The sequence below is a fragment of the Pseudomonas sp. MWU16-30317 genome (assembly GCF_020515695.1).
In the GTDB taxonomy this organism is placed as follows: domain Bacteria; phylum Pseudomonadota; class Gammaproteobacteria; order Pseudomonadales; family Pseudomonadaceae; genus Aquipseudomonas.
In genome coordinates, this window is sequence record NZ_JAIWJA010000008.1 from 1 (window position 1) to 57,671 (window position 57,671).

Here is a 57,671-nt window from a genome sequence, read left to right on the forward strand (position 1 = left end):
CTAACCAATACTAATTGCCCGTGAGGCTTGACCATATAACACCCAAGCAATTTGCGACTCGAAAGAGCATCAGATTGCGGTGACTGTGGAGATGACACGAACCGAAAGTTCGTCGACTCTGAAGCGACACCCACAAATTATCACATACCCGATTCGCTGGAAGACCGCGCAAACGGTCTACTGGCAAACAGAATTTCTTGACGACCATAGAGCATTGGAACCACCTGATCCCATCCCGAACTCAGTAGTGAAACGATGCATCGCCGATGGTAGTGTGGGGTTTCCCCATGTGAGAGTAGGTCATCGTCAAGATTAAATTCCGAAACCCCCATCTGCGAAGGCAGGTGGGGGTTTTGTCTTTGTGGTGCCTGGCAAAGTCAAAGTCAACAGCTTCGCGGGCAAGCCTTGCTCCCACAGTTGTATGCCGTGCATACCGTGGGAGCAAGGCTCGCCCGCGAAGGGGGCGACCCTGCCAAACATCTCAATCGCCGTAATACTCACAACCACTGGTGCAGGTTTCGTGAATACGGATTTTCGACAGCTCTGGCAATAAAGGCTTGAGCTCATCCCAAATCCATTTGGCCAGCACTTCGCTGGTCGGATTCTCCAGGCCGGGAATGTCGTTGAGGTAGTTGTGATCCAAGCGCTCATATAGCGGCTTGAAGATCGCCTTGATCTCGGAGAAGTCGCGAATCCACCCGGTATGAGGATCGACCGGACCGCTCAAGTGAATGGCGACCTTGAAGGAGTGCCCGTGCAACCGACCGCACTTGTGACCTTCCGGCACATGGGGCAAACGGTGAGCGGACTCGAAGGTGAACTCTTTGAATATTTCCACGATAGGGGAGGCTCTGAAGTCAAAACAGCCTTCAGTTTATCAGCTGGGCCTCCGCCTGCGGCATAATCAAGGCACACAGCCTGTCGCACACCTGGCAATCAATACCCGATCGACTTTCAGTTTCAATTAAGTTGCGTTCGATACCATGGATTCCGTAGCCAAGGCTCATACTAATAAACGGAGATTCATCATGAAAACCATTGCCACCCTATCCAGCATTATCACCTTCGTCTGCGTAACCGGCATTGCCCAAGCACGCGATCTTGGTCCAGACGAAGCTCTGCGCCTGCGTGATGCCGGCACCGTAATGTCGTTCGAGAAGCTCAACGCCATCGCGTTGGCCAAACACCCAGGCACCCAGGTTCATCAAACCGAACTTGAGCAGGAGTACGGTAAGTACGTCTATCAAGTCGAGTTACGCGACAACAAAGGCGGCGAATGGGAACTTGACCTGGATGCCAGCACCGGCGCCATCCTGAAAGATCGTGTAGACAGCTGATGAGATTCAAGGCCCGCCTGCCCCAGGTCATCATTCTCTCTCTGGCAACGCTGTGCTCGCTGGCGATGGCCCGTGATCTGGATCAGGACGAGGCCTTGAGGCTGCGGCAAAAGGGCGCCATCCTGCCTCTCGAACAGCTCATGCATCAAGCGCTGGATCGCTATCCCAACGCACGATTGCTCGAGGCCGAGCTCGAAAAGCATGATGACGAGTACATCTATGAAGTCGAATTGCTGACCGTCGAAGGCGTCGTGCGTGAAATCAAGCTGGATGCCGCCACCGGCAAACTGCTCAAAGACAAGGAAGACGACTGATGCGCCTGCTGCTGGTTGAAGACACAGTATCCCTGGCAGACGAACTGATTGCCGGTCTCAGCCGCCACGGTTACGCCGTAGACTGGTTGGCGGATGGCCGCGACGCGGTCTACCAGGGCAGCAGCGAGCCTTACGATCTGATCATTCTCGACCTCGGCCTGCCCGGTCTCCCAGGGCTGGATGTGCTGCAGCAATGGCGCGCCGGCGGTCTGAGCGTCCCCGTATTGGTGCTGACTGCCCGCGGTTCATGGGCCGAGCGCATCGAGGGCCTCAAGGCAGGGGCCGACGACTACCTGACCAAACCCTTCCACCCCGAAGAACTGCAACTGCGGATTCAGTCTTTGCTGCGCCGCTCACGGGGCCTGGCCAATCAGCCAACCCTGGAGGCCGCAGGGCTGCAACTGGACGAAAGCAGACAATGCGTCTGCAGCGGTGAATTGCCGATCCAGCTGACTGCCGCCGAATTTCGTCTGCTGCGCTACTTCATGCTGCATCCAGGCCAAGTGCTTTCCAAAAGCCACCTGTCCGAGCATCTCTATGACGGCGAAACCGAGCGCGACTCCAATGTCCTCGAAGTGCACGTCAATCACCTGCGCCGCAAACTCGGCCGCGAGGTGATCGAAACCCGCCGCGGCCAAGGCTATCTGTTCACCGGCGTTGCCCGGTGAAATCCATACAGGGCCGCCTCAGCCTGGGGCTCATCAGCGTGCTGGTGGTCGTCGGCCTGGTCGTGGCCCAGTTCAGCCTCTGGCTGTTCGAAGTCGGCTTGCAGCGGTACCTCGAATCCGGCCTGCGCAACGAAAGTGAAATCCTCCTGACCGCGCTGGTGCGTGGCAGCAATGGCTTGCAACTCGATGAGTCACGCATCTCGCCGGCTTATGGACGGCCGTTGTCGGGGCACTATTTTCGTATCGATTTTTCGGAAGAACACTGGCGATCCCGCTCGCTGTGGGACCTGGAGATGCCCATTCCCGACGGTCCGGGGGTACGCGCCAACGTCAAGCTCGGGCCCGAGGGGCAGCGCCTGCTGCAGTTGCGCTCGCAATACCGCCGCTTCGGCCAAGTGTTCACTATTACCGTGGCACAGGATTACACCCCTGTATGGGAAAGCTTCCGACGCATGCGCCATATCGGCCTGGGCATGGGCCTCGGCGCGCTACTGTTGATCCTCTGGCTGCAACGCCTGACAGTCAAGCGCGCGCTCGGCCCCTTGGAGCGGGCCCGCCAGCAGATCCACCAATTGCAGCAAGGCCAGCGCTCGCAACTCGACCGCGAGGTACCGATCGAGCTCGAACCGTTGGTGGAACAGATCAACCAACTGCTGGCCCACACCGAGGACAGCCTCAAGCGCTCGCGCAATGCCTTGGGTAACCTCGGTCACGCGCTGAAGACGCCGCTGGCCGTATTGCTGACCCTGGCGTCCAGTGAGCGCCTGCAGGGTCATCCACAACTGCGAGAAGAGCTGCGCGCGCAGGTCGAGCAGATCAAACGTCGCCTGGACCGTGAACTCACTCGGGCGCGGCTGTCCGGTGATGCCTTGCCGGGTATGGCCTTCGACTGCGATGCGCAGCTGCCCGGCCTGCTCGACACGCTGAACGCCATCCATGGTGGCTACCTGCAACTTCGCTATGAGGTGCCCGCCGGGTTGATGTTGCCCTGGGATCGGGAGGACCTCCTCGAACTGCTGGGCAACCTGCTGGACAACGCCTGCAAGTTTGCCGACAGCGAGGTGTGCCTGAGCATCGACGCCAACCGCGACTGTTATGAACTGCTGGTCGACGACGACGGCCCGGGCATCGTCAAGGCCGTGCGTGATGACGTGCTGCAGCGCGGCGCGCGTCTGGACGAACAGATCGCCGGACACGGTCTGGGCCTGGGCATTGTGCGAGATATTGTCGACGCGTGGGGTGGCGAGCTGCAGTTGCGCGACAGCCCCTTGGGCGGATTGCGTGTCAGCGTCACGCTACCTCGACGGGGACGCGCGGAAATCGCGTAAACGCTCTGTATCAGCGTTGTAAGCAATAAATTGCACCACCCAAGGGCATAACTTGGCGGTTATGCCTCAACTTTTGTCCTGCCACGCCGATACACGTTGAATTCCCCGTACGACGTGAGACCCAAACCATGCGCCTGAGCCTGAAGGGCAAAGTTCTATCACTGGCAGTGCTGCCAGTCCTGCTGTTCGCGCTGGTCATCAGCCTGAGTACCGTGTGGATCCTGCGCGATCAGGCGGTAAAAGAAGTCGATCAGACCCGCCAGCGCCTGCTCAACGACGCCAAGTCGACCTTGCAAAACTACGTCGCCGTGGCGCTGGGCATCGTCAAGCCGATCTACGATGCTGCCGGCCCCGACGATCAGGCTGCACGTCAGCAGGTCATCAAGATGCTGTCGGCTATCAGCTACGGCAAGGATGGCTACTTCTTTGGTTATGATTCCCAGGCCGTGCGGCTGTTCAAGGGCAGCAGCCCGGATGGCATCGGCAAGAGCTTCATCGATGCCCGCGACCCCAACGGCGTGTATGTGAACAAGGGGCTGGTAGATGCGGGCAAGGACGGCAGCCATTACACCCAATACAGCTCGTCGCTGCCCAATGACCCCAAGGTACTGGTCCCCAAACTGTCCTACACCGAGTATCTGTCCAAGTGGGACATGGTGATCGGCACGGCGGTCAATCTTGACGGTATCGAAGCCCAGGTGGCAGTGGTCAAGGCCGGTGTCGACGAGCGCGTCGAGGACATGCTCCTGAGCATCGTCGGTATCGCCGTGGTGGTACTGGTGGTGATCGTTCTTATCGGCCTGGTGATGTCCGGTGCGCTGGTGCGTCCGATCAAGCTGATGAAGGCCAATCTCGATGACATTGCCGCCGGTGAAGGCGATCTGACGCGTCGCCTGGCCATTACCAGCCACGACGAAATCGGCGACCTGGCGGGCTCCTTCAACCGCTTCGTCGACAAGATCCACGGGCTGGTGCGGCAGATTGCCGAAATGACCACCCAGCTCACCGGCCTGGTCGGTGAAGTGGCGTCCCAGGCACAGCGCTCGGAACAGGCCATGGAGCGTCAGCGCCATGAGACCGATCAGGTGGCCACTGCCATCAACGAGATGTCCTCGGCTGCGCAGGAAGTCGCCAAGAGTGCTCAGGGCGCCGCCGTGGCCGCGCAGAAGACCGACGAAGAAGGTCAGCAGGCCAAGCGTGTGGTCGACGGCAGTATTGCGCAGATTCATGCACTGGTCGGCGACATCCGTACCAGCGGCACTTCGCTGGACAGCCTCCAGCAGGATGTGCAGTCGATCGTCAGCGTGCTTGGGGTGATTCGTTCGATTGCCGAGCAGACCAACTTGTTGGCGCTCAATGCGGCCATCGAAGCGGCGCGAGCCGGTGAGGCCGGTCGCGGCTTTGCGGTGGTGGCCGACGAGGTCCGCGCGCTGGCCAGTCGTACGCAGCAGAGTACCCAGGAAATCCAGGGGATGATCGACCGCCTGCAAAAGGGCACGACATCGGCCGTGGATGCCATGCGTCGTTCAAGCGAAGCGGGCGAGGGCAGTTCGGTGAAAGCCAACGAAGCCGGCCAGTCGCTGGATGCCATCGCCGCACTGATCGCCACGATCAACGCCATGAACGCCCAGATTGCGGCCGCCGCCGAAGAGCAGACTGCCGTGGCTGAAGAGATCAACCGCAGCGTGCATCAGATCGCGACAGCAGTGGACACGGTTGCCGACGAAACCCAGCAGGGCGCGCAAACCACTCGCCAACTCGCCGCCTTGGGCGAGCGCCTCGGGCAGATGGTGCGCCAGTTCAAGATCTGACAGTGGCAGACTTGTAGCGAGGGGGCTTGCCCCTCGCGACATCGCACCATCGAACGTTCCACCCCGCTCAAGGGACTAACCCTCATGGCGCCCGTCAGGCGCCTTGAGACCTTTGACACGGAACGCGCATGAACCACACCCACCTGCACAACAAAACCCTACTGGGGCTGCTGATTCTGGTCAGTATCGCCTTCATCTGGATCCTGCTGCCGTACTACGGCGCGGTGTTCTGGGCCATCATCCTCGGTATCGTCTTCGCCCCCCTGCAGCGGCGCCTCAACCAGCGTTTCAAGTGGCGGCGCAACGTCACCTCGCTGATTACCCTGGGCACCGCCATGCTGATTGCCATCTTGCCGGTAATCGTCATCAGTGCACTGCTGGTGCAAGAGGGTGCCACGCTTTACAAGAACATCGAGAGCGGCACGCTGGATATCCCGGCTTACGTCACCCACTTCAAGGAAGCGCTGCCCATGTTCGCGCAGCACTTTCTCGAACGCCTGGGCGTAAGCAACTTCGAGGGCCTGCAAGACAAACTCTCCAAGGGCGCCATGGTCGGCAGCCAGTACTTCGCCAGCCAGGCGTTCAGCTTCGGCCAAGGCACCCTGGATTTCATCGTCAGCTTCGGGATCATGCTCTATTTGTTGTTCTTCTTTCTGCGTGACGGCGGCGACCTGGTGCGCCGGGTTCGGGAAGCCGTGCCTATGGCCGAACAGCAGAAGCGCCGGCTGCAGCTCAAGTTCAACCGCGTGGTGCGCGCCACCGTCAAAGGCAACCTGCTGGTGGCGGTGACCCAAGGTGCGTTGGGCGGGTTCATCTTCTGGGTGCTGGACATCCCCAGCGCCCTGCTCTGGGCGGTGCTGATGGCGTTTCTGTCGTTGCTGCCTGCGGTAGGCGCGGGCATCGTCTGGGCCCCGGTAGCGGCTTACTTCCTGCTCACTGGCGCGGTCTGGCAGGGGGTGGTGCTGGCGTTGTTCGGCATCCTGGTGATCGGCATGGTCGACAACGTGCTGCGCCCCATCCTGGTGGGCAAGGACACGCGCATGCCGGATTACCTGATCCTGGTCTCGACCTTGGGCGGCATGGCGGTGTTCGGTCTTAACGGTTTCGTCATCGGGCCCTTGATCGCCGCGCTGTTCATGTCGACCTGGAGCATCTTTGCTGGAAATCGCAAGCGCGTACAATTGCCAGCCGATTTGCCGTGAAGTGGTATCATCGCCGCCATTCTTGAAATCATTAGTAACACAGTGACCCTCTGGCGGCAGGACGCCACCCGCCGGAGGTTGCGCTTGTCCAAGAGCGGTTCCAATGCCACAACCGATTCCCCTGAAAGACCACGAAACCGAAAAAGGCCTGGTCAATCGCCGCCTGCTGTTCTGTGCCGTGCTGGTGCTGGGCCTGAGTCTCGCGCTGGTTGGTCGTCTGTATTTTCTGCAAGTGATCCAGTTCGCCTATCACTCGACCATTTCTGAAAACAACCGCGTGCACCTGTTGCCGATCCCACCCGAACGTGGGGTCATCTATGACCGCAATGGTGTGGTGGTTGCCGACAACCGGCCCAGTTTCAACCTGACCCTGACCCGTGAACGCGCGGGCGACACCACCAAGGTGCTCGACGAACTGACCACGGTGCTGCACTTGAGTGACGAAGACCGGGCCCAGTTCGACCGTGACCTCAAGCGCGTGCGCCACCCGTTCGAGCCGGTCACCTTGATGTACGAGCTGACCGAAGAGCAGATCGCCTTGGTCGCGGTCAACCAGTTCCAGCTGCCGGGGCTCGACGTCGAAGCGCAGTTCGTGCGCGAATACCCCTATGCCGAGCACTTCGCCCATTCGGTGGGCTATGTCGGGCGGATCAACGAGAAGGAGTCCAAGGAACTCGACCAGGTCGAGTACCGCGGTACCCAATCGGTAGGCAAGACCGGCGTCGAGCGCTTCTACGAGCCGCAGTTGCACGGCCATGTCGGCTTTGAGGAGGTCGAGACCAACGCTCAGGGCCGCGTGATGCGCGTGCTCAATCACACCGACCCGGTGCCTGGCAAGAACATCACCCTGACTCTGGACATCAAGCTGCAAGCGGCGGCCGAGAAAGCCCTGGGTGATCGGCGCGGCGCGGTTGTGGCCATCGATCCGCAGACCGGCGAAGTGCTGGCCATGGTCAGCAAGCCGAGTTTCGATCCCAACCTGTTCGTGACCGGCATCAGCTTCAAGCAGTACGCGGCCCTGCGCGATTCCATCGACCGGCCGCTGTTCAACCGCGTCTTGCGCGGCCTGTATGCGCCGGGCTCGACCATCAAGCCGGAAGTGGCCATCGCCGGCCTCGACAGCGGTGTGATCACCCCCTCCTCGCGGGTATTCGACCCAGGCTATTACGAGCTGCCCAACTACGATCACAAATACCGTAACTGGAACCGCACCGGTGATGGCTGGGTCGACCTCAACGACGCGATCATGCGCTCCAACGACACCTACTTCTACGACACGGCGCACCGCCTGGGCATCGACCGACTGCACGACTACATGACCGAGTTCGGTCTGGGCCAGAAGGTCTCGCTGGACATGTTCGAAGAAGCGCCGGGGCTGATGCCATCTCAGCAATGGAAACGCGCGACCCGGCGCCAGGCCTGGTTCCCGGGCGAGACGCTGATCCTCGGGATCGGCCAGGGCTACATGCAGGTGACGCCATTGCAACTGGCTCAGGCCACCACGCTGATCGCCAACAAGGGGGTGTGGAACCGCCCACGGCTGGCGGAAACCGTGGGTGGCGTGAAGCCGGTGGACGAAAACCCGATGCCCAATATCCTGCTCAAGGACCCGCGTGCCTGGGAAGAGGTCAACCAGGGCATGCAGGCGGTGATGCACGCCCCCCGGGGTATCGCTCGCGCTGCGGCGGTGGGGGTGCAATATCGCATCGCTGGCAAGAGTGGTACCGCCCAGGTGGTGGCAATCAAGCAGGGCGAGCGTTACAACCGTCTGAAAACGCTTGAGCGAAACCGCGATAACGCGCTGTTCGTCGGCTTCGCTCCAGCCGAGCATCCGCGTATCGTGATCGCCGTGATGATCGAGAACGGCGAGGCCGGTGGTCGAGTGGCCGGGCCCGTGGTACGTGAAATCATGGACGCCTGGCTGCTTGACCAGGATGGCCACGTGAAACCTGAATACGCTGCACCGGCAAAGGCGCCGGGTGACCCCCATGTCTAGGTCGAAGATTCAACCCGGCGCAGTGATCCAGCCGAGCCCTTTGCGCGTATACCCATGATGCAACCGCCACTGGGCGGTCTTTGGCAATCATGGGAACCACCAGCATGAGTCTGCGGTTAGTATTCAGGCAAGCATCAGCCCCCCGGAGCAACGCCCGTCCCGTGAGCAGCCTGGATAGCGATTCGAGCAGTACCCCACCCTGGAGCGACGACGTCGAGGCTGTCGCGCGGTTGCGTGATCGCGATGCTTTTATGCGCATCTACGATCACTTCGCGCCGCGGCTGCAGCGGTATCTGGCAGGGCTGAGCGGTTGCGAAGGGCGCGCCGAAGAGCTCACCCAGGAAGCCTTGCTGAAGCTGTGGCACAAAGCCGAACAGTTTGATCCAGCCAAGGCCAGCCTGGCCACCTGGCTGTACCGCATCGCTCGCAACCTGTACATCGACCACGTACGCCAGGACCGCGGCTGGCTGCCGGCCCAAGACTCGCTGGCGGCGCTGGAGCGGCTCGAAGCACCGGCCGATGGCAGCCTGGATTTCAGTCCCCGCCAAGAGCAGAAGCTCGCGGCGGCGCTGCAGGCCCTGCCGCCAGATCAGGCGCGGGTCATTCGCATGGCGTATTTCGAAGCCATGAGTCACCGGCAGATCGCCGATCAATTGCATTTACCGCTGGGTACCGTGAAGTCGAGCTTGCGCTTGGCGTTCCGGAAACTGCGCGCCGGCGTCGAGGCACCACAATGAAAGACCAACACCATTTGGACGAAGCGACGCTGGTCAGTTACTGCGCGGGCTCCTTGCCTCAAGGGTTGGCAGTGGTCGCTGGTGCGCATCTACAGTTGTGCGCAACCTGCCGCAGCAAATTGCGGCAGGCCGAGCGCATCGGCGGATTGCTGATGCACGCGCAAGTGCCGACACCCGAGCCCATGGCCAGCGGCCGCCTGGCCATGCTGGCGCGACTTGACGAGCCTGCGCCCGCTGCGGTGGTGGTCGACCTTGGCGCCTGCGACGATGCCGACCTGCTGCCGGTCAGCCTGCACCCTCATTTCGGCCAGCGTTACAGCCAGCTGCCATGGCGTCGGCTGATTCCCGGGGTGCGCATGGTGCGGGCCAAGGCCGAGGGCGATGGCAGCCTGGTGATGTTCAATATCGCGCCCGGTACATCCATGCCGGTGCACAGCCACGGCCGCAGCGAAATGACCTTGGTGCTCAAAGGTGCCTACCGCGATGCGTTGGGGCACTTTGGGCCTGGGGATATAGCTGACCTGGATGAAACCATCGAGCACCAGCCTGTGGCCTGGGGCGATGATCACTGCATCTGCGTGGCCGCTACCGATGCGCCACTGCGCTTCAGTGGCTTGATTCCACGCTTGATGCAGCCCTTTATCGGGCTGTGATCTTTGCTGGTCTCTTCGCGAGCAAGCGTTGTTACAGCCAAGCGCGGCATTTCGATCCTATCGATCGAATTAATCCGTTTTTAACCCGTCACAACCTGTGCAACGGTACGTACCCCTCTCGTCCATCTTCGGGCGAGACTGCACAGGAGCAATACACATGGCTAAAGTGCTGGTTCTCTATTATTCGACCTACGGTCACATCGAAGCCATGGCCCAGGCCGTGGCCGAAGGCGCCCGCGCCGGCGGTGCTGAAGTCGACATCAAACGCATCCCCGAAACCGTGCCCGAAGAAATCGCTCGCAATGCCCACTTCAAGCTGGACCAGGCAGCCCCGGTGGCTACCGTGGCCGATCTGGAGCATTACGATGCAATCATCCTCGGCTCGCCGACCCGTTTCGGCCGCATCGCCAGTCAGGTCGCCGTGTTCCTCGACCAGGCCGGTGGCCTGTGGGCGCGCGGCGCCTTGAATGGCAAAGTCGGTGCGGCGTTCACCTCGACTGGCTCGCAGCATGGCGGCCAGGAGACCACGCTGTTCTCGATCATCACCAACCTGTTCCACTTCGGCATGACCATCGTTGGCCTGCCTTACAGCTTTCAGGGCCAGACCGACGCCACTCAGATCGTCGGCGGTGCACCCTACGGCGCCAGCACCGTGGCCGGCGGTGATGGCTCTCGCCAACCGGGCGAAGTAGACCTCGCTGGCGCGCGCTTCCAGGGCGAACTGGTGGCCAAGACCGCGATCAAGTTGTTTGGCTGATACGCGACACAGGCACCAAAAAAAATCCCGCCATCGAGGCGGGATTTTTTATGCAAGGGCAGAGCAGGGCTTCACCCCACCAGACGCAACCCGGCATGCTGCACCAATTCCAGCAGCGGCTGTGGATACACACCCAGCACGAACACCAGGATGGCGATGGCCAGCAGCATCACACCACCGGCGCGCTGTTCCCACTTCATCGGCGCATCGGTACGACGGATGGATTTCTCCATCAGGTACAGCGTCACCATCACCCGCAGGTAATAGAACACGCCGATCGCACTGCCCACCACCAACGCACCGACCAACCACCACTGACGCGACTCGACGCCGGTAGCGATCATGTAGAACTTGCCGATAAATCCGGCGGTGAGCGGGATACCTGCCAGCGACAGCATCATCACGGTGAGCACTGCGGTCAGGTACGGACGACGCCAGAACAGGCCGCGGTACTCGTACAGCGCATCGGCGTCACGGCCATGGTAGGGCGACGACATCAGCGTGATCACGCCGAAGGCCCCCAGGCTGGTGAGCACATAGGTCACCAGATAAACACCGATGGCCTCGACCGCCAGGCCCTTGCTCGCAATCAGCGCGATCAGCATGTAGCCGAAGTGGGCGATGGACGAATAACCCAGCAGACGCTTGAGGTTGCTCTGGGTGACCGCCAGCAGGTTACCGATCAGGATCGACAGCACCGCGATGATCGACAGCACATCGTTGAGCACCCCGGAGTGCGCCACTGGCGAAATCTGGAACAGGCGCACCACCACCGCAAAGACCGCCACCTTGCTGGCCGTGGCCAGGAAGGCCGCCACCGGAGCCGGAGCACCCTCGTAGACGTCTGGCGTCCACAGGTGGAAAGGCACCAGCGACAGCTTGAAGCCCAGGCCCACCAGCATCATCGCCAGGCCCAACTGCGCCAGGCTGCTCGGCATGCCGGTGGCCGCCAGGGCGGCGCCGATACCGCTGAAGCTCAGGCTGCCGGCATCGGCATACAACAGCGCCATGCCGAACAGCAGGAAGGCGGAACCCGCAGCCGACAGCACCATGTACTTGATACCGGCTTCCAGCGAACGCTTGTTGAAGAATGCGTAGGCGACCAGGCCGTACACCGGCACCGACAGCAGCTCCAGGCCGATGAACAGCCCGGCCAGATGCTGTGCGCAGACCAGCACCAGGCCGCCCAGCGCCGACATCAGGATCAGCAGGTAAAGTTCTTCGCGGTTGCCCGGATAGCCCGCACCGGCGTCACCCAGGTAGGCATGGGCCAGCGTCACGCACGCCAGGGTGGCGATCAGGATCAGCGCCATGTACAGCGCGGCGAAGTTGTCCACCTGCAGCAGGGGAGTGACCGCCAGCGGTGTGAGCTTGAGTACTGGCAGAATCGACAACAGTGCCAGGTTCAGGCCCGCACAGGTGATCAGGAAGGTTTGCGCGTGATTGCGCCGCCAGGCGATCGCCAGCATCACCACGACAACGGTGAGGCTGGTGATCAGCAGCGGTGCAAGCGCGATAAAGTGTTGAATCGTCAGGTCCATAGCGCTCTTACCGGGCCGAAGCGAGTTGAGTGAAGGCGGTGCCGAGCCAATGGTGCACACCGGTCATAGTGGCAGCAGAGGTGTCGAGGAAGGGCTGCGGGTAAACACCCAGCAGCACCAGCAGGGCCGCGAGGCCCAGCACCATGATCAGTTCGCGGTTGTCCATGCCGGCCAGTACAGCGTCGGATTTGGACGGGCCGAAGTAGGCACGGTGAATCATGATCAGCGAATAGACCGAACCGAACACCAGCCCGGAAGTGGCGATCGCCGTGACCCACGGGGCAATGGTGAAGCTGCCCAGCAGGATCAGGAACTCGCCGACGAAGTTACCTGTGCCCGGCAGGCCCAGCGACGCCGCAGCGAAGAACAGGCTGATGGCCGGCAGGTAGGCGATCCGTGGCCAGATACCGCCCATCTCGCGCATGTCACGGGTGTGCAGACGCTCGTACAGTTGGCCGCTGAGGATGAACAGTGCCGCTGCCGACAGGCCGTGAGCCAGCATCTGGATCACCACGCCTTGCAGCGCTTGCTGGTTGCCGGAGTAGATGCCGATCAGCACGAAGCCCATGTGCGAGACGCTGGAAAACGCGATCAGGCGCTTGATGTCGGTCTGCGCGAACGCCAGGAAGGCGCCGTAGAAGATCCCGATCAGGCCGAGGGTCATGGCGATCGGCGCGAACTCGGCCGAGGCATTCGGGAACAACGGCAGGGCGAAGCGCAGCAGGCCATAGGCTGCCGTCTTCAACAGGATACCGGCCAGGTCCACGGAGCCTGCGGTCGGCGCCTGGGCGTGGGCGTCCGGCAGCCAGGAGTGGAACGGCACCACTGGCAGCTTGACCGCGAAGGCGATGAAGAAGCCCAGCATCAGGATGTATTCGGTGTGCAGCGACAGCTTGGTCTTCAGCAATGTGCTGTAGTCGAAGGTGATCACCCCGGTGTTGCTGTAGTTGACCAGCACCAGGCCGAGGATCGACACCAGCATGATCAGGCCGCTGGCCTGAGTGAAGATGAAGAACTTGGTCGCTGCGTAGATCCGCGTCTTCTTGCCGTCTGCCGAGCTGTGACCCCAGAGCGCGATGAGGAAGAACATCGGCACCAGCATCATTTCCCAGAAGAAGAAGAACAGGAACAGGTCAAGGGCCAGGAACACCCCGACCACGCCGCCCAGGATCCACATCAGGTTGAGGTGGAAGAAGCCCACGTGCGCCTGGATCTCTTTCCATGAGCACAGCACCGACAGCATGCCGAGCAGGCCGGTCAGCAGGATCATCAGCAGCGACAGGCCATCGAGCGCCAGGTGCACGCTGATGCCGAAGCGCTGAATCCAGTTCAGCTTGAATTCCACCGCCCAGGCGGGTTCGCCGGGGGCAGGGGCCAGGGTGAAGTCACCGTGGGCCCACAGCCAGAGGCCGAGGGCGAGTTCCAGGGACATGGTCAGCAGCGCAATCCAGCGTGGCAGCGTCGCGCTCGAGCGCTCCGCCAGCCAGCACAGCAGGCCACCGATAAAGGGGATCAGGATCAGCCAGGGCAAAATCATGACGGGCTCAATTCCTTTCGCAAAGTCGCAAGATTCAAAGTCATACCGCCACCAACACAGCGCCGAGCACCAGCACCGCACCCGCGGCCATGGACAGCGCGTACCAGCGCAGCAGGCCGGTTTCGGTGCGGCTCATGCCGCCGTTGCCGCCTTTGACCAGCTGCGGGATCAGACCGATGGTCTGGTCGATCGGGTCCTTGCGCAGCAGGTGGCTGATTGCCAGGTAAGGTTTGACGAACAGCTTGTCGTACAGCCAGTCGAAGCCCCAGGCCGCGTACCACCAGGCCGACAACACCCGGCCCAGGCCGCTGTTGGCGATGGAGGTAGCCAAGGTGCGCTTGCCGAGGAACAACAGCGCCGCCAGCAAGATACCGGCGATGGCGATGGCGCCCGAGGCGATCTCCAGGCTGTGCTTGGCTTCGCCACCGGCATGGCCGACGCTTTCTGGAAGTACGCCACCCAGCGGCGGATGAATCCACGCACCGATGAAGGTCGACAGCACGATCAGGATGCTCAGCGGCAGCCAATGCGCCACACCGTGACCGGCGTGAGCGTCAGTTTTGGGCTCGCCGTGGAAGGTGATGAAGATCAGGCGGAAGGTGTACAGCGAGGTCATGAACGCACCCAGCAGCCCGGCATACAACAAACCGGTATGACCGCTGGCGAAGGCTTCCCAGAGGATCTCGTCCTTGGAGTAGAAGCCCGCAGTGATGATCGGCAAGGCCGCCAGGGCCGCGCCGCCGACGATGAAGCTGGCGTAGGCCAAGGGGATCTTTTTCCACAAACCGCCCATCTTGAAGATGTTCTGCTCGTGGTGGCAGGCGAGGATCACCGAACCTGACGCGAGGAACAGCAACGCCTTGAAGAACGCGTGGATCATCAAGTGGAAGATCGCCGCGTCCCAGGCACCGACGCCCAGGGCCAGGAACATATAGCCGATCTGGCTCATGGTCGAGTAGGCGAGAATACGCTTGATGTCGGTCTGCACCAGCGCAGCGAAACCGGCCAGTACCAACGTCACGCCACCAACGATGCCGACCAGGTGCAGGATATCCGGCGCCAGGGCGAACAAGCCGTGGGTACGCGCGATCAGGTAGACACCGGCGGTGACCATGGTGGCGGCGTGGATCAGTGCCGACACTGGGGTAGGGCCAGCCATCGCATCGGCTAGCCAGGTCTGCAATGGCAGCTGCGCCGATTTACCCACCGCACCGCCCAGCAACATCAAGGTCGCCAGCACGATCCAGAAATCGCCGGCCTTGAAATGCTGCGGCGCCCGCACCAGCAGTTCCTGAATGTTCAGGGTACCGAGCTGCTGGAACAGGATGAACAGGCCGATGGCCATGAACACGTCGCCGATACGGGTGACGATGAACGCCTTGAGGGCGGCATTGCCGTTGTCGCGGTTGCTGTAGTAGAAGCCGATCAGCAGGTACGAACACAGGCCCACGCCTTCCCAACCGAAGTAGATGAACAGCAGGTTATCGGCCAGAACCAGGAACAGCATGCTGGCGATGAACAGGTTGGTGTACGCGAAGAAGCGCGAATAGCCCTCTTCACCGCGCATGTACCAGGACGCGAACAGGTGGATCAAAAAGCCCACGCCGACCACCACGCCGAGCATGGTGATCGACAGACCGTCCAGATACAGGGTGAAGTTCGGTTCGAACCCGTCCACCGACATCCAGCGCCACAGCAGTTGCGTGTACACGCCGCCTTCTGGCGGTGCCACATTGAATTGCCAGATGACGTAGGCGGCGACAACTGCCGACAGGCCGATGGAGCCGACGCCGATCAGCGCTGACAGGTTCTCGGAAAAACGCCCGCGCGAGAACGACAACAACAAAAAGCCGATCAGCGGGAAAACGAAGGTCAGAAAGATCAGGTTCATCCGCGCATCTCACTGGCAGCGTCGATATCAAGCGTATGGAAGCGGCGATACAGCTGCAGCAGGATCGCCAGGCCGATACTGGCCTCTGCGGCTGCCAGGCTGATGACCAGAATGAACATGATCTGTCCATCCGGCTGCGCCCAACGCGCGCCCGCCACGACGAACGCCAGGGCAGAGGCGTTCATCATGATTTCCAGGCTCATCAATACGAAGAGGATGTTACGGCGGACCATCAGGCCTACCAGTCCGAGGGTGAACAAGAGGCCGGCGACCGCCAGGCCATGTTCCAGAGGGATAGCTGCCATAGGGTTACTCCTTCGCCTCGTTGCGGCCAAGATGGAAAGCCGTGACCGCGGCGGCGAGCAACAGCATCGAGGCCAGCTCGACCACCAGCAGATAAGGGCCGAACAGGCTGATGCCGACCGCTTTGGCGTCGACCGTGGTCTGGCCGATGCCGACGGTGCTGGTGTTGGCGAACAGGGTGTAGCCCAGTTCGAGGAGCAGCAGCACGGCGAGGAACACCGGACCTGCCCAGATGCCGGGCTTGAGCCAGTCACGCTCTTGCTGCACCGAGGCGGGGCCGAGGTTGAGCATCATCACCACGAAGACGAACAGCACCATGATGGCGCCAGCGTAGGCGATCACTTCCAGCACGCCGGCAAACGGCGCGCCGAGGGCGAAGAAGGTCATGGCGACGCTGATGAGCGAGATGATCAGGTAGAGCAGGGCGTGCACGGGGTTGGTGTTGGTGATCACCCTGAGGGTGGACACCACTGCAACGCCGGATGCGAAATAGAAAGCGAATTCCATCTTTCTTCCTTAAGGGAGCAGGCTCTTGACGTTGATCGGCTCGGCTTCATTCTGCGCGGCACCTTTCGGCTTGCCGGCGACGGCCATGCCCGCAACGCGGTAGAAGTTGTAGTCAGGGTTCTTGCCGGGGCCGGAGATCAGCAGATCTTCTTTCTCGTACACCAGGTCCTGACGTTTGAACTCGGCCATTTCGAAGTCCGGCGTCAGCTGAATCGCCGTCGTCGGGCATGCTTCCTCGCACAGGCCGCAGAAAATGCAGCGTGAGAAGTTGATGCGGAAGAAATCCGGGTACCAGCGGCCGTCTTCGGTCTCGGCTTTTTGTAGCGAGATGCACCCTACCGGGCACGCCACGGCGCACAGGTTGCAGGCCACGCAGCGTTCTTCGCCGTCGGGGTCGCGGGTGAGGACGATGCGACCGCGGTAGCGCGGCGGCAGGTACACGGCTTCTTCCGGGTATTGCAGGGTGTCACGTTTGCGGAACCCGTGACCGAACACCATCACCAAGCTGCGTAGCTGGGTTCCGGTGCCCTTAACGATGTCGCCAATATATTTGAACATGGGTCAAATCCTCACTGGGCCGCAACAGCTGGCGTGTTGAGCAACACGAGCGCAGCGGTCACCAGCAAATTGATCAGGGTCAGCGGCAGGCAGAATTTCCAGCTGAAATCCATCACCTGGTCGTAGCGCGGGCGCGGAATCGAAGCACGCAGCAGCACGAATAGCATGATGAAGAAGCAGGTCTTGAGCGCGAACCACACGAACGGTATCTGCGGCAGGATGTTGAACGGGCCGTGGTAGCCACCGAAGAACAAGGTCACCAGCAAGGCCGAGATCAGGATGATGCCGATGTATTCACCGACGAAAAACATCCCCCACTTCATGCCGGCGTATTCGATGTGATACCCGTCGGCCAGTTCCTGTTCCGCTTCCGGCTGGTCGAAGGGGTGACGGTGAGTCACGGCCACGCCAGCGATGAAGAAGGTACAGAAGCCGAAGAACTGCGGAATGATGAACCACAGGTGCTGGGACTGGTATTCGACGATGTCGCGAATGTTGAACGAGCCCGCCTGGATCACGATGCCCATCAGCGACAGGCCCATGAACACTTCGTACGACACGGTTTGTGCCGAGGCCCGCAAGCTGCCGAGCAAGGCGAACTTGTTGTTCGACGACCAACCGGCGAACAGCACCGCGTAGACCGACAGGCCGGCCATGGCGAAGAAGAACAGCAGGCCGATGTTCAGGTCCGCCACGCCCCAGGTCGGGGTGATGGGGATGATCGCGAAAGCGATCAACAAGGCGCTCATGGCCACCACCGGCGCCAGGGTGAAGATCACCTTGTCGACGAAGGGCGGGTTCCAGTCTTCCTTGAAGAACATCTTCAGCATGTCGGCGGCGATCTGGAACATGCCGAACGGGCCGACACGGTTCGGGCCGTAACGGTCTTGCCACCAGCCCAGCAAACGTCGTTCGACGAAGCTGAGCAAGGCGCCGCATACCACGACCGCGAGCATGATCACCAAGGCCTTGACGACTGCAATGATCGAATCGATCACCTCAGGGGTAAACCAGGTCATTGTGCTGCCTCCTGCAGGCCTTCGACGCTGAACCCGGCGAACGCCGGCGGAATTCCGGCCAGGCCGGACGGCAAGCCGATCAGGCCGGCACCCAGTTCTTCATCGATGCGCAGCGGCAGGCGCAGGGCCTGACCATTGACGCTAAGGCTCAGCAGCGCACCGTCGTTGACACCCAGGCGATCGGCTTCCGATTTGGCCAGGGCCACGTAGGCAGCGGGAATGCGCTCTTGCACGGGAATGGCACGCGAAGAGTTTTCTTCACTGCCGAACAAGTGATACAGCGGTACTGCCTGCCAGGTGCCACGGGGTGGCGAGAAGGCGGCCGGTATGGCGCTGAACCAACCCAGTTTGTCACCTTGCGGTTCGATCAGGCGCTTGCCCGGGTCACCGGCACGGATGCTGCCGCCGACTTCGTCCTGGAACTTGTTCCAGGCTTGCGGCGAGTTCCAGCCCGGCGACCAGGCGAACGGCACTTGCTGGCGCGGTTCGGCCGAGCCGGAGTAGCCTTCCATCGAGAAAGAGAACGCAGTGTCGATGTCTTGCGAGGTCCGCGGTTCGTGCACGCTGATGTTGGCGCGCATGGCCGTGCGGCCGCTGTAGCGCAGCGGTTCGCGGGCCAGTTTCAGGCCCTTGATACGGAACGACGCCGACGGCGCGGCATCGAGGATGCCGTGCAGTTGCGGCGCGACACTGGCCACGGCCGCCGTGACGTGATCGAGCTGGGTCCAGTCGACCGGACGGTCGAGCAGGGTGGCGCGCAGGGCGTGCAGCCAGCGCCAGCCTTCGTGGACCAGGTTGCTGGCGTCCAGATAGGCCGGGTCGAAGACCTGGAAGAAGCGCTGGGCGCGACCTTCCTGGCTGACCAGCGTGCCGTCGCCTTCAGCGAAGCTGGCGGCCGGCAGCAGCAGGTGCGCGCGTTCGCTGGTGGCGGTGCGCTGGTGGTCGGCGACGATCAATACCTTGACGGCGTCCAGCGCGGCGTTGACCTTGGCGGCATCGACACGGGTGTACAGATCGTTTTCCAGCACCACCAGAGCATCGGCGGCGCCGCTGGTGACGGCGGCAAGCGCGGCATCCAGGGATTCCCCACCGAGCATGGCCAGGCCCAGGCTGTTGGCCTCGGGCACGATCAGGCTCAACGATCCGGCTTTATCGCGGGCGTGCAGAGCCTTGGCGATGTTGGCAGCAGCTTCGATCAGGGCGTTGCTGCCCAGCGAAGTACCGGACACGATCAGCGGGCGCTTGGCGTTGACCAGTGCCTCGGCAATACGTGTCGCCAGTTCCAGTGCTTCCGGCTCCAGGCCGGTTACGGCTGGCGCGCTGGCGTCGATGGCATGGGCCACCGCGAAGCCCAGACGCGCGAGGTCGTCGGGAGCGGCGTGCGCGCACTCTTCGGCCACATCATCAAGCTTGGTGGCGGTCAGGCTGGCAATGAACAGCGGATACATCTCGTGCTGGCCGATGTTCTTCACGGCGGCGTCGAGCCATGGCTGGACGCGCATCGCACCGGCCATGGCTTCAGCCTTGCCCTTGACCGACTGACGCAGGCTCAGCGCCAGGCGCGCGGCGGTCTGGGTCAGGTCTTCGCCGAGGACGAAAACCGCGTCGTGGTCTTCCACTTCACGCAGGTTGGGAATCGGCAGCGGGCTGTCGTTCAGCACCTTCAGCACCAGGCGGATACGCTCCAGCTCACCCGCTTCGATGCCACTGTAGAAGTGCTCGGCACCGACCAGTTCGCGTAGCGCGTAGTTGCTTTCGAGGCTGGCGCGAGGCGAGCCGATGCCGACGATGTTGCGACCGCGCAGCAGGTCGGCAGCCTTGTCCAGGGCGCCGTCCAGGCTCAGCTTGGCCTGGGTCTCGACCAGCAGCGGCTGGCGCGGACGGTCCTTGGCGTTGACGTAGCCATAGCCGAAGCGGCCACGGTCGCACAGGAAGTACTGGTTGACCGAACCGTTGTAGCGGTTTTCGATACGGCGCAGTTCACCGTAGCGCTCGCCGGGGCTGATGTTGCAACCGCTCGAGCAGCCATGGCAGATGCTCGGCGCAAATTGCATGTCCCACTTGCGGTTGTAGCGCTCGGAGTGGGTCTTGTCGGTGAACACACCGGTCGGGCAGACCTCGGTGAGGTTGCCGGAGAACTCGCTCTCCAGGGTGCCGTCTTCGACGCGGCCGAAGTAGACGTTGTCGTGGGCGCCGAATACACCCAGGTCGGTACCGCCGGCGTAGTCTTTATAAAAGCGCACGCAACGGTAGCAAGCGATGCAGCGGTTCATCTCGTGGGCGATGAACGGGCCGAGCTCCTGGTTCTGGTGGGTGCGCTTGGTGAAGCGATACCGGCGCTCGTTGTGGCCGGTCATTACCGTCATGTCCTGGAGATGGCAGTGGCCGCCTTCCTCGCACACCGGGCAGTCATGCGGGTGGTTGGTCATCAGCCATTCGACGACGCTGGCGCGAAACACTTTCGCTTCTTCGTCTTCGATGGAGATCCAGGTGTTGTCGGTGGCAGGGGTCATGCACGACATGACCAGCCGACCGCGCGTGTCGTTCTCATCGGTGAACTGCTTGACCGCACACTGGCGGCAGGCGCCGACGCTTCCCAGCGCCGGGTGCCAGCAGAAATAAGGGATATCGAGCCCGAGGGACAGACAAGCCTGTAGCAGGTTGTCTGCACCATCGACCTCAAGGTCTTTGCCGTCTACGTGGATAGTGGCCATGGTTCAAGTTCTTCGTTGGCCCGTTGTCAGCGGGCGTGGCTAATGGAAATCTTGTTATCTGCCCGGCGCAGCCCCAGAGGCGCGTCAACGGGCAGTCAGCCGACGGCCAGGGCCGTCGGGGTCACGGTGTGTTACGCGCCTGCCATGGTGGGGGTAACCACCTGGGTCAGGCTGCCGGGCGTGCTGGCCTTGATGCCTGCTTCGAACTCCGGACGGAAATACTTGATCGCGCTGCCCAACGGCTCGACGGCACCTGGAGCGTGGGCACAGAAGGTCTTGCCCGGGCCGAGGAAACCGACCAGCCCCAGCAGGGTTTCGATATCCCCCGGCTGGCCGTTGCCGGTCTCGATGGCGCGCAGCAGCTTGACGCTCCACGGCAGGCCGTCACGGCAAGGGGTGCAGAAACCACATGACTCGCGGGAGAAGAATTCTTCCATGTTGCGCAGCAGCGAGACCATGTTGACGCTGTCGTCCACCGCCATGGCCAGGCCGGTGCCCATCCGCGTGCCGACCTTGGCGATGCCGCCGGCGTACATTTGCGCGTCTAGGTGTTCGGGCAGCAGGAAGCCGGTACCGGCGCCGCCTGGCTGCCACGCCTTGAGCTTGAAGCCGTCGCGCATGCCGCCAGCGTAGTCTTCGAACAGCTCGCGGGCGGTCACGCCGAACGGCAGCTCCCACAGGCCCGGGTTCTTGACCTTGCCGGAGAAGCCCATGAGCTTGGTGCCGTGGTCTTCACTGCCTTCTTTGGCCAGCGACTTGTACCAGTCGTTGCCGTTGCCGACGATGGCCGGCACGTTGCACAGGGTCTCGACGTTGTTGACGCAGGTCGGCTTGCCCCACACGCCGACGGCAGCAGGGAAGGGCGGCTTGGAGCGCGGGTTGGCGCGCCGGCCTTCGAGGGAGTTGATCAGGGCGGTTTCTTCACCGCAGATGTAGCGCCCGGCGCCGGTGTGCACGAACAGCTCGAAGTCGAAACCGGTGCCGAGGATGTTCTTGCCCAGCAGGCCGGCGGCCTTGGCTTCCTGCACTGCGCGGTTGAGGTGCTTGGCGGCGGTGACGTATTCGCCGCGAAGGAAGATGTAGCCCCGGTAGGCTTTGAGCGCGCGGGCGCTGATCAGCATGCCTTCGATCAGCAGATGGGGCTGTTGCTCCATCAGCATGCGGTCTTTCCAGGTGTTGGGCTCCATTTCATCCGCGTTGCACAGCAGGTAGCGGATGTTCATGGATTCGTCTTTGGGCATCAGGCCCCATTTGACGCCCGTCGGGAAGCCCGCACCGCCGCGGCCCTTGAGGCCGGAGTCCTTGACCGCCTGAACGATGTCGTCGGCGGCCATGTCGGCGAAAGCCTTGCGCGCGGCGGTGTAGCCGTTCTTGCTGACGTATTCGTCGTACCAGATGGGCTCGCCGTCATCGCGCAGGCGCCAGGTCAACGGGTGAGTTTCGGCACTGCGGGCGATGCGGTTGGCAGGCCCGAAGGAGGTAAGGGTCATACGTAGCCCTCCAGCAGTTGGGTCACGCCAGCAGGCTGCACGTCACCGAATGTGTCGTCGTCGATCATCAACGCCGGCGCCTTGTCGCAGTTGCCCAGGCAGCACACCGGCAGCAGGGTGAAGCGCCCGTCTGCGGTGGTCTGGCCGAGGCCGATGCCGAGTTCGCTCTGGATCTTGCTGACCACCGATTCGTGGCCACCGATGAAGCAGACCATGCTGTCGCACACGCGAATGATGTGACGGCCGACCGGCTGGCGGAAGATCTGGCTATAGAAGGTGGCCACGCCTTCGACGTCGCTGGCCGGAATACCGAGGATCTCGCCGATGGCATAAAGAGCGCCGTCGGGCACCCAGCCGCGTTCCTTCTGGACGATCTTGAGGGCTTCGATGGACGCCGCGCGCGGGTCCTCGTAGTGATGGAGTTCGTGCTCGATGGCCGAACGCTCGGTTTCGCTGAGGGCGAAACGGTCAGTCTGAATAAGCGTGCTGTTCATGCTTAACGGTCCACGTCGGCCATAACGAAATCGATGCTACCCAGGTACGCGATCAAGTCCGCGACCATCTCGCCTTTGATCACCGAAGGGATCTGCTGCAAGTGCGGGAAGCTTGGGGTACGAATCCGGGTGCGGTAGCTCATGGTGCCGCCATCGCTCGTCAGGTAGTAACTGTTGATGCCCTTGGTCGCTTCGATCATCTGGAAGGACTCATTGGCCGGCATCACCGGCCCCCACGAGACTTGCAGGAAGTGCGTGATCAAGGTTTCGATGTGTTGCAGCGTGCGCTCTTTGGGCGGCGGCGTGGTCAGCGGGTGATCCGCCTTGTACGGGCCTTCTGGCATGTTGCGCATGCACTGGTCGATGATCTTGATGCTCTGGCGCATTTCCTCGACGCGGACCATGCAGCGGTCATAGGCGTCGCCGTTGTGAGCCAGCGGCACTTCGAACTCGAAGTTCTCGTAGCCCGAGTACGGGCGCGCCTTGCGAAGGTCGAAGTCGCAACCGGTGGAACGCAGCCCGGCACCGGTGACACCCCATTCCAGGGCTTCCTTGGTGTTGTAGGCGGCCACGCCGATGGTACGACCCTTGAGGATGCTGTTCTGCAGGGCGGCCTTGGTGTATTCGTCGAGGCGCTTGGGCAGCCATTCGACGAAGTCCTTGACCAGTTTCTCCCAGCCGCGCGGCAGGTCGTGGGCGACGCCGCCGATGCGGTACCAGGCCGGGTGCAGCCGAAAGCCCGTGATGGCTTCGATCACCGTATAGGCCTTCTGGCGATCGGTGAAGGTGAAGAACACCGGGGTCATGGCGCCGACGTCTTGGATATAGGTGCCCAGGAACAGCAAGTGGCTGGTGATGCGGAAGAACTCGGCCATCATGATGCGGATGGTGTCGACTTTTTGCGGCACCTTGATGCCGGCCAGCTTCTCCACGGCGAGCACGTAGGGCAGGTTGTTCATCACCCCGCCCAGGTAGTCGATGCGGTCGGTGTAGGGGATGAAACTGTGCCACGACTGACGCTCGGCCATTTTCTCGGCGCCACGGTGGTGGTAGCCGATGTCAGGGACGCAGTCGACGATCTCTTCGCCGTCCAGTTGCAGGATGATGCGGAAGGCACCGTGGGCCGAAGGGTGGTTCGGGCCCAGGTTGAGGAACATGTAGTCCTCGTTGCTGCCCGAGCGCTTCATGCCCCAGTCTTCGGGGCGAAAGCGCGCGGCTTCTTCCTCGAGCTGCTGCTTGGCGAGGGTCAGGCTGAACGGATCGAATTCAGTGGCGCGCGCCGGGAAGTCCTTGCGCAGCGGGTGACCTTCCCAGGTCGGCGGCATCAAGATGCGCGACAGGTGCGGGTGGCCGTTGAAGGTGATGCCGAACATGTCCCAGACTTCACGCTCGTACCAGCTGGCGTTCGGCCAGATGCGCGTGGCGGTAGGGACGTTGAGGTCGCTCTCGCTGAGCGCCACCTTGAGCATCACGTCGCTGTTACGTTCGACCGACAGCAGGTGGTAGAACACCGTGAAGTCGGCGCCCGGCAGGCCGCGACGGTGGGTGCGCAGGCGCTCGTCGACACCGTGCAGGTCATACAGCATCGAGTAGGGCTTGGGCACGTTGCGCAGGAAGGTGAGGATCTCGATCAGCTTGGCGCGATCGACCCACAGCACCGGCATGCCGGTGCGGGTTTCCTGGGCGGTGAACGCCTCGGGGCCAAAGCGGTTGGTCAGTTCGACGACCACATCTTGGTCGTCAGCCTTGTAAGGCGGGATATACAGAGCGGTGTCCGCTGTTGTCATGGTCTCGGTCGCTTTCGGTCAACTGCAGAATGAAGCCAGGAATCCTGGTGTGCTTGGTCACACGATCAGAACGCCGCTGGATCAGACTTCGTCGGGGCTGCGCAGGTTGGTCACGGCAATTCGCTGTTCGCGACGTTGTTCCTTTTGCGACGGCATCTCGGCGCGATACACGCCTTGATCACCGACCACCCAGGACAACGGGCGGCGCTCCTGGCCAATGGATTCCTGCAGCAGCATCAAGCCTTGCAGAAATGCCTCTGGACGAGGAGGGCAGCCGGGCACGTAGACGTCGACGGGGAGGAACTTGTCCACACCCTGAACGACCGAGTAGATGTCATACATGCCGCCGGAGTTGGCGCACGAGCCCATGGAAATCACCCATTTGGGTTCGAGCATCTGCTCATAGAGACGCTGAATGATCGGCGCCATCTTGATGAAGCAGGTGCCTGCGATGACCATGAAGTCGGCCTGGCGAGGTGACGCCCGAATGACCTCGGCGCCAAAGCGCGCGATGTCGTGGGGTGCCGTGAACGCCGTGGTCATTTCCACGTAGCAGCACGACAGGCCGAAGTTGTACGGCCACAGGGAGTTCTTGCGCCCCCAGTTCACCGCACCGTTCAGCACGTCTTCGAGTTTGCCCATGTAGATGTTCTTGTGAACTTGATCTTCAAGGGGGTCGGCTACGGTTTCCCGTTCGCCAATCGGATACTCCTGGTTAGGTGCATCCGGGTCGATCCTGGTGAGATTGTATTGCATGCCAAAGCCTCATTGTTTCAGCTTCGCTTGCCGCTTGAGACGAGCTTCCGGCGCCCAGTCAAGGGCCCCCACTCGAAAGAGGTAGACAAGACCTGCCAACAGAATTGCTATGAAAATGAAAGCTTCGGCGAATCCGGTCCAGCCGCTTTCGCGGACGGACACAGACCAGGCAAACAGGAAGAGGGCTTCGATATCGAAGATCACGAACAGCATCGCGACCAGATAGAATTTTGCCGACAGGCGCAGGCGCGCGCTGCCGGTGGGGAGCATGCCGGATTCGAACGGTTCGTTCTTGCTGCGGCCCCAGGCTTTACCGCCCAGCAGGCTCGACAGGCCGAGCATGAAAGCACACAGGCCGACGACGCCCAGAAGGAAGATGGCAAAGCCCCAGTTGTGGGCGATGAGTCCTGTCGAATCGGGCATGCTCTGGATCCTTAACAGGGGCGGCAGACCCCTGTGCTTGAATGTGGTGTCGCAGTGACGATATGTCGCACTTCTGCTATCGCGCTGATTTTATGGGTAAACCGCCAGCAAGTAAATTTAGTATGGCAAATTAATTCGTAGCATTACGCACATAGGCAGCCTCAATCGCGCTGAAACCGTTGGGTACAGGGGATTGTAGAAGGTTTTGTTAAGTGTGTTTTTCATTCGCCGCAATAAGTCTCAGATGGCAATGATAATTAATATCGTTTCCGCTTCGCGATTTTTGCTGCTCCGTGCCATTCGCGAGCTTTTTAACCCAACCACAGAAGTCGGGTATTGCTTCAGATCATTGTCTCGCTGCGTTGCCGGGCAAATAGTCCAGACCGGCCCTCCGGCAATCGGTGGCCAGGCCGGCGTGCCGCAGGGCAGTGGCTGCCGGACTGTCTTTGCGCCTGTCGGCCTGTGTTTAAGACTGTTCTTATATAGTGGTGCACTCTGTTGTTCTAAACTTTACGACCCTGTGTACCAGCATCTAGTAACTAGTGTCGAATCGCTTTTACGGAGGGTTACTTGCATCGTATTGCACGCGCGCTTATTTGGGATGAGGTATAAATATTGTTGAAAAGACTGACTGTCGCTATTGCGCTGGGCATGGGCATGGGGCTGGGTCTGGGGTTGGGGGCAACTTCTGCATTTGCGGGTAATACCTCTGCTGAAATCCGACGCCGAGCAGTGATGCGAGTCTTGCCGGTTCGGCAACGATCGAGCTGCATTCTCTGTAATGAACGTCGATCTGGCTTCGCTGCCCGAGTGAAGACGAGCTGGCTCGGTATCAGCCCCCGCCTGTGTGCCATTGCGCAGCCAGGCTTTTCCGGAAGCGACGGTGGGCGCGAGTGCACTCTTGCGAGTGACAGGACGACAGTTTCAGTGTTTGTCCTATATTAATGAGTGGCTGCCGCAATTAATATCTTCCGCTGTTGATGGTTGGCCCCAATCGCCCGCCGCTATTTTGCGCCGAACTTCGGCACGATTTATTTATTCAATAAACAATCCATGCCTGTCCACGCGCGTGGCTCACATGCGTCGTTCGCCCTGCTGGCCTGCTGCGTCAAGGGTGACGCCTCGACGCCTCTGATGGGCCGAGATCATCAGTATGCAACTGGCTAACCCTAAGCAAGTGTATCAGCGGCTTCGCCTGGCCTCCCTCGTTGTACCCGCGTTGCTTGCCACGAGCGGGATCAGCCCCGAATTCGCCAATGCTGCCGGTATGGTTCCGCAAACCTCCGTGGTGATCGTCAATGAAGCCGACGGCGAGGCCACCATCAAGGTGACCAACACTGATAACACCGCCGTCTTATTGCTCGTCAATCTGGAAAACATACCCGAGGACAACCAGCCGTTGCTGCTGGTCACCCCGGCGGTTTCCCGTGTCGAAGCGGGCAAATCGCAATGGGTGCGATTCATCCTGCGCAGCGAAGGCGGGCCCCTCAAGACTCAACGCCTCAAGCGCGTGACCTTCGAGGGCGTCGCGCAAGTCGACCCGTCGCAAAAGGACACCGCCCGGATTGGCGTTGGCATACGCCAGAATTTGCCGGTCATCGTCCATCCCAAAGGACTGCCTCCCGAGCGCGAGCCTTGGAAGGGGCTGACCTGGCGCCACAGCAACGGCAAACTCACCGTGAGCAACGACACCCGCTATGTGGTACGTCTGTCGCAACAACTCACGCTGCTGCCGATGCAAGCCACCGCTCAGTTACCCCGCGCCTATCTGCTGGCCGGCGAGCAACTGAGTGTCGACGTCCCGCCCGCTGCCGCCGGCGCCCATGGCGTGCGCCTGTACCCCGCCACGGTCTACGGCTTTGCAGTAGACGCCTACGATTCCCCCTTGAAGTAATGGTCATAGCGAAGACCCGCTGTCGTTGTCACTGCGCCGCGCCACTGGTTGGACTCGGTGGGCGAGCCGACATCAAGGCTGGCTTTGCACTGGCTCTGAGCGTTGGCATGCGTGCCATCAGGGCCGAGGAAAATCACAGCGGCTTCGATATGGAACTGCTGCGTCAGCGTGGCATCGATCCGCGCCTGGCCGAGTACTTCAGTGCAGCGCCACGCTTCACACCGGGTGAGCATAAGGTCCAGCTGAAGGTTAACGGCCAGGCCCGCGGCGCCGTGATTGCCCGTTTTGGCAGTGATGGCGAACTTTGCTACGACGCGTCGTTCCTGGCAGCGGCCGGCCTGCGCTCAGCGGGCACAAGCGCCGGGCCAGCCGATTGTTCGGCGTTCATCCAGCGCTTCGCGTTGACCCAGGTACAGTTACGCTCGGACATCGGTGAGATCGAACTGGTAGTGTCCGTCGAGGCGCTCGTCGCAGTACCCCGTGATTTGAGTGGCTTCAGCACCGGTGGCGTCGCCGGGGTACTCAATTATGAACTGTTGGGCATGGCCAACCGCTTTGGGGGCGGCAGCAGCCGTAATACCTCGGCCAACACCGAGGTCGGTTTCAATGCCGGTAACTGGATAGTCCGTAGCCATCAGTTATACAGCGCCACGAATGGCGTTTCGCGCTTTCAGCATATCGACGCCTATGCACAGCGCACCTTTGCCGGTATCGGTGCGGTAGCGCAATTGGGGCAGATTCAGCTGAGCAATCCGGTATTGGGCGCCGCCCAGGTGACCGGTGTGCAGTTGATGAATGAACAGGGTTTGGGGCAGCAGGGTGGCCGCGCGGTGGTCGAAGGTATCGCTCAGGGCCCAGCGCGTGTCGAGGTCCGGCAGATGAACAATCTGATCTATACGACCATCGTGCCGGGGGGCGTCTTTGTGCTGCGCGATGTGCCGCGGGTCAACCAGCGCGCCGAGTTACAGGTCATGGTCATCGAGGCGGACGGCTCCCATCGCCAGTTCAGCGTTTCGGCAGCGCAGGCCGGCGTGGAAGATCCGGGCAGCGGTTATACGCTGGGCGTGGGCCAACTGCGTAACGCTCCTGCAGAGCAGGCGTCGACGATAGCCAATGCCGGTTGGACGGGGCGCATCGGCCGTAGGGCGAGCGTCAGTATCGGCACCATGGCCTCCCCTGAGTACTTCTCCGCCGGGACCAGTGTAGGCCAGCGCGTTGGCGGCGGTGCCCAGATACGCGCCGACCTGGTTTCGACCCGCGCGGCCAGCGAAGGGGTCAAAGGCATACAGTCACGAATTTCGATCACTCAGAGGCTGGGGGCCCAGTGGTCGGTGAGTGCGGCGGTGACCCGCCAGACTGCAGGCTATCGTGAACTGCTCGACAGCGGCGAGCGAACGAACGGCCAGCAGACCGCGGCCTATCCTCGCACCCAGTACAGTGGCAGCGTGGGCTGGTCTCACCAGTGGCTCGGCAGCTTGAATGCCGGCTACGCGCAGTCGACATTGTTCAATGGCACCACCAGTAGCCGAGCCAACGCGTCGTGGGCCAAAAACTATCGAGGCGTTACGTTTTCATTGACAGCTGAGCGCGATCTGGGACACCGAGGCGGCCCGCAGGATAACAACCTCGCCACCATGGGCACCGCTCTGTATGCCACGCTCAGCGTGCCATTGGGAGGCGGCGCAAGGTTTCGCACGGCCTACAGCGACAGTCATGACCGCCAACGCATCTCTACCAGCTTTGCCAGTACGCTGAACGATACCGTCAGCTATCGACTCGGCGCCGAACGCAATCTCACCAACGGTCGGGATGGCTTTTCGACTGGGGTCTCGATGCAGCCACGCCATGCCCAGGTCGACCTCGGCTACACCGGTGACGGCGACCGCGAGCACAGCATCAGCACGGCGCTGCGCGGTGGCCTGGTCGCTTATGACGGCGGGGTCATGACCTCGGTATATCCGTTGAGCGATACCTTTGCCCTGATCAAGGTTGGTGAGGTGGCCGGGGTCAAGGTCGATACTTTCAGCGGCCCGGTCTGGACCAACGGCTCAGGTGCGGCAGTGGTGCCACGCCTCAATGCCTATGGCCGCAGCAATGTCGAAGTGGCACCTGGATCATTGCCACGCAACGTCGATATCGGTGATGGCGCCCGTCAGGTCATGGCGGCCCGCGGTGCTGTAGAGCGCATCGATTTCAGTGTGATAGTCACCCGCCGCGTCCTGCTGCAGGTGCATACCGCGTCGGGCGCCAAGCTTGCACCTGGCGCCTCAGTGGTGAATGACCAGGATATCCCGATCGGGATGGTCGACCAGGACGGCACGGTGTTCGTGCCCAATGTGATCAACCTGGGGCGCCTGTGGGTCAGTGGGCCCGACGTGCCACGTTGCGAGTTGCACTTCGAACTGGCGCCACAGGCAGATGCCCAGGCCTATTACGAAACCGTGCCGGCTACCTGCCGAGCGTCCTGAATACGAGACTGCATCCATGACATCTTCGCTGCGCGCAATTTTTTCGACTGCATTGGGATCATGGGCTGCGGTCGCCTTTTGGTCACCGCAGGCGCTGGCGGACTGTGCGCTGATGCTCAGTAATCCCACTATCGATTTCGGGGTCTTGAAGCGCGACAACCTGGCCTGGCTTGCCGGCAGAGTCCTGTTGGGCGAGCGCAGCTTGAGCTTGAACCTCACCTGCACCGAGCCTACGGAGCTGACCTTGTACCTTCGCGCCCACGCGGCGGATGACGACACTTTCAGGCTGTCCACCCTTGGGCACTACCGAGTCCGGCTACGCGATGCTGTGCTCGATGGCGCGTACGTCGCATTGGGGGAGCTGGGGCGTCTGGGGGAATTGCCCGTTCGTGCGCAAAACAGTATGCACTGGCGCCCCGAAAGAGGGCTGGTGGCGATGCGTGACGGGCGGCCTGTGCAAGGCAAGGTATTGCAGGCGCGATTGGACGTCGTCGCCGTCGCACCACGGCAGGCGTTGCGGGTACGCGACGAGACCCTCTGGCAGGCCTTGGCTTCGATCGATGTACCGCAAGCCCACGTCAGCGAGGCAATGACTCTGAGCTCGACCGTTTTGCCTGTATCTTGCGAGCCGCTCCTCGGCGCTAACGGGCGGGTAGATTTTGGCCAGCGGTCGGTTGGCCAATTCAGTCGATATCAGGAAACCCGGTTACCCGCCCAGACGGTGGCGCTCACGGTTGCCTGCGACGGGCCGGCGCTGATCGCCCTGCGCATGGTCGATAATCGCGCTGGTTCTGCCACCTTGGGTGCCGAGAACAGTTTTGGTCTTGGGCTTGATCGCGGCAGGCGAGTAGGACGCTATACCCTGCGGCTCGAAGATGTGCGAGTCGATGGTTGGTCTGCGACTTACGCGACGCAGACCGGGTCGATGGGGGCGAGTTGGAGCGCGGCACAGGCCGATGGCGTCGAATTGTCCACTGGCGTCTGGTCAGGCTTCAGCGCCCGCCGGGGAGCCACGAGCGGCCCAGATGATTTGCAGCACATGAGCGCTACGCTGTCCGTAGCGCCGGTGATCGCGCCGATTATCGAGCTGGATGTGAGTGAACCCGTCCTGTTGGACGGGTCCGCGACGATCGAGATCGTGTACCTCTAAGCCATGTGGCAGCGGTGCTGGAAAACCGCCTGGTCTTAGTGGAACTGCTCTTCCTCGGTCGAACCGGTCAGCGCCGTCACCGAAGACGCGCCGCCCTGAATCACCGTAGTCATGTCGTCGAAATAGCCCGTGCCCACTTCCTGCTGGTGTGCCACGAAGGTGTAGCCCTTGGCGGCGTCAGCGAACTCCTGCTCCTGCAGCTTCACATAGGCCGTCATGTCGTTGCGGGCATAGTCGTGGGCCAGGTTGAACATGCTGTGCCACATGTTGTGGATGCCCGCCAGGGTGATGAATTGATGCTTGTAGCCCATGGCCGACAGCTCGCGCTGGAACTTGGCGATGGTGGCGTCATCCAGGTTCTTCTTCCAGTTGAACGACGGCGAACAGTTGTACGACAGGAGCTGATCCGGATATTCCTTCTTGATCGCTTCGGCAAAACGACGGGCTTCGGCCAGGTCCGGCTTGGCCGTCTCGCACCAGATCAGGTCGGCATAGGGTGCATAGGCCAGGCCGCGTGCGATGGCCTGATCGAGGCCGGCGCGCACTTTATAGAAGCCTTCGGGCGTACGTTGCCCGGTCACGAACGGCTGGTCGTACGGATCGCAGTCCGAGGTCAGCAAGTCGGCGGCGTTGGCGTCGGTGCGGGCGAGGATGATGGTCGGTACGCCGGCGACGTCAGCGGCCAAGCGCGCGGCAGTAAGTTTTTGCACGGCTTCCTGGGTCGGTACCAGCACCTTGCCGCCCATATGGCCGCATTTTTTCACCGAGGCCAGTTGGTCTTCGAAGTGCACACCAGCGGCGCCGGCTTCGATCATGCTCTTCATCAGTTCGTAGGCATTGAGGACGCCACCGAAGCCGGCTTCTGCGTCGGCGACGATGGGCGCGAAGTAATCGATATAGCCATCATCGCCAGGGTTCTTGCCGGCTTTCCACTGGATCTGGTCGGCGCGGCGGAACGAGTTGTTGATGCGTTTTACCACGGTCGGTACCGAGTCGACCGGGTACAGCGACTGGTCGGGGTACATGGACTCCGCCGAGTTGTTGTCCGCCGCGACCTGCCAGCCGGAAAGGTAGATGGCCTGGATGCCAGCCTTGACTTGCTGGACCGCCTGGCCGCCGGTGAGCGCGCCCATGCAGTTGACGAAGTCCTTGTCAGGGCGGAAGGACGGCTTGGCGCCCTGGGTCACCAGATTCCACAGTTTGTCGGCGCCCAGACGGGCCAAGGTGTGCTCTGGCTGGATTGAGCCGCGCAGGCGGACGACGTCAGCAGCGCTGTAGGTGCGGGTCACGCCTTTCCAGCGTGGGTTTTGCGCCCAGTCTTTCTCGATAGCCGCTATTTGTTGTTCGCGTGTCTGTGCCATGGGGGAAACCTCGTCGCATAGGTCTGGGTGAAAAAATCCGTGCTCGATGCCGTGCCTTGGCCGCCTGAACACGTAAGGCCGTACCCGCAATGGGTGGCCTGCGACGCGAAGACGAAGCCCTTGCAGGGGCCGGAACGGCGGGAGCGAGGCCATCATGTCCTCGGATTTTTTGCCCGTCAAGAAAAATGTAGTGATTCTTTAGTAGAACTACATAATGTCTTTTTGCGACTTGTCGGTCATTAAAAGGCGCCCGGGTGGCGACCTTTAGGGCGCGAAATGACTGTATGGTCAGTCGAGGGAGTCCACCTTGACGCGTAATGTCATGTCATTTCTGCCTTGTGTGGCGTAATTACGGGTATATCCCTGCCTATTGAGCTGGCTTTGCTCGTTGATGCCACCTAAGGTGATCCATTCTCCAAGCCGGCCACTGACCTGTGTGTCGGTGCTCTGAATTTTCACTACATCGGGGCTGCGCTCGCTCATGCGATCGTTGTTGGTGCTGATGCTCAGGTGCACGATGTCCCCGGTCACGCTGGCGGTCACATAGAAACCCTGGGTGACATTGCGGTATTGGGTCTGCGCCTGGGGGCGCCCGTAGGCGTCTGGCTGAGTGGTGGTCAGCGGCACGCTTTCACCGGTCTGGATCAGCGCCGGCACGCCTTCGCTGGCCTGTACTTGCTGCACGCCACCGGTACGGTTGGCGGTGCCGTAGTTAATCACCCGGCCCTGGCCTTGACCGTTGACGCTGTAGCCCGTACCGCCCGCGTTGTTGCTGTCGGAGGTGTCAACGCTGATCAGCAGGCGTTTGGCGGCGACATCGAGCTGGCCCAGCAGACTGCGCAGGGCGTCGATCTTGTCAGGGGGGGCATTGACGATCAGCTGATTGCCGTAGGCGCTGACCTTGCCGTCCTGGCCAAGGAAGTCGCGTGCCACGGGCAGCAGCTCATCGCTGGTGCGGTTGTTGAGTTGCAGCACCTGAGTGTCGGCGACGGCCGAGGCGCTGAGGGTGAGCAGCAGGCAGGACAGCAAGGGACGAAGCGACATGTCCGATATCTCCGCAAAGGGGATATTGATTATGGCGCATTCTGGGGTAGGGTGGGGCGGCCGCCATCTGGCTGGCTGTTCGCGTCGCGCAGATCCTGACGCCCCGGTCGCGTTAATCGACGATAACAGCACCAACCTTGATCCAATCTGGTTGTTGGGCGCCAGGGGGCGCCACATACACCGGCCAGCCGCCCTGTTTGACATCAGCGGTTACCTTGGCGGCTGCGCCGGTACCTGAGCCGTAGGCAGTCAACTGGAAGGTTCCGATTATAATGGTGCTCACGGCACCGATGTTTCCGGTGACCTTGATTTCATCGCCTGCTTTGACACGCTCTGGGGAAAGATTGAAGCCGGGTTCGCTTGGCATGATGAAGCCTCTGTGGTGTGTGTGAGGCTTCATCCTAGGGCTGTACTCCTCATCATGAATAGCTAGCAAAACTGATAGGTGGGGCGAGGCTCCTCGGTACTGGAGTCACCCCTCGCGCACCATATCGACATGGGGAATGCCGGCTTCCAGAAACTCCTCGCTGACCACCTTGAAGCCCAGCCGCTCATAGAACGCCGTTGCATGCACCTGGGCGCTCAGCGCCTGCTGCATGATGCCGCGGCGCTCTGCCTCGGCGATGGCGGCGTGCATCAGGGCGTCGCCGACTTTCATCCCGCGCCAGTCCTTGAGCACCGACACGCGGCCGATGTGGCCGTCAGGCAGCAGGCGTGCGGTGCCGATCGCGAAATCACCTTCCTCGGCCAGAAAATGCACGGCGTCGGCGTCGTCGTTGTCCCATTCAAGCTCAGGGGTAACGGCTTGTTCAGCGATAAACACCGCTTCGCGAATTCGCCGCAGATCGGCGTTGTCTCTGTGCCAATCGGCGACTCTGACTTCGATTTTATTCATCGGCAAATCCCAGACTTCCCTGTTTGATCAGCTCGCAGACCAGCATGCGGCCGTTTTCATCCTGCAACCATGGCCCAAGATTGTCGATGTGCAAGGCATCGGCCGCGCAGATCAGCTTCAGCAGATCGCGCAGATGGCCTGGCAGCAGACGGCTCTGGCCACTGGCGAACAATAGCAGGTCGTCGTCGACTTCCGACCAGGCCAGGCGCGCACTTGGATTGCGGATCAGCACGGCGCCATCTTCAAGGCCGCCCAGCAGGTCTTCTTCTTCGACTTCACTGCCCGCGACCAGTTCAGGGTAGCGCGGCTCGGTCATGAACTGGCCGAACCAGGTCAGCAGCAGGCGCTCGTCGCTCATGTGTTCGGCCAGCAGGCCTTTGAGGCGGTCGAGGGCGTCGTGCTGAATCTGATGCGGGTCGCTGACCGGTGTGGCATCGGCGTCGCTGTAGCGGTCTTCGTCGGGCAGGAACTGGCTGAGGAAGTCGGTGAAGTGAGTCAGGACTTCGGCCGCGCTTGGCGCCCGGAAGCCGACCGAGTAGGTCATGCACTCGTCCACGGCCACACCGCAGTGGGCGACGCGCGGCGGCAGGTAAAGCATGTCGCCCGGCTCCAGTACCCACTCTTCGGCTTGTTCGAAGTCGGCGAGGATGCGCAGGTCGCTGTGCTCGATCAGCGGGCTGTCGGCGTTGCACATCTGGCCGATTTTCCAGTTGCGCTTGCCGTGGCCCTGCAGCAGGAACACGTCATAGTTGTCGAAGTGCGGGCCGACGCCGCCGCCTGGGGTGGCATAGCTGATCATCACGTCATCGATGCGCCAGCTCGGCAGGAAGCGGAATGGCTCGAGCAATGCCGCGACTTCCGGCACGAATTGATCGACTGCTTGCACCAGCAGCGTCCATTCCGTTTCCGGCAGGTCGCCATAGGTATCTTCGGCAAAGGGCCCGCGACGCATTTCCCAGGGGCGCTCGCCGTTTTCGATGACGATACGCGATTCGACTTCTTCTTCCAGGCTCAAGCCTGCCAGTTCGTCAGGGCTGATCGGGTTTTCGAAGTCGGTGAAGGCCTGACGGATCAGCAGCGGTTTTTTCTGCCAGTAGTCACGCAGGAATTCTTGTGCCGTGAGGCCGCCCAGAAGTTGCAGTGGAATATCGGATTTCATGTGTAACCTATTGAAAATAAGCTTTTTTATGGCGCCAATAAAAACGCCCGGCACTGCCGGGCGTGTCGACCAGGGGCTCGGGTGTCAGACGCGCTTGGCCTGGGCTGCAGCGTTACCGATGTAATTGGCCGGGGTGAGTTTTTTCAGCTCGGCCTTGGCGTCGGCGGGCATGTCGAGCCCGTCGATGAAAGTTTGCAGCGCCTCGGGGCCGATGCCCTTGCCGCGGGTCAGCTCTTTGAGCTTCTCGTACGGGTTTTCGATGTCGAAGCGGCGCATGACCGTCTGGATCGGCTCGGCCAGGACTTCCCAGCAGGCGTCCAGGTCGGCGGCGATCTTGACTTCGTTGATTTCCAGCTTGCTGATGCCCTTGAGGCTGGCTTCGTAGGCAATCACGCTGTGGGCGAAGCCGACACCGAGGTTGCGCAGCACGGTGGAGTCGGTCAGGTCGCGCTGCCAGCGGGAAACCGGCAGTTTGCTGGCCAGGTGCTGGAACAGCGCGTTGGCGATGCCAAGGTTGCCCTCGGAGTTTTCGAAGTCGATCGGGTTGACCTTGTGCGGCATGGTCGACGAGCCGATTTCGCCGGCGATGGTGCGCTGCTTGAAATAGCCCAGGGAGATGTAGCCCCAGATATCACGATCGAAATCGATCAGGATGGTGTTGTAGCGAGCAATGGCATCGAACAGCTCGGCGATGTAGTCGTGCGGTTCGATCTGCGTGGTGTACGGGTTGAAGCCCAGACCCAGCTCGTCTTCGATGAAGGCGCGGGCATTGGCTTCCCAGTCGATGGCAGGATAAGCCGAGAGGTGGGCATTGTAATTGCCCACGGCGCCGTTGATCTTGCCCAGCAGCGGCACGGCGGCGACTTGCGCGATCTGCCGCTCGAGACGGTAGACGACGTTGGCCAGCTCTTTACCCAAGGTGGTCGGCGAAGCAGGCTGGCCGTGGGTGCGCGACAGCATCGGCACGTCGGCGAAGCGATGGGCGAGCTCGCGGATCGATTCGGCGATCTGACGCATCAGTGGCAGCAGCACGGTGTCGCGGCCTTCGCGCAGCATCAGGGCGTGGGACAGGTTGTTGATGTCCTCGCTGGTGCAGGCGAAGTGGATGAATTCGCTTACCTTGGCCAGTTCCGGCAGCTTGGCCGCTTGTTCCTTCAGCAGGTACTCGATGGCCTTGACGTCGTGGTTGGTGGTGCGTTCGATCTCTTTGACGCGCTCGGCGTGTTCGAGGGCGAAGTCGCTGGCCAGGGCGTCGAGCAAGGCGTTGGCTTCGGCGGAGAACGCCGGCACTTCAGCGATTTGCGGGTGAGCGGCGAGGCGCTGGAGCCAGCGGACTTCGACCAGGGCGCGAAAACGGATAAGGCCGTATTCGCTGAAAATTGGGCGCAGTGCTTGAGTCTTGCCAGCGTAGCGGCCGTCTACAGGGGAAACCGCAGTGAGCGATGAAAGCAGCATGGGGCGTTCTCGGACAGTCGGGCACGAAATGGGGCGCGAATTATACATGAAAAAAGCATAGGAGGTCGGCTGTGCTATGCCGCCTGCGCGTGTTTGCTGACTAGTGGAGTCTCTGCCGGAGCGGCGTGCCTTCAACCACGCAACATCGGGTACAGCTCGCGCAACAGCTTGCGCCGGCTGATCACCAGTTGCCAGCGGTGACCGCCGAGCTGTCGCCACAGGCGTGCACAGCGGATGCCGGCCAGCAGCAAGGCGCGGATTTTCGAGGCGTTACTGGGCTGCTGCAAGTGGCGCATATCGCCCTGCACCTGAATGCGCTGGCGCAGGGTGCTGAGCGTGTCCTGATACAGCGCGCCACTGGCAGCGATGACATTCTCGTGGACCAGGCCGAAATGCTCTACCTGATTCTGAATCTGTGGCAGGCGTTTGCCGATGACGGCCAGCATGTCGTCGCGTTTGCCCAGTTGGCGTTCCAGGCCGAGCATTGACAGGGCATAGCGCAGTGGTTCGCGCTGCAGGCTGTTGGGGTCGCGCTCCAGAGCGCTGGCCAGCGCGCGATAGCCGTCGCGCAGGTACAGGTCGTTGCCGCCGAACACATCCAGGGTGTCCTTGGGGTCGATCACCATCAGGCTACCGAGCATGCAGCGCAGGTCGCCTTCGCCGATCTGACCGGTCTTGGCGATACGATCGACCAGCACGGCGGCCTGGAACACGGCGCCCAAGGCAGTGAGTTGTTCCTGGGCCTGGGTCATGAACGGGCTTCCCCGGTCTGATTTTCTCGGGCATGGCTGTCGCGGGCATACCAAGGTTCTGCCACTTCGATCACGCCCCCGCCCAGGCACACTTCACCGTCGTAGAACACCACGGACTGACCTGGGGTGACGGCGCGTTGCGGTTCGTCGAACACCGCGCGATAGCCTTGGCTGGTCTGTTCCAGCGTGCAGGCCTGGTCACCCTGGCGATAGCGGACCTTGGCGGTCAGGCGCTGCGGCTGGGCCAGATCGATCGGGTTAACGCAGAAGATTTCCGACGCCAGCAGGGCACGCGAGAACAGCCACGGGTGTTCATTGCCCTGACCGACGATCAGTTCGTTGTGCTCCAGGTCCTTGACCAGCACGTACCACGGATCGTCGCCGGCATCTTTAAGGCCGCCGATGCCCAGGCCCTGACGCTGGCCGATGGTGTGGTACATCAGGCCTGCATGGCGGCCGATCACTTCGCCGCGGGTGGTTTTTATTTCACCCGGTTGCGCGGGCAGGTACTGCTTGAGGAAGTCGGTAAAGCGGCGCTCGCCGATAAAGCAGATGCCGGTGGAGTCCTTTTTCTTCGCGGTGGCCAGCCCGTGCTTCTCGGCAATGGCCCGTACTTCAGGCTTTTCCAGCTCGCCGACCGGGAACAGAGTGCGGGCAATCTGCTCGCCGCCGACGGCATGCAGGAAATAGCTCTGGTCCTTGTTCGGGTCCAGGCCCTTGAGCAGCTCGGTGCGGCCGTCGAGGTCGCGGCGGCGCACGTAATGGCCGGTGGCGATCAGGTCGGCACCCAGGGTCAGGGCGTAGTCGAGAAACGCCTTGAACTTGATTTCGCGGTTGCAGAGGATGTCCGGATTGGGGGTGCGGCCGGCCTTGTACTCTTCCAGGAAGTGTTCGAAGACGTGGTCCCAATACTCGGCAGCGAAGTTGGCCGTGTGCAGCTTGATGCCGATGCGATCGCACACGGCCTGCGCGTCGGCGAGGTCTTCGCGGGCGGTGCAGTATTCGGTGCCGTCGTCTTCTTCCCAGTTCTTCATGAACAGGCCTTCGACCTGATAGCCCTGCTCCATGAGCAGAACGGCAGAAACGGAAGAGTCGACGCCGCCGGACATGCCGACGATCACGCGCTGGGTTGCTGGGGCTGAGTCGCGCATAGGTATGAGCTGTGTGTCTGCGAAAAGGGGGCGATTCTAGCAGGGTGAGGGCTGCATGGCCAAAGATGTCGGGGATTTGTGCTGTTGCTACTGGCCGAGAAGAGTGACAGCCAGAACACAAAACCCCGGCACGCTGGCCGGGGTTCTGGATATTGCTTTAAAGCATTACGACGCCAGCGAATCGATCGCGGCGTTGAGCGTGGCGCTCGGGCGCATGGCCTTGCGAGTCAGCTCGGGGTTGGTGCGGTAGTAGCCTTGAATGTCCACTGGTTTGCCTTGCACGCTGTTCAATTCGGTGACGATTTTCGCCTCGTTGTCGGACAGGGTCTTGGCCACGACGCTGAATTGCTTTTGCAGTTCGGCGTCGTCGGTCTGGGCTGCCAGGGCTTGTGCCCAGTACAGCGCCAGGTAGAAGTGGCTGCCGCGATTGTCGATGTTGCCGACCTTGCGCGATGGCGACTTGTTGTTGTCGAGGAACTGGCCAGTCGCCTGGTCCAGAGTCTTGGCCAACACCAGCGCCTTGCTGTTGTTGTAGGTCGTGCCCAAGTGTTCCAGGGAGGCTGCCAGGGCGAGGAACTCACCCAGCGAATCCCAGCGCAGGAAGTTTTCTTCGACCAGTTGCTGTACGTGCTTGGGTGCCGAGCCGCCCGCGCCGGTTTCGAACAGACCACCGCCGTTCATCAGCGGTACGATCGACAGCATTTTGGCCGAAGTGCCCAGTTCCATGATCGGGAACAGGTCGGTCAGGTAGTCGCGCAGCACGTTGCCGGTCACCGAAATGGTGTCCTTGCCGGCACGGATGCGCTCCAGCGACAGGGCCATGGCATCGACCGGTGCGAGGATGCGGATGTCCAGTCCGGAAGTGTCGTGGTCCTTGAGGTAGGTTTCGACTTTCTTGATGACCTGCGCATCGTGAGCGCGAGCCGGGTCGAGCCAGAACACCGCCGGGGTGTTGGAGGCGCGAGCGCGGTTGACGGCCAGCTTGACCCAGTCCTGGATCGGCGCGTCCTTGACCTGGCACATGCGCCAGATGTCGCCCGCTTCGACCTTTTGTTCCATCAGCACGGTGCCGGAGGTGTCGGTCACGCGAACGGTGCCGGTGGATTCGACCTGGAAGGTCTTGTCGTGAGAGCCGTACTCTTCAGCTTTTTGCGCCATCAGGCCGACGTTCGGTACGGTGCCCATGGTGGTGGGGTCGAAGGCGCCGTGCTTTTTGCAGTCTTCGAGGACGGCTTGATAGATAGTCGCGTAGCAACGATCCGGGATCAGTGCCTTGGTGTCCTGCAGCTGGCCTTCGGTGTTCCACATCTTGCCGGAATCACGAATCATGGCCGGCATCGAGGCGTCGACGATAACGTCGCTCGGCACGTGCAGGTTGGTGATGCCTTTGTCTGAGTTGACCATGGCCAGGGCAGGGCGTGTAGCGTAGACGGCCTTGATGTCGGCTTCGATCTCGTCCTGCTGGGCTTGCGGCAGCGCCTTGATGCGCGAGTACAGGTCACCGATGCCGTTATTCAGGTTGAAGCCGATCTGCTTGAGCACGGCTTCGTGCTTGGCGAGGGCGTCCTTGTAGTATTCCGCGACGATCTGACCGAACAGAATCGGGTCGGAGACCTTCATCATGGTCGCCTTCAGATGGATCGACAGCAGCACGCCAAGCTTCTTGGCGTCTTCGATCTCGGCGGCGACGAATGCACGCAATGCCTTTTTGCTGATGGTCGAGCTGTCGATGATTTCGCCGGCCTTGACCGCAGTCTTTTCCTTCAGCACGGTGGTGGTGCCGTCCTGAGCGACCAGTTCGATCTTGACGCTACCGGCTTCCTTGATCAGGACCGATTTTTCGCTGCCGTAGAAGTCACCTTCGCTCATGTGTGCGACATGGGACTTCGAATCGCTGCTCCAGGCGCCCATCTTGTGCGGGTGCTTGCGCGCGTAGTTCTTGACCGACAGAGGCGCACGACGATCGGAGTTGCCTTCGCGCAGTACCGGGTTCACGGCGCTGCCCTTGATCTTGTCGTAGCGCAGCTTGGCTTCCTTGTCGGCGTCGGTGGCCGGCACCTCGGGATAGTCAGGGATGTCGAAGCCCTGATCCTGCAGCTCTTTGATCGCGCCCTTGAGTTGGGGGACCGAAGCGCTGATATTCGGCAGCTTGATGATGTTGGCTTCCGGGGTGTTGGCCAGTTCGCCCAGTTCGGCGAGATGGTCACCAACGCGCTGTTCGGCGGTCAGTTTTTCCGGGAAGCTGGAGAGGATGCGGCCGGCAAGGGAAATATCCCGGGTCTCGACGGCGATGTCAGCGAACGCAGTGTAGGCCTCGATGATCGGCAGCAGGGAATAGGTGGCGAGTGCGGGAGCTTCGTCGGTGAAGGTGTAGATGATCTTCGAACGGGTGGGCATATTCGGATTAACTCTCTTCTTTGCTGAGCATGCACAGAACCTCGAGATGCGCAGGGTAGGCGCTTTCGGTCCACGGGCAACAATGAGCCGAAAGTCGAGGATTCATCGCGTTGATGTTTTTTGCATCAGTTGAGCGTCAAGCGGTCGAGCTGAGTTTGACAGCCCGGCCTGGTGGGGCCTGGAGGCTTGCTTGTGAAGGCAGCTTCGATGGCCCACGACCTTGGTGACTCGCTGGTCACTGCGGCATTATACCACTGGTCAGTGGCAGAAATGCGAAGCTTGCTTGCAGTCCTTTCGTCTAAACTTTTACCGCCGCTATTGTCACTGCCCGAGCACTTATCGAGGGGCGAACGAAAGCTCGTCGGCAGCTCAATCATCACAATTGAGCTGCCGACGAGCGGTCGACCGTTGGTCCGGAAAGCTAGCGGATCAAGCGGAAACGGCAGGTTGAGCCAAAGCAGTCACTGGAGCAGCCACGTCTTGCGTCACACTGGCGATTGCCACCGCGTGCAAGCCTTTAGGCCCCTGAATGATCTCAAATTTTACCGGCTGCCCTGCCTTGAGTGTCTTGTAGCCATCCATCGTGATGGCCGAATAATGGGCGAAGAGGTCTTCCGTCTTGCCGTCTTCATTGATGAAGCCGTAGCCCTTGGCATTGTTGAACCACTTGACTTTACCACTTGCCATGCTCATATCCCTCTGCAAAGGACCCCAGGTCTGGAGTATCATCCCCGTTCACCGCACCGTCGAAAAAATTTTAATTGACTGTGCGGACCTTTATTCCCCAATGTGGGTTCTATTGGTTGTAACACCGTTTTGCCGATAGTCAAGGTCATGCGACAGCCGAGTATCCGATCGGACACAACGTCAACCCCACAACCCTATTCGCACAACGATGATGAACCTTCATTCCATGCATTCAGTCAACCAGATTCGACTAACCTTCAATCAGGACCGCCCGTCCACGCAGGAGGACGACGCTTCGGGCGTGGCTGTACAGGATTCCAAGCCTGCACTGCAGGCCCCACCGATGTACAAGGTGGTTTTGTTCAATGATGATTACACTCCGATGGATTTCGTGGTCGAAGTGCTAGAGGTGTTTTTCAACCTGAATCGTGAGTTGGCAACCAAGGTCATGCTGGCGGTCCATACAGAGGGACGTGCCGTCTGTGGTCTTTTCACCCGCGACATCGCCGAAACCAAGGCAACGCAGGTGAATCAGTACGCCAGGGAAAGCCAGCATCCGCTACTCTGTGAAATCGAGAAGGACGGTTAATCGCCGACCACTTGGGTATGAGGTGAAGCTATGTTAAACCGCGAGCTCGAAGTCACCCTCAATCTAGCCTTCAAGGAGGCGCGCTCGAAGCGTCATGAGTTCATGACCGTCGAGCATCTCCTGCTGGCGTTGTTGGATAACGAGGCAGCCTCCACTGTATTGCGCGCCTGTGGCGCGAACCTCGACAAACTCAAGCATGATCTGCAGGAGTTCATCGATTCCACTACTCCTCTGATTCCCGTTCACGACGAAGACCGCGAAACGCAGCCGACCCTGGGATTCCAGCGCGTATTGCAGCGCGCGGTATTCCACGTGCAGAGCTCGGGCAAGCGTGAAGTCACCGGCGCCAACGTGCTGGTGGCGATTTTCAGCGAACAGGAAAGCCAGGCCGTCTTTCTGCTCAAGCAGCAAAGCGTGGCCCGTATCGATGTGGTCAACTACATTGCCCATGGTATCTCCAAGGTTCCGGGGCACGGCGACAACAGTGATTCGGAGCAAGAGATGCAAGACGAAGAGGGTGGTGAGTCTTCCGCATCCAGCAATCCGCTGGATGCCTACGCCAGCAACCTCAACGAACTTGCTCGCCAGGGTCGTATCGATCCGTTGGTCGGACGCGAGAATGAAGTCGAGCGCGTTGCGCAGATTCTCGCTCGTCGGCGCAAGAACAACCCGCTGCTGGTCGGTGAGGCCGGTGTCGGCAAGACCGCCATCGCCGAGGGACTGGCCAAGCGCATCGTCGACAATCAGGTCCCTGATCTGCTTGCCAACAGCGTGGTCTATTCCCTGGACCTCGGGGCACTGCTGGCCGGCACCAAGTACCGCGGCGATTTCGAGAAGCGCTTCAAGGCGCTGCTTGGCGAGCTGAAAAAACGTCCGCAGGCGATCCTGTTCATCGACGAAATCCACACCATCATCGGTGCGGGCGCAGCGTCGGGTGGGGTCATGGATGCGTCCAACCTGCTTAAGCCCTTGCTGTCGTCCGGTGATATCCGTTGCATCGGCTCGACCACCTTCCAGGAATTTCGCGGGATTTTCGAAAAAGACCGCGCCTTGGCGCGGCGTTTCCAGAAAGTCGATGTCAGCGAGCCTTCGGTGGAAGACACCATCGGCATTCTGCGCGGCCTCAAAGGGCGTTTCGAGGCTCACCACAGTATCGAGTACAGCGACGAAGCGTTGCGCGCCGCCGCTGAACTGGCGTCTCGCTACATCAACGATCGGCACATGCCGGACAAGGCCATCGATGTAATCGATGAGGCTGGCGCCTATCAGCGTCTGCAGCCTGTCGAGAATCGGGTCAAGCGCATCGAAGTGCCGCAAGTCGAAGACATCGTCGCAAAAATCGCGCGGATTCCGCCAAAGCACGTCACCAGTTCCGACAAGGAGCTGCTGCGCAATCTGGAGCGCGATCTCAAGCTCACGGTGTTTGGTCAGGACGCGGCGATCGATTCGCTGTCGACGGCCATCAAGTTGTCCCGTGCCGGCCTCAAGTCGCCCGACAAGCCAGTGGGTTCGTTCCTGTTCGCAGGCCCCACCGGTGTCGGCAAGACCGAAGCTGCTCGTCAGTTGGCCAAGGCCATGGGTATCGAGCTGGTGCGTTTCGACATGTCCGAGTACATGGAGCGTCACACCGTGTCGCGTCTGATCGGTGCGCCGCCGGGCTATGTCGGTTTCGATCAGGGCGGTCTGCTCACCGAAGCCATCACCAAGCAACCTCACTGCGTGTTGCTGCTCGATGAGATCGAGAAGGCCCATCCGGAAGTCTTCAACCTGCTGTTACAGGTGATGGATCACGGGACCCTGACCGACAACAACGGCCGCAAGGCGGATTTCCGCAACGTGATTCTGATCATGACCACCAACGCCGGTGCTGAAACCGCAGCTCGGGCCTCGATCGGGTTTACCCATCAGGACCACTCCAGCGATGCCATGGAAGTGATCAAGAAGAGCTTCACGCCGGAGTTCCGCAACCGCCTGGACACGATCATCCAGTTCGGTCGCCTCAGCCACGAAGTCATCAAGAGCGTGGTGGACAAGTTCCTTACGGAGCTGCAGGCGCAACTGGAAGACAAGCGTGTACTGCTGGAGGTGACGGAAGCTGCCCGTGGCTGGTTGGCGTCCGGAGGCTACGACGTACAGATGGGTGCGCGGCCGATGGCGCGTTTGATCCAGGACAAGATCAAGCGTCCGCTGGCCGAGGAAATCCTGTTTGGCGAATTGGCCGATCACGGCGGGGTGGTGCATATCGACGTGAAGGACGGCGAAATCACGTTCGACTACGAGACCACTGCCGAACTGGCCTGACCGGCATCCCCAAGGTCGCGGGCCCTGCCCGCGAAGCCCTGAAAAGCTTCGCGGGTAGAGCCTGCTTCCACAGGGAGTAGTCGTAAATTCCAAACAGCGCCCACACAAAAACGCCCGGCATCAGCCGGGCGTTTTCGTTGGGGTCACTTAGCGAGCGCGGTAAGTGATACGCCCCTTGCTCAGGTCATAAGGCGTCAGTTCGACGCGAACCTTGTCGCCAGTGAGGATTCGGATGTAGTTCTTGCGCATCTTTCCGGAGATGTGCGCAGTTACGACGTGCCCATTTTCCAACTCCACGCGAAACATGGTGTTGGGCAGGGTGTCGACGACAGTGCCTTCCATTTCGAAGCTGTCTTCTTTCGACATGCAGTAAAGCCCTCGGTGTCCAGTTAATGGCCCGGTGCAACTGCGCCAGGCAAAAGCGGCGTGCATTGTGCCCGAAAAAGGGTCGGCAAGCAAAGGGGCTTATTTTAAATGGCTAGTTGAGCGCAACCCAGCGCTGATTGATCAGCAATTCGATAGGGCGATACTGGGTCTTGTAGTTCATCTTTTTGCAGTTCTTGATCCAGTAACCCAAGTACACGGCGTCCAGTTCCTGACGCAATGCTTCGCCGATCTGCCAGAGGATGGCGTATCGACCTAGGCTGCGGCGCTCTTCGTCGGGATCGTAGAAGGTATACACCGCCGACAGGCCGTTGGGCAGCAAGTCAGTCACCGCAATCGCCAGCAGGCGACCCTCAAGGCGGAATTCGTAAAAGCGCGAGAAGGGCAGATCGCGCACCAGGAAGGTGGAGAACTGATCGCGGCTGGGCGGGTACATGTCGCCATCGGCGTGGCGTTGTTCGATGTAGCGTTGGTAGAGGTCGAAATATTCCTCGGTATAGCGCGGCGTGGTGCTGAACACCTCGATATCGGCATTGCGTTTGAGAATGCGTTTTTGCTGGCGATTGGGCACAAAGCCCACCGCCGGGATGCGTGCCGGCACGCAGGCATTGCAGCGTTGGCAATGAGGGCGGTACAGGTGATCGCCGCTGCGCCGGAAACCCATCTCCGAGAGGTCGGCGTACACGTTGACGTCCATCGGCTGGCTGGGGTCGAGGAACAGCGTGGTGGCCTGTTCATCGGGCAGGTAGCTGCAGGAGTGGGGCTGAGTGGCATAGAACTTCAAGCGCGCCAGCTCGGTCATGATCAACCCTCGGAGTAAAACCTTTTCACAAGTGTAAGCCAGCGTCGAACAACTCGCCTAGCAAAGCTGGCCTCAAGACTGCCAATCGGTGGTATCAGGCTGGTCAAGATGTCGGCTCAGGAACGCCGCGAATTCCTGGCGCGCTATGGAGCGGGCGCCCAGGCTGATCAGGTGATCGGTCGGCATCTGACAGTCGATCAGTACCACGCCTCCGGCTTGCAGGCGCTCTACGAGGCTGGCAAAGCCTATCTTGGAGGCGTTGTCGGCCCGGCTGAACATCGACTCGCCAAAAAACAGCTGGCCCATGGCGAGGCCGTACAGGCCGCCTACCAGGCTGCCTTGGTCCCAGACCTCCACGGAATGGGCGAAGCCGCGACGGTGCAGCTCCAGATAGGCCGCCTGCATGTTGTCGGTGATCCAGGTGCCGTCGGCATAGGCGCGGGGGCCGGCGCAGGCGTGAATGACGGCGGCGAAATCCCGATCGAAGGTGACCTGGTAGCGGCCTTGGCGCATCAGCTTGCGCAGGCTGCGTGATACGTGGAGCTCGGCAGGGAAGAGCACCGTGCGTGGATCGGGCGACCACCAGAGAATGGGCTGGCCATCCTGATACCAGGGAAAACAGCCATGCCGGTAGGCCTGGATCAGCCTGTCGGCGCTCAGGTCGCCGCCGGCCGCGAGCAGGCCGTTGGGTTCGCGCAGGGCTTTGTCCAGGGGGGGGAAGATCAGTTCGTCGCGTTTGAGCCAGGTCAGCATGCCGTCTACAACGTGAAGAGGGGAGGGCGGTGCCGGTGTCTGCACCGATGAGTGGCGATCAGTATCCTAGCAAGGTTGGTGGGCGTCGAGAACTTCCATGGGGGTGACAGGGTCGTACGGCTGCGCCGTTTATGGTGTGGGGCATTTGCCCAGGAATTTGTAGGAAAGGTCTGGTCTGATGCCCTTTCATGAAACCCTTGCATAAGCCTTTGTCATGTAAGGGAATGCATGCTCAAATTGAATTCGTCGGCACAGTCATCGCCGACGACCGTCGCCCGCCCTCCATTGGCGTGGCAACGAGACGCCAAACCCGTACAATATGGCCTTTGCAGGCAGTACACTGAGCAGGCGTCACCTTTTTTCGACCGGCTGGCTCAGCCGGTTTCGTCAAGTCATCTATCGTTGGGCGCGCCCATCGCGCAGGAAAAGACGCGTTTTGAAGAAATCCACCGCTACTCCCAATCCCGTTCCCCTCTGGCGCCAGCAGATCCACTACCGGCTCAAAGAGGGTGCATTGATCGCCATGGGCGCGTTGTGCCTGTACCTGTGGATGGCCTTGCTTACCTACGACAAGGACGATCCAGGCTGGACCCACACCAGCAATGTCTCGCAGGTGGCCAATGCCGCCGGCCGCGCTGGCGCCTACGCCGCCGACATCCTGTTCATGGTGCTGGGCTACTTTGCCTACATTTTCCCCCTGCTGCTGGCGGTCAAGACCTGGCAGATATTCCGCGAGCGCCACCAGCCGTGGCAGTGGAGCGGCTGGCTGTTTTCCTGGCGGTTGATCGGCCTGGTGTTCCTGGTGCTGTCCGGCGCGGCGCTGGCGCATATCCATTTCCATATGGCGCCAAACCTGGCGGGGTCAGCCGGCGGCGCGTTGGGTGAAAGCCTCGGTGACCTGGCCCGCAACGCCCTGAATATCCAGGGCAGCACGCTGTTGTTCATCGCGCTGTTCCTGTTCGGCCTGACGGTGTTCACCGACCTGTCGTGGTTCAAGGTGATGGACGTCACCGGCAAGATCACCCTGGACCTGTTCGAACTGTTCAGCGGCGCCGCCAGCCGCTGGTGGGCCGCACGCAGCGAGCGCAAGCAACTGGTGGCCAAGCTGCGCGAAGTCGACGCTCCCGCTCCCAGCGTCGCACCGCGCAATGCTGAACCACGCATGGAGTCGCGCCCTGTCGCCGAGCCCAAGGCCCCGCGCTTCAAGTCCGCGCCGGTCGAAGTGCAAGAGCCGATCGTTGCCGAACGCGTGGTGCGCCCGGCCGTGCCGATTCGCCCGCTCAGCGAGAACAATCACAACGCGCCGGTGATCATGCCATCCGAGGCGATGGCCCGGCCCGCGGAGCAAAGCAAGCGCGTGCAGAAGGAAAAGCAGGTGCCGCTGTTCGTCGACAGCGCTGTCGCCGGTACCTTGCCGCCGATTTCGATCCTCGACCCGGCCGAAAAGAAGAAGGTCAACTATTCCGCCGAGTCGCTCGCAGGCGTCGGCCAGCTGCTGGAACTCAAGCTCAAGGAATTCGGGGTCGAGGTCACGGTTGATTCGATCCATCCGGGTCCGGTCATCACCCGTTACGAAATCCAGCCGGCTGCTGGCGTCAAGGTCAGCCGTATCGCCAACCTGGCCAAGGACCTGGCGCGCTCGTTGGCAGTGATGAGCGTGCGTGTGGTCGAGGTGATCCCCGGCAAGACTACCGTCGGTATCGAGATTCCCAATGAAGACCGGCAGATCGTGCGGTTTTCGGAAGTATTGTCTTCGCCGGAATACGATGAAGCCAAATCCCCTGTCACCATGGCCCTGGGTCACGATATCGGCGGCAAGCCGGTGATCGTCGACCTGGCCAAGATGCCGCACCTGTTGGTGGCGGGTACCACCGGTTCGGGTAAGTCGGTGGGGGTCAACGCCATGATCCTGTCGATCCTGTTCAAATCCGGCCCGGAAGACGCCAAGCTGATCATGATCGACCCGAAAATGCTCGAACTGTCGATCTACGAGGGTATTCCGCACCTGCTGTGTCCAGTGGTCACGGACATGAAGGACGCGGCCAACGCATTGCGCTGGAGCGTTGCCGAGATGGAACGCCGCTACAAGCTGATGGCGGCCATGGGCGTGCGCAACCTCGCGGGCTTCAACCGCAAGGTCAAGGATGCCGAGGAAGAAGGCACACCGCTGTCCGATCCGTTGTACAAGCGCGAAAGCATGGAAGATGTGGCACCGCTGCTGAAAACCCTCCCGACCATCGTGGTGGTGGTCGACGAATTCGCCGACATGATGATGATCGTCGGCAAGAAGGTCGAAGAACTGATCGCCCGTATCGCGCAAAAGGCCCGGGCCGCCGGTATCCACCTGATCCTTGCCACACAGCGGCCGTCGGTGGACGTGATCACCGGTTTGATCAAGGCCAACATTCCGACGCGCATGGCGTTCCAGGTGTCGAGCAAGATCGACTCGCGGACCATCATCGACCAAGGCGGCGCCGAACAACTGCTGGGCCACGGTGACATGCTCTACATGCCGCCCGGCACCAGCCTGCCGATCCGCGTCCACGGCGCGTTTGTCTCCGACGAAGAGGTACACCGTGTCGTCGAGGCCTGGAAACTGCGCGGCGTCCCGGACTACAACGAGGACATCCTCGCTGGCGTCGAAGAGCCCGGCAGCGGTTTCGACGGTGGCAGCAGTGGCGGGGGCGATGGTGACGAAGAGAACGACGCGCTCTATGACGAGGCCGTGAACTTCGTGCTCGAGAGCCGTCGCGCTTCTATCTCCGCCGTGCAGCGCAAGCTCAAGATTGGTTACAACCGCGCCGCGCGCATGATTGAAACCATGGAAAACGCCGGGGTGGTCACGCCGATGAACACCAACGGCTCGCGCGAAGTCATTGCCCCAGGGCCGATGCGCGATTGATTAGGTAGTCGCCGACGTGCCAGGCGGCGCGTCGGCTTTGATTTTTTTAGCGTCATGTCTAACGAGGATTCCCATGCGCCTGATTCGCATGCTGTTGGTTTCTGCACTGGCTCTGTCCACCTTGCCGGCCCATGCCGGTGACAAGGACGTGGCAAGCTTGACGAAGTTGCTCGAAACGTCTCAGACCCTGCAAGCCAACTTCTCGCAGTTGACGCTGGACGGCGGCGGCACGCAGCTGCAAGAGACTGCCGGGCAGATGGTGCTGCAGCGTCCGGGCCTGTTCTATTGGCACACCAATGCTCCTAACGAGCAAACGATGGTCTCCGATGGCAAGAAGGTCTCTCTGTATGACCCTGACCTGCAACAGGTCACCATCAAGACCCTCGATCAGCGCCTGACCCAGACCCCGGCCTTGCTGCTCTCCGGCGATATCTCCAAGATCAACCAGAGCTTCGATATCACCTCCAAGGAGTCCGGCAACATTATTGATTTCACCCTCAAGCCGAAGACCAAGGACACCCTGTTCGACTCCCTGCGGCTGTCCTTTCGTAGCGGCTTGATCAACGACATGCAGCTGATCGACAGCGTTGGTCAGCGCACCAACATCCTCTTCACCGGGGTCAAGGCCAACGAGAAGGTGGATGCAAGCAAGTTCACCTTTGTCCCGCCCAAGGGAACCGACGTCATTCAGGAGTAAGTGGTTCGCCCATGGACCTGTTTCGCAGCGATCCCATCGCCCAGCCACTGGCCGCACGCTTGCGCGCCAGCAACCTCGACGAGTACGTCGGGCAGGAACACGTGTTGGCGCGCGGCAAGCCCCTGCGCGAGGCGCTGGAGCAGGGCGCTCTGCATTCGATGATCTTCTGGGGCCCGCCGGGGGTCGGTAAAACTACCTTGGCGCGGCTACTGGCCAAGGTTTCGGATGCACATTTCGAAACCGTCTCGGCAGTGCTGGCCGGGGTCAAGGAAATCCGCCAGGCCGTCGAGGTGGCCAAGCAGCAGGCCGGTCAATACGGCAAGCGCACTATCCTGTTCGTCGACGAAGTACACCGTTTCAACAAGTCGCAACAAGACGCCTTCCTGCCTTATGTCGAGGACGGCACGCTCATCTTTATCGGCGCCACCACCGAAAACCCCTCGTTCGAGCTCAATAACGCCTTGCTCTCGCGGGCGCGGGTGTATGTGCTCAAAAGTCTCGACGAAGCCGCCATGCGCAAGCTGGTCGACCGCGCGCTCACCGAGGAGCGCGGTCTGGGCAAGCATCATTTCACCTTGGGCGACGAGGCCTTTCGCATCCTCATGGCGGCGGCCGACGGTGATGGTCGACGCCTGCTCAATCTGCTCGAAAACGCCTCGGACCTTGCCGATGACGACAGCGAAATCGGCGTCGAGCTGTTGCAAAGCCTGCTGGGCGACACACGGCGACGCTTCGACAAGGGTGGCGAGGCGTTTTACGACCAGATCTCGGCGCTGCACAAATCTGTGCGCGGCTCCAATCCGGACGGCGCGCTGTACTGGTTCGCACGCATGATCGACGGCGGCTGCGACCCGTTGTACATCGCTCGGCGCGTGGTGCGCATGGCCAGCGAAGACATCGGCAACGCCGACCCGCGTGCCTTGCCGCTGTGCTTGGCGGCGTGGGATGTGCAGGAGCGCCTCGGCAGCCCGGAAGGCGAGTTGGCCGTGGCTCAGGCGATCATCTACCTGGCCAGCGCGCCGAAGAGCAACGCGGTGTACATGGGCTTCAAGACCGCCATGCGCGAGGCCGCCGAATTCGGTTCGCTGGAAGTGCCGCTGCACCTGCGCAACGCACCGACCAAGCTGATGAAACAACTCGGCTATGGCGAGGAATATCGTTACGCGCATGATGAACCTGACGCCTATGCGGCCGGCGAAGACTACTTCCCCGACTCCCTGCAGCCGCGTCCCTATTACCAGCCGGTGCCCCGCGGTCTTGAGCTCAAGATCGGGGAAAAACTACGGCATCTGGCCCAACTCGACCAGAACAGCCCTCGGAGGCGAAGAAAAGAGTGATTCCAACAATCATTGCGGTTACTTTTGGCGGTATCGTTGGCACACTGTTGCGCTTCGCCACCGGCACGATTGTCAGTGCACACTGGCCGCGTTACTTCTATGCCGGTACGCTGGCGGTCAATATCGTCGGGTGCCTGTTGATCGGCTACCTGTATGGCCTGTTCCTGATTCGCCCGGAGATCCCGGTGGAAGTGCGCTCGGGATTGATCGTCGGCTTCATCGGCGGGCTGACCACGTTTTCGTCATTTTCCCTGGACACCGTACGCCTGCTCGAGGGCGGCCAGGCCCTGACCGCCATCGGCTACTGCGCCGTCAGCGTATTCGGCGGCCTGTTTGCGACCTGGGCTGGCCTGGCCCTGACCAAAATCTGAACCAATACTGATAAACGAGAGAACGACATGCTCGATTCCAAACTGTTACGTAGCCAACTTCAGGACGTAGCGGACCGCCTGGCTTCCCGTGGCTACACCCTGGATGTGGCCCGCCTCGAAGCCCTGGAAAACCAGCGCAAGGTGGTGCAGACCCGCACCGAACAATTGCAGGCCGAGCGTAATGCCCGTTCCAAGTCCATCGGCCAGGCCAAGGCCCGCGGTGAAGACATCGCGCCGCTGATGGCCGATGTCGAGCGCATGGGCAGCGAGCTGACAAGCGCCAAGCTTGAACTCGACGGCTTGCAGGTCGAGCTGGACGATATCTTGCTGGGTCTGCCCAACTTGCCGCACGAGTCCGTCCCCGTGGGTGCCGACGAAGATGGCAACGTCGAAGTGCGTCGCTGGGGTTCGCCGACCGCGTTCGACTTCCCGATTCAGGATCACGTCGCTCTGGGCGAGAAATTCGGCTGGCTGGATTTCGAAACCGCCGCCAAGCTGTCCGGTGCCCGTTTCGCCCTGTTGCGCGGGCCGATCGCGCGTCTGCATCGCGCGCTGGCGCAGTTCATGATCAACCTGCACGTCGCCGAACACGGCTACGAAGAGGCTTATACCCCGTATCTGGTGCAGGCGCCTGCGTTGCAGGGCACGGGCCAACTGCCGAAGTTCGAAGAGGACCTGTTCAAGATCAGCCGCGAAGGCGAAGCCGATCTGTACCTGATCCCGACGGCTGAAGTGTCGCTGACCAACATTGTGGCCGGGGAGATTCTCGATGCCAGCCAGCTACCGCTCAAGCTCGTCGCGCACACGCCGTGTTTCCGCAGCGAAGCGGGTGCTTCGGGGCGTGACACGCGCGGCCTGATCCGCCAGCACCAGTTCGACAAGGTCGAGATGGTCCAGGTGGTCGAACCGTCGAAATCCATGGAAGCCCTCGAAAGCCTGACCGCTAACGCCGAGCGTATCCTGCAGGCGCTGGAACTGCCGTATCGCGTACTGGCGCTGTGCACCGGCGACATGGGCTTCAGTGCGGTGAAAACCTATGACCTCGAAGTCTGGGTACCGAGCCAGGACAAGTACCGGGAGATTTCCTCGTGCTCCAACACCGGTGACTTCCAGGCGCGGCGCATGCAGGCGCGCTGGCGCAATCCCGAAACGGGCAAGCCGGAACTGGTGCACACTCTCAACGGTTCGGGGCTGGCAGTAGGGCGCACGTTGGTCGCGGTGTTGGAAAACTATCAGCAGGCCGACGGCACCATCCGCATTCCGCAAGTGCTCAAGCCTTACATGGCAGGCCTTGAGGTCATCGGCTAAATGGAGTTTCTGCCGCTGTTTCACAAGCTGCAAGGCAGCCATGTACTGGTGGTCGGCGGCGGCGAGATCGCCTTGCGCAAATCGCGGTTGCTGGTGGATGCGGGGGCGCTGATCCGTGTGGTCGCGCCAGAGGTCGAACATCAACTGCAAGCAATGGTCGACGGTAGCGGTGGCGAGGTACGGCGACGTGGTTATGCCGAGGCGGATCTTGACGGTTGCCAGCTGGTTATCGCCGCGACTGACGATCAGGCGCTTAACGCCCAAGTGTCAGCCGATGCCAAGCGCCGCTGCGTGCCGGTCAATGTGGTCGACGCGCCAGCGCTTTGCAGTGTGATCTTCCCGGCCATCGTCGATCGTTCGCCCTTGGTGGTCGCGGTGTCCAGTGGCGGCGATGCGCCGGTGCTGGCGCGGCTGATCCGCGCCAAGCTGGAGACCTGGATTCCTTCCACCTACGGTGAACTGGCCGGCCTGGCCGCGCGCTTTCGCAGCCGGGTCAAGCAGCTCTATCCGGATGTGACCCAGCGTCGGGCGTTCTGGGAGGAGGTCTTCCAGGGCCCGATTGCCGATCGCCAGCTAGCCGGGCAAGGCGCCGAGGCCGAACGCCTGTTGGAGGCCAAGGTCAACGGTGCGCCGCCCCATGCGCCGGGGGAAGTGTATCTGGTGGGTGCAGGCCCGGGTGATCCGGACCTGCTGACCTTCAAGGCACTGCGCTTGATGCAACAGGCTGATGTGGTGCTTTACGATCGGTTGGTTGCTCCGGCGATTCTAGACCTGTGTCGCCGCGACGCCGAGCGGATCTATGTCGGCAAGCGCCGCGCCGATCATGCCTTGCCACAGGAGCAGATCAACAAACAGTTGGTGGACCTGGCCAAGCAAGGTAAGCGCGTGCTGCGCTTGAAGGGCGGGGACCCCTTCATCTTCGGGCGCGGCGGTGAGGAGATCGAAGAGCTGGCGGCCCATGGCATTCCCTTTCAGGTGGTGCCGGGTATCACGGCGGCCAGTGGTTGCTCGGCCTATGCCGGGATTCCGCTGACCCACCGCGACTATGCCCAGTCGGTGCGCTTCGTGACCGGCCACTTGAAGAACAATACCAGCGATCTGCCTTGGCCGGATCTGGTCGCGCCCGCGCAAACGGTGGTGTTCTACATGGGCCTGATCGGCTTGCCTATCATTTGCGAGCAGATGATCAAGCACGGGCGCAGTGCCGATACCCCGGCGGCGTTGATTCAGCAGGGCACGACGGTCAATCAGCGGGTGTTCACCGGGACCTTGGCGGACTTGCCGCGCCTGGTGGCGGAGCATGAAGTTCATGCGCCGACATTGGTGATCGTCGGTGAGGTGGTGATGTTGCGCGACAAGCTGAAGTGGTTTGAGGGCGCGCAGGCTAGCGTCTAGGCGAGTATCTGTGGCGTTTGATCTACTGTCTTCGCCGCCGAACGCGCCGCCTTGCTCCTACAGTGATCTGAAATCGTAGATCTGTGGGAGCAAGGCCTGCCCGCAAAGCGGCCATCCCAGGCCGCCAAATCTCCAGATTCAAACCCCGGCCTTGTGCCACACACCGCGGCCCGTCAATCGCTGGCGATCATGCTCCACGGTGAAATCCTGTAGCGGCCCCTTGGGCACGATCCCGGTCGGGTTGATGGTCTTGTGGCTGCCATAGTAATGATGCTGGATATGGTAGATATCCACCGTCTGCGCAATCCCAGGCCACTGATACAGCTCCCTCAGCCAATTCGACAGATTCGGGTAGTCGGCAATTCGCCGCAAATTGCATTTGAAGTGCCCATAGTAGACGGCATCGAAGCGAATCATTGTGGTGAACAGGCGGATATCCGCTTCCGTCAGGTATTCGCCAACCAGGTAGCGCCTCTCGCCCAACAACGTTTCTAGCTGGTCCAGCTCGGCAAACAGCTCGTCGAAAGCCTTTTCATATGCACCCTGGGACGTCGCGAAGCCGGCACGATAGACGCCGTTGTTCACGGCGGGGTAGATACGCTCGTTAAGGGCATCGATGGTTGGTCGATGCGGCTCGGGGTAAAAATCCAAGCGATTGCCCGTCAGGTCATCGAATGCGCTATTGAACATGCGGATGATCTCCGCCGATTCGTTACTGACGATGCGTTTGAGCTGCTTGTCCCATAGCACCGGCACCGTGACGCGGCCGGTGTAGCCTGGAGTCTCCGAGGTGTAACGCTGATACATGAACGTCAGGCTATCCAGAGCATCGCCTGTAGAGCCTTTGTCGGTATCGAAGGTCCAGCCGTTTTCGCCCATGAACCAGCTGACCACCGAGACATCGACCAGCGAATCGAGGCCTTTTAGTGCGCGCATGATCAGCGTTCGGTGAGCCCAAGGGCAGGCCAGCGAGACATACAGGTGATAGCGACCGGCTTCGGCCGCAAAGCCGCCTTCACCGGTGGGACCTGGACGCCCATCGCGGGTCACCCAGTTGCGCCGCTGTGCGGCCTCGCGCTGAAAAGCGCCGTCCTTGCTGCTTTCGTACCACTGGTCGTGCCAGCGCCCCTCGATCAGCAAGCCCATCACCGTCTCCTTCAACTTGGTATGTTCGCGTTGGAGACCAGTCTAAAGGTAATGGTTCGATAGAAAGGCGCAAATGATGACCTGCCATTATCGGTATCTTCGATGCGAATCCTTTAGTGAGGGGCTCGCCCCCGACCGATCGATGGGCCATCGGGCAAGTCTCCTCGCTAGAGAGAACGATTAGCCCAGAAGGTTTGAGCTTTGGCGAATGCGCTATCGCGGTCTTCACCCAGCCCCCGCAGCGCCAATGCCATGGTTGAAATCAACGCCATCTGGCCATAGCTGTCCTGGCTTTCACCCCGCCAGAACGCCAGCAGATGCTGTGGCTCCAGCGTCGCGGGTTTGACATGCCGTTGCGCCGACAGCATCGGCCACTCTTCATCCCAGCTTTGCCCGCCGTCAGTGCCATACAAGTGGCTTGGGCTATCGGGATTCACTTCGATCTCGCCACCATCGCCCTTGATCACGATGGCCCTATCGCCCAGCAGCCCGCTGGCATCGCGGTGCACCACCTGATACCCAGGGTGAAAAATGCTCTGCAACCCGCAGCTTGCACTCAGCGGGTTGAGAATCCGCGCCAGCGAGTGAATCGGCGAGCGCAGCCCCAAGGTGTTGCGCAGGTCGATCATGCGCTGTAGTTGCGGTGCCCAGTCTACCAACGGCATGAACGCCAAGCCCTTGGCGTCCAGCGCGGTACCGGTGGCCTGCCAGTCACGGCAAAGCGGAATGTCCAGCAGCCCCAGCAGTTGCTCGGTGTACAAGCGCCCAGCCGTGTGGGCACCGCCGCCGTGCATGAAAATCCGTATGCCGTTATTGGCCAGGCATTTGGCTGCCAGCAGGTACCAGGGCAGATGACGCTTCTTGCCGGCATAGGTGGGCCAGTCGATGTCCACTTGCAGCGCCGGCGCTTGCAGGCGTTCACGCAGGGCTTCAGTGAAGCCCGCGAGCTCCTCCGGGCTTTCTTCCTTGTGCCGTAACAGCATCAAGAAGGCGCCGAGCTGCGCTTCTTCGACCTTCTCATCGAGCAGCATGCCCATGGCTTGCCGGGCTTCCTCGCGGGTCAGGCTGCGCGCACCGCGCTTGCCCTTGCCGAGGATGCGCACGAATTGCGCGAACGGGTGTTCGGCCGGGGTTTCGGTGACGAGAGCGATGGGTGTGGTCATATGCAATTGGTCGGCTTGGGCAGGCCCGCCAGCTTGGCGGCGAGTTTGGCGGGAGTGCCGTTGAACAGCAGATTGAGGTGCAGGGAGTTGCCCTTTTCCGGGCCCAGCTTGGCAGCGGTGTACTTGATCAGGGGACGAGTGGCAGGGGATAGCTCGAATTCGGTGTAGAACTGGCGCAACAGCTCGAGGATCTCCCAGTGCGCCGGGGTCAGATTCAAGCCGGCCTGCACCGCAAGCGCTTCGGCCACGGTCGTGGACCAATCGTTCAGATCTATCAGGTATCCGTC

General features: G+C 61.2%; 51 protein-coding genes and 1 rRNA gene (1 of these 52 running past the window's edge). 22 read left to right on the forward strand and 30 right to left on the reverse strand.

Annotated features, from left to right (window positions below):
- Positions 1-196 precede the first annotated feature (196 nt).
- Positions 197-312, forward strand: a 5S ribosomal RNA gene (rrf, locus tag LIX93_RS20980).
- Between the two features lie 169 nt (positions 313-481).
- On the opposite strand, the gene queD is transcribed toward rrf, so the two are convergent.
- The gene (gene queD, locus LIX93_RS20985; RefSeq protein ID WP_226505981.1) at positions 482-838 is read right to left on the reverse strand and encodes a 6-carboxytetrahydropterin synthase QueD; all 357 of its coding nucleotides are present in this window, start codon (positions 836-838) and stop codon (positions 482-484) included.
- A gap of 190 nt (positions 839-1,028) precedes the next feature.
- Between queD and LIX93_RS20990 the strand changes: the two genes are divergently transcribed.
- From LIX93_RS20990 to wrbA, 10 genes are all read left to right on the forward strand, one after another.
- Positions 1,029-1,337: a PepSY domain-containing protein gene (locus LIX93_RS20990; RefSeq protein WP_226505982.1), complete on the forward strand. Its 309-nt coding sequence runs from the start codon at positions 1,029-1,031 to the stop codon at positions 1,335-1,337.
- Positions 1,337-1,651, forward strand: a complete 315-nt coding sequence (locus LIX93_RS20995; protein ID WP_226505983.1) for a PepSY domain-containing protein — start codon at positions 1,337-1,339, stop codon at positions 1,649-1,651. The genes LIX93_RS20990 and LIX93_RS20995 overlap by 1 nt, the downstream gene beginning before the upstream one ends.
- A complete protein-coding gene (locus LIX93_RS21000; protein WP_226505984.1) occupies positions 1,651-2,319 on the forward strand; it encodes a response regulator transcription factor in 669 nt (222 codons plus the stop codon). The genes LIX93_RS20995 and LIX93_RS21000 overlap by 1 nt, the downstream gene beginning before the upstream one ends.
- Complete coding sequence (locus tag LIX93_RS21005) at positions 2,316-3,647, forward strand: sensor histidine kinase (RefSeq protein WP_226505985.1); 1,332 nt, start codon at positions 2,316-2,318, stop codon at positions 3,645-3,647. Before LIX93_RS21000 ends, LIX93_RS21005 begins: the two co-directional genes overlap by 4 nt.
- A gap of 128 nt (positions 3,648-3,775) precedes the next feature.
- Positions 3,776-5,458 (forward strand): methyl-accepting chemotaxis protein, encoded by a 1,683-nt coding sequence (locus LIX93_RS21010; protein WP_226505986.1) that lies wholly within the window; start codon positions 3,776-3,778, stop codon positions 5,456-5,458.
- A 128-nt stretch (positions 5,459-5,586) separates the two neighbouring features.
- Positions 5,587-6,660 carry an AI-2E family transporter gene (locus LIX93_RS21015; RefSeq protein ID WP_226505987.1) on the forward strand — a complete coding sequence of 358 codons (1,074 nt, stop codon included), beginning with the start codon at positions 5,587-5,589 and terminating at the stop codon, positions 6,658-6,660.
- Positions 6,661-6,763: 103 nt separating this feature from the next.
- Positions 6,764-8,656, forward strand: coding sequence for a penicillin-binding protein 2 (mrdA, locus tag LIX93_RS21020; RefSeq protein WP_226505988.1), 1,893 nt, complete (start codon positions 6,764-6,766; stop codon positions 8,654-8,656).
- A 251-nt stretch (positions 8,657-8,907) separates the two neighbouring features.
- Entirely contained in the window at positions 8,908-9,393 is a 486-nt protein-coding gene (locus LIX93_RS21025) for a sigma-70 family RNA polymerase sigma factor (protein WP_226506228.1), read from the forward strand.
- Positions 9,390-10,046, forward strand: a complete 657-nt coding sequence (locus tag LIX93_RS21030; RefSeq protein WP_226505989.1) for a ChrR family anti-sigma-E factor — start codon at positions 9,390-9,392, stop codon at positions 10,044-10,046. Before LIX93_RS21025 ends, LIX93_RS21030 begins: the two co-directional genes overlap by 4 nt.
- Before the next feature lie 157 nt (positions 10,047-10,203).
- A complete protein-coding gene (gene wrbA, locus LIX93_RS21035; protein ID WP_226505990.1) occupies positions 10,204-10,803 on the forward strand; it encodes an NAD(P)H:quinone oxidoreductase in 600 nt (199 codons plus the stop codon).
- 71 nt (positions 10,804-10,874) lie between these two features.
- On the opposite strand, the gene nuoN is transcribed toward wrbA, so the two are convergent.
- The 13 genes from nuoN to LIX93_RS21100 form a co-directional block, all read right to left on the reverse strand.
- Entirely contained in the window at positions 10,875-12,344 is a 1,470-nt protein-coding gene (gene nuoN / locus LIX93_RS21040; protein ID WP_226505991.1) for an NADH-quinone oxidoreductase subunit NuoN, read from the reverse strand.
- 7 nt (positions 12,345-12,351) lie between these two features.
- Positions 12,352-13,881 carry an NADH-quinone oxidoreductase subunit M gene (gene nuoM, locus LIX93_RS21045; protein WP_226505992.1) on the reverse strand — a complete coding sequence of 510 codons (1,530 nt, stop codon included), beginning with the start codon at positions 13,879-13,881 and terminating at the stop codon, positions 12,352-12,354.
- Between the two features lie 40 nt (positions 13,882-13,921).
- Positions 13,922-15,772 carry an NADH-quinone oxidoreductase subunit L gene (nuoL, locus tag LIX93_RS21050; protein WP_226505993.1) on the reverse strand — a complete coding sequence of 617 codons (1,851 nt, stop codon included), beginning with the start codon at positions 15,770-15,772 and terminating at the stop codon, positions 13,922-13,924.
- Positions 15,769-16,077, reverse strand: coding sequence for an NADH-quinone oxidoreductase subunit NuoK (gene nuoK / locus LIX93_RS21055; RefSeq protein WP_226505994.1), 309 nt, complete (start codon positions 16,075-16,077; stop codon positions 15,769-15,771). Before nuoK ends, nuoL begins: the two co-directional genes overlap by 4 nt.
- 4 nt (positions 16,078-16,081) lie before the next feature.
- Positions 16,082-16,582, reverse strand: coding sequence for an NADH-quinone oxidoreductase subunit J (gene nuoJ, locus LIX93_RS21060; RefSeq protein WP_226505995.1), 501 nt, complete (start codon positions 16,580-16,582; stop codon positions 16,082-16,084).
- 9 nt (positions 16,583-16,591) lie between these two features.
- Positions 16,592-17,140: an NADH-quinone oxidoreductase subunit NuoI gene (gene nuoI, locus LIX93_RS21065; protein WP_003174725.1), complete on the reverse strand. Its 549-nt coding sequence runs from the start codon at positions 17,138-17,140 to the stop codon at positions 16,592-16,594.
- Positions 17,141-17,151: 11 nt separating this feature from the next.
- Entirely contained in the window at positions 17,152-18,159 is a 1,008-nt protein-coding gene (gene nuoH, locus LIX93_RS21070) for an NADH-quinone oxidoreductase subunit NuoH (protein WP_226505996.1), read from the reverse strand.
- Positions 18,156-20,873 carry an NADH-quinone oxidoreductase subunit NuoG gene (gene nuoG, locus LIX93_RS21075; protein WP_226505997.1) on the reverse strand — a complete coding sequence of 906 codons (2,718 nt, stop codon included), beginning with the start codon at positions 20,871-20,873 and terminating at the stop codon, positions 18,156-18,158. Before nuoG ends, nuoH begins: the two co-directional genes overlap by 4 nt.
- 131 nt (positions 20,874-21,004) lie before the next feature.
- Entirely contained in the window at positions 21,005-22,363 is a 1,359-nt protein-coding gene (gene nuoF / locus LIX93_RS21080; RefSeq protein ID WP_226505998.1) for an NADH-quinone oxidoreductase subunit NuoF, read from the reverse strand.
- On the reverse strand, positions 22,360-22,857 hold the full coding sequence (gene nuoE, locus LIX93_RS21085; protein WP_226505999.1) for an NADH-quinone oxidoreductase subunit NuoE: 498 nt from the start codon (positions 22,855-22,857) through the stop codon (positions 22,360-22,362). The genes nuoF and nuoE overlap by 4 nt, the downstream gene beginning before the upstream one ends.
- A 2-nt stretch (positions 22,858-22,859) precedes the next feature.
- Positions 22,860-24,644: an NADH-quinone oxidoreductase subunit C/D gene (gene nuoC, locus LIX93_RS21090; protein WP_226506000.1), complete on the reverse strand. Its 1,785-nt coding sequence runs from the start codon at positions 24,642-24,644 to the stop codon at positions 22,860-22,862.
- Positions 24,645-24,725: 81 nt separating this feature from the next.
- Entirely contained in the window at positions 24,726-25,400 is a 675-nt protein-coding gene (locus tag LIX93_RS21095; RefSeq protein ID WP_226506001.1) for an NADH-quinone oxidoreductase subunit B, read from the reverse strand.
- A gap of 9 nt (positions 25,401-25,409) precedes the next feature.
- Entirely contained in the window at positions 25,410-25,823 is a 414-nt protein-coding gene (locus tag LIX93_RS21100) for an NADH-quinone oxidoreductase subunit A (RefSeq protein WP_226506002.1), read from the reverse strand.
- Between the two features lie 1,153 nt (positions 25,824-26,976).
- Here LIX93_RS21100 and LIX93_RS21105 point away from each other — a divergent pair.
- The 3 genes from LIX93_RS21105 to LIX93_RS21115 all read left to right on the forward strand — a co-directional run bounded on the left by LIX93_RS21105 (position 26,977) and on the right by LIX93_RS21115 (position 31,335).
- Complete coding sequence (locus LIX93_RS21105; protein WP_226506003.1) at positions 26,977-27,717, forward strand: fimbria/pilus chaperone family protein; 741 nt, start codon at positions 26,977-26,979, stop codon at positions 27,715-27,717.
- A 107-nt stretch (positions 27,718-27,824) separates the two neighbouring features.
- A complete protein-coding gene (locus tag LIX93_RS21110) occupies positions 27,825-30,185 on the forward strand; it encodes a fimbria/pilus outer membrane usher protein (RefSeq protein WP_226506004.1) in 2,361 nt (786 codons plus the stop codon).
- A gap of 16 nt (positions 30,186-30,201) precedes the next feature.
- Entirely contained in the window at positions 30,202-31,335 is a 1,134-nt protein-coding gene (locus LIX93_RS21115; RefSeq protein WP_226506005.1) for a DUF1120 domain-containing protein, read from the forward strand.
- A gap of 35 nt (positions 31,336-31,370) precedes the next feature.
- Here the strand turns inward: LIX93_RS21115 and aceA are convergent, their stop codons facing one another.
- From aceA to cspD, 10 genes are all read right to left on the reverse strand, one after another.
- A complete protein-coding gene (gene aceA, locus LIX93_RS21120) occupies positions 31,371-32,696 on the reverse strand; it encodes an isocitrate lyase (RefSeq protein WP_226506006.1) in 1,326 nt (441 codons plus the stop codon).
- 288 nt (positions 32,697-32,984) lie between these two features.
- Positions 32,985-33,740 carry a secretin N-terminal domain-containing protein gene (locus LIX93_RS21125; protein ID WP_226506007.1) on the reverse strand — a complete coding sequence of 252 codons (756 nt, stop codon included), beginning with the start codon at positions 33,738-33,740 and terminating at the stop codon, positions 32,985-32,987.
- A 112-nt stretch (positions 33,741-33,852) separates the two neighbouring features.
- A complete protein-coding gene (locus tag LIX93_RS21130; protein WP_226506008.1) occupies positions 33,853-34,107 on the reverse strand; it encodes a hypothetical protein in 255 nt (84 codons plus the stop codon).
- Positions 34,108-34,212: 105 nt separating this feature from the next.
- Positions 34,213-34,635: a GNAT family N-acetyltransferase gene (locus tag LIX93_RS21135; RefSeq protein ID WP_226506009.1), complete on the reverse strand. Its 423-nt coding sequence runs from the start codon at positions 34,633-34,635 to the stop codon at positions 34,213-34,215.
- Positions 34,628-35,794: a cupin domain-containing protein gene (locus LIX93_RS21140; RefSeq protein WP_226506010.1), complete on the reverse strand. Its 1,167-nt coding sequence runs from the start codon at positions 35,792-35,794 to the stop codon at positions 34,628-34,630. The genes LIX93_RS21135 and LIX93_RS21140 overlap by 8 nt, the downstream gene beginning before the upstream one ends.
- A gap of 84 nt (positions 35,795-35,878) precedes the next feature.
- Positions 35,879-37,249 carry an adenylosuccinate lyase gene (purB, locus tag LIX93_RS21145; RefSeq protein ID WP_226506011.1) on the reverse strand — a complete coding sequence of 457 codons (1,371 nt, stop codon included), beginning with the start codon at positions 37,247-37,249 and terminating at the stop codon, positions 35,879-35,881.
- 131 nt (positions 37,250-37,380) lie between these two features.
- Entirely contained in the window at positions 37,381-38,001 is a 621-nt protein-coding gene (hflD, locus tag LIX93_RS21150) for a high frequency lysogenization protein HflD (RefSeq protein WP_226506012.1), read from the reverse strand.
- On the reverse strand, positions 37,998-39,152 hold the full coding sequence (gene mnmA / locus LIX93_RS21155; protein ID WP_226506013.1) for a tRNA 2-thiouridine(34) synthase MnmA: 1,155 nt from the start codon (positions 39,150-39,152) through the stop codon (positions 37,998-38,000). The genes hflD and mnmA overlap by 4 nt, the downstream gene beginning before the upstream one ends.
- A 165-nt stretch (positions 39,153-39,317) precedes the next feature.
- The gene (locus LIX93_RS21160) at positions 39,318-41,549 is read right to left on the reverse strand and encodes an NADP-dependent isocitrate dehydrogenase (protein WP_226506014.1); all 2,232 of its coding nucleotides are present in this window, start codon (positions 41,547-41,549) and stop codon (positions 39,318-39,320) included.
- A gap of 429 nt (positions 41,550-41,978) precedes the next feature.
- On the reverse strand, positions 41,979-42,236 hold the full coding sequence (gene cspD / locus LIX93_RS21165) for a cold shock domain-containing protein CspD (protein WP_226506015.1): 258 nt from the start codon (positions 42,234-42,236) through the stop codon (positions 41,979-41,981).
- A gap of 226 nt (positions 42,237-42,462) precedes the next feature.
- Here cspD and clpS point away from each other — a divergent pair, with 226 nt between their 5' ends.
- Positions 42,463-42,825 carry an ATP-dependent Clp protease adapter ClpS gene (gene clpS / locus LIX93_RS21170; protein ID WP_226506016.1) on the forward strand — a complete coding sequence of 121 codons (363 nt, stop codon included), beginning with the start codon at positions 42,463-42,465 and terminating at the stop codon, positions 42,823-42,825.
- 30 nt (positions 42,826-42,855) lie between these two features.
- On the forward strand, positions 42,856-45,126 hold the full coding sequence (gene clpA, locus LIX93_RS21175) for an ATP-dependent Clp protease ATP-binding subunit ClpA (RefSeq protein WP_226506017.1): 2,271 nt from the start codon (positions 42,856-42,858) through the stop codon (positions 45,124-45,126).
- Between the two features lie 147 nt (positions 45,127-45,273).
- Here the strand turns inward: clpA and infA are convergent, their stop codons facing one another.
- The 3 genes from infA to aat form a co-directional block, all read right to left on the reverse strand.
- Positions 45,274-45,492: a translation initiation factor IF-1 gene (gene infA, locus LIX93_RS21180; protein WP_002553999.1), complete on the reverse strand. Its 219-nt coding sequence runs from the start codon at positions 45,490-45,492 to the stop codon at positions 45,274-45,276.
- A gap of 112 nt (positions 45,493-45,604) precedes the next feature.
- Entirely contained in the window at positions 45,605-46,312 is a 708-nt protein-coding gene (locus tag LIX93_RS21185; RefSeq protein WP_226506018.1) for an arginyltransferase, read from the reverse strand.
- A gap of 72 nt (positions 46,313-46,384) precedes the next feature.
- Positions 46,385-47,065, reverse strand: coding sequence for a leucyl/phenylalanyl-tRNA--protein transferase (gene aat, locus LIX93_RS21190; protein ID WP_226506019.1), 681 nt, complete (start codon positions 47,063-47,065; stop codon positions 46,385-46,387).
- Between the two features lie 394 nt (positions 47,066-47,459).
- Between aat and LIX93_RS21195 the strand changes: the two genes are divergently transcribed.
- The 6 genes from LIX93_RS21195 to cysG all read left to right on the forward strand — a co-directional run bounded on the left by LIX93_RS21195 (position 47,460) and on the right by cysG (position 55,075).
- Complete coding sequence (locus LIX93_RS21195) at positions 47,460-49,967, forward strand: DNA translocase FtsK 4TM domain-containing protein (RefSeq protein ID WP_346015236.1); 2,508 nt, start codon at positions 47,460-47,462, stop codon at positions 49,965-49,967.
- Between the two features lie 73 nt (positions 49,968-50,040).
- Positions 50,041-50,664, forward strand: a complete 624-nt coding sequence (gene lolA, locus LIX93_RS21200) for an outer membrane lipoprotein chaperone LolA (protein WP_226506021.1) — start codon at positions 50,041-50,043, stop codon at positions 50,662-50,664.
- An 11-nt stretch (positions 50,665-50,675) separates the two neighbouring features.
- Positions 50,676-52,001 (forward strand): replication-associated recombination protein A, encoded by a 1,326-nt coding sequence (locus LIX93_RS21205; protein ID WP_226506022.1) that lies wholly within the window; start codon positions 50,676-50,678, stop codon positions 51,999-52,001.
- Positions 51,998-52,372, forward strand: a complete 375-nt coding sequence (gene crcB, locus LIX93_RS21210; RefSeq protein WP_226506023.1) for a fluoride efflux transporter CrcB — start codon at positions 51,998-52,000, stop codon at positions 52,370-52,372. The genes LIX93_RS21205 and crcB overlap by 4 nt, the downstream gene beginning before the upstream one ends.
- Before the next feature lie 27 nt (positions 52,373-52,399).
- Positions 52,400-53,680 carry a serine--tRNA ligase gene (gene serS, locus LIX93_RS21215; protein WP_226506024.1) on the forward strand — a complete coding sequence of 427 codons (1,281 nt, stop codon included), beginning with the start codon at positions 52,400-52,402 and terminating at the stop codon, positions 53,678-53,680.
- Positions 53,681-55,075 carry a siroheme synthase CysG gene (cysG, locus tag LIX93_RS21220; RefSeq protein WP_226506025.1) on the forward strand — a complete coding sequence of 465 codons (1,395 nt, stop codon included), beginning with the start codon at positions 53,681-53,683 and terminating at the stop codon, positions 55,073-55,075.
- A gap of 138 nt (positions 55,076-55,213) precedes the next feature.
- Here the strand turns inward: cysG and LIX93_RS21225 are convergent, their stop codons facing one another.
- The 3 genes from LIX93_RS21225 to LIX93_RS21235 form a co-directional block, all read right to left on the reverse strand.
- A complete protein-coding gene (locus LIX93_RS21225; RefSeq protein WP_226506026.1) occupies positions 55,214-56,221 on the reverse strand; it encodes a glutathione S-transferase family protein in 1,008 nt (335 codons plus the stop codon).
- Positions 56,222-56,388: 167 nt separating this feature from the next.
- Entirely contained in the window at positions 56,389-57,384 is a 996-nt protein-coding gene (locus LIX93_RS21230) for a glycosyl transferase family protein (RefSeq protein WP_226506027.1), read from the reverse strand.
- Positions 57,381-57,671 carry the 3' portion of a TusE/DsrC/DsvC family sulfur relay protein gene (locus LIX93_RS21235; RefSeq protein ID WP_226506028.1) on the reverse strand. The gene runs 45 nt beyond the window's last position, so 291 of the gene's 336 nt are visible here — the last part of the coding sequence; its start codon lies off the right edge, out of view; the stop codon is at positions 57,381-57,383. Before LIX93_RS21235 ends, LIX93_RS21230 begins: the two co-directional genes overlap by 4 nt.

Bases quoted from the DNA above. Each gene is read 5' to 3' on its own strand.
- LIX93_RS21105 (WP_226506003.1), top strand. From the start codon at position 26,977: ATGCAACTGGCTAACCCTAAGCAAGTGTATCAGCGGCTTCGCCTGGCC.
- LIX93_RS21130 (WP_226506008.1), bottom strand. From the start codon at position 34,107: ATGCCAAGCGAACCCGGCTTCAATCTTTCCCCAGAGCGTGTCAAAGCA.
- LIX93_RS21015 (WP_226505987.1), top strand. From the start codon at position 5,587: ATGAACCACACCCACCTGCACAACAAAACCCTACTGGGGCTGCTGATT.
- LIX93_RS21125 (WP_226506007.1), bottom strand. From the start codon at position 33,740: ATGTCGCTTCGTCCCTTGCTGTCCTGCCTGCTGCTCACCCTCAGCGCC.
- LIX93_RS21095 (WP_226506001.1), bottom strand. From the start codon at position 25,400: ATGCAATACAATCTCACCAGGATCGACCCGGATGCACCTAACCAGGAG.
- purB (WP_226506011.1), bottom strand. From the start codon at position 37,249: ATGCTGCTTTCATCGCTCACTGCGGTTTCCCCTGTAGACGGCCGCTAC.
- nuoM (WP_226505992.1), bottom strand. From the start codon at position 13,881: ATGATTTTGCCCTGGCTGATCCTGATCCCCTTTATCGGTGGCCTGCTG.
- LIX93_RS21030 (WP_226505989.1), top strand. From the start codon at position 9,390: ATGAAAGACCAACACCATTTGGACGAAGCGACGCTGGTCAGTTACTGC.
- LIX93_RS21185 (WP_226506018.1), bottom strand. From the start codon at position 46,312: ATGACCGAGCTGGCGCGCTTGAAGTTCTATGCCACTCAGCCCCACTCC.
- LIX93_RS21135 (WP_226506009.1), bottom strand. From the start codon at position 34,635: ATGAATAAAATCGAAGTCAGAGTCGCCGATTGGCACAGAGACAACGCC.
- LIX93_RS21160 (WP_226506014.1), bottom strand. From the start codon at position 41,549: ATGCCCACCCGTTCGAAGATCATCTACACCTTCACCGACGAAGCTCCC.
- LIX93_RS20990 (WP_226505982.1), top strand. From the start codon at position 1,029: ATGAAAACCATTGCCACCCTATCCAGCATTATCACCTTCGTCTGCGTA.
- LIX93_RS21000 (WP_226505984.1), top strand. From the start codon at position 1,651: ATGCGCCTGCTGCTGGTTGAAGACACAGTATCCCTGGCAGACGAACTG.
- LIX93_RS21025 (WP_226506228.1), top strand. From the start codon at position 8,908: ATGCGCATCTACGATCACTTCGCGCCGCGGCTGCAGCGGTATCTGGCA.
- LIX93_RS21140 (WP_226506010.1), bottom strand. From the start codon at position 35,794: ATGAAATCCGATATTCCACTGCAACTTCTGGGCGGCCTCACGGCACAA.
- nuoL (WP_226505993.1), bottom strand. From the start codon at position 15,772: ATGAACCTGATCTTTCTGACCTTCGTTTTCCCGCTGATCGGCTTTTTG.
- LIX93_RS21230 (WP_226506027.1), bottom strand. From the start codon at position 57,384: ATGACCACACCCATCGCTCTCGTCACCGAAACCCCGGCCGAACACCCG.
- clpA (WP_226506017.1), top strand. From the start codon at position 42,856: ATGTTAAACCGCGAGCTCGAAGTCACCCTCAATCTAGCCTTCAAGGAG.
- LIX93_RS21110 (WP_226506004.1), top strand. From the start codon at position 27,825: ATGCGTGCCATCAGGGCCGAGGAAAATCACAGCGGCTTCGATATGGAA.
- aceA (WP_226506006.1), bottom strand. From the start codon at position 32,696: ATGGCACAGACACGCGAACAACAAATAGCGGCTATCGAGAAAGACTGG.
- nuoF (WP_226505998.1), bottom strand. From the start codon at position 22,363: ATGACCCTTACCTCCTTCGGGCCTGCCAACCGCATCGCCCGCAGTGCC.
- nuoK (WP_226505994.1), bottom strand. From the start codon at position 16,077: ATGGCAGCTATCCCTCTGGAACATGGCCTGGCGGTCGCCGGCCTCTTG.
- mrdA (WP_226505988.1), top strand. From the start codon at position 6,764: ATGCCACAACCGATTCCCCTGAAAGACCACGAAACCGAAAAAGGCCTG.
- nuoG (WP_226505997.1), bottom strand. From the start codon at position 20,873: ATGGCCACTATCCACGTAGACGGCAAAGACCTTGAGGTCGATGGTGCA.
- nuoI (WP_003174725.1), bottom strand. From the start codon at position 17,140: ATGTTCAAATATATTGGCGACATCGTTAAGGGCACCGGAACCCAGCTA.
- infA (WP_002553999.1), bottom strand. From the start codon at position 45,492: ATGTCGAAAGAAGACAGCTTCGAAATGGAAGGCACTGTCGTCGACACC.
- clpS (WP_226506016.1), top strand. From the start codon at position 42,463: ATGCATTCAGTCAACCAGATTCGACTAACCTTCAATCAGGACCGCCCG.
- lolA (WP_226506021.1), top strand. From the start codon at position 50,041: ATGCGCCTGATTCGCATGCTGTTGGTTTCTGCACTGGCTCTGTCCACC.
- LIX93_RS21010 (WP_226505986.1), top strand. From the start codon at position 3,776: ATGCGCCTGAGCCTGAAGGGCAAAGTTCTATCACTGGCAGTGCTGCCA.
- LIX93_RS21100 (WP_226506002.1), bottom strand. From the start codon at position 25,823: ATGCCCGATTCGACAGGACTCATCGCCCACAACTGGGGCTTTGCCATC.
- nuoH (WP_226505996.1), bottom strand. From the start codon at position 18,159: ATGACCTGGTTTACCCCTGAGGTGATCGATTCGATCATTGCAGTCGTC.
- nuoJ (WP_226505995.1), bottom strand. From the start codon at position 16,582: ATGGAATTCGCTTTCTATTTCGCATCCGGCGTTGCAGTGGTGTCCACC.
- LIX93_RS21205 (WP_226506022.1), top strand. From the start codon at position 50,676: ATGGACCTGTTTCGCAGCGATCCCATCGCCCAGCCACTGGCCGCACGC.
- mnmA (WP_226506013.1), bottom strand. From the start codon at position 39,152: ATGCGCGACTCAGCCCCAGCAACCCAGCGCGTGATCGTCGGCATGTCC.
- hflD (WP_226506012.1), bottom strand. From the start codon at position 38,001: ATGACCCAGGCCCAGGAACAACTCACTGCCTTGGGCGCCGTGTTCCAG.
- serS (WP_226506024.1), top strand. From the start codon at position 52,400: ATGCTCGATTCCAAACTGTTACGTAGCCAACTTCAGGACGTAGCGGAC.
- aat (WP_226506019.1), bottom strand. From the start codon at position 47,065: ATGCTGACCTGGCTCAAACGCGACGAACTGATCTTCCCCCCCCTGGAC.
- LIX93_RS21225 (WP_226506026.1), bottom strand. From the start codon at position 56,221: ATGGGCTTGCTGATCGAGGGGCGCTGGCACGACCAGTGGTACGAAAGC.
- cspD (WP_226506015.1), bottom strand. From the start codon at position 42,236: ATGGCAAGTGGTAAAGTCAAGTGGTTCAACAATGCCAAGGGCTACGGC.
- nuoC (WP_226506000.1), bottom strand. From the start codon at position 24,644: ATGACAACAGCGGACACCGCTCTGTATATCCCGCCTTACAAGGCTGAC.
- nuoN (WP_226505991.1), bottom strand. From the start codon at position 12,344: ATGGACCTGACGATTCAACACTTTATCGCGCTTGCACCGCTGCTGATC.
- cysG (WP_226506025.1), top strand. From the start codon at position 53,681: ATGGAGTTTCTGCCGCTGTTTCACAAGCTGCAAGGCAGCCATGTACTG.
- LIX93_RS21115 (WP_226506005.1), top strand. From the start codon at position 30,202: ATGACATCTTCGCTGCGCGCAATTTTTTCGACTGCATTGGGATCATGG.
- LIX93_RS20995 (WP_226505983.1), top strand. From the start codon at position 1,337: ATGAGATTCAAGGCCCGCCTGCCCCAGGTCATCATTCTCTCTCTGGCA.
- wrbA (WP_226505990.1), top strand. From the start codon at position 10,204: ATGGCTAAAGTGCTGGTTCTCTATTATTCGACCTACGGTCACATCGAA.
- nuoE (WP_226505999.1), bottom strand. From the start codon at position 22,857: ATGAACAGCACGCTTATTCAGACTGACCGTTTCGCCCTCAGCGAAACC.